The 55,144-nt window shown below is 60.2% G+C and carries 56 protein-coding genes (1 of these 56 cut by a window edge); 27 read left to right on the forward strand and 29 right to left on the reverse strand.

Going from position 1 to position 55,144, the window contains the following annotated elements; all coding sequences use genetic code 11:
* From BFP99_RS10625 to BFP99_RS10635, 3 genes are all read right to left on the reverse strand, one after another.
* The coding region (locus tag BFP99_RS10625; RefSeq protein ID WP_256098120.1) for a DUF6531 domain-containing protein at positions 1 to 1,459 on the reverse strand (1,459 nt) is incomplete at its 3' end.
* 198 nt (positions 1,460 to 1,657) lie between these two features.
* Positions 1,658 to 3,139, reverse strand: a complete 1,482-nt coding sequence (locus BFP99_RS10630; protein WP_065947237.1) for a methyl-accepting chemotaxis protein — start codon at positions 3,137 to 3,139, stop codon at positions 1,658 to 1,660.
* Between the two features lie 96 nt (positions 3,140 to 3,235).
* Positions 3,236 to 4,042: a TatD family hydrolase gene (locus tag BFP99_RS10635; protein ID WP_065947238.1), complete on the reverse strand. Its 807-nt coding sequence runs from the start codon at positions 4,040 to 4,042 to the stop codon at positions 3,236 to 3,238.
* 236 nt (positions 4,043 to 4,278) lie between these two features.
* On the opposite strand from BFP99_RS10635, the gene BFP99_RS10640 reads away from it, so the two are divergent.
* From BFP99_RS10640 to BFP99_RS10650, 3 genes are all read left to right on the forward strand, one after another.
* The gene (locus BFP99_RS10640; RefSeq protein ID WP_065947239.1) at positions 4,279 to 5,697 is read left to right on the forward strand and encodes a transglycosylase SLT domain-containing protein; all 1,419 of its coding nucleotides are present in this window, start codon (positions 4,279 to 4,281) and stop codon (positions 5,695 to 5,697) included.
* A 103-nt stretch (positions 5,698 to 5,800) separates the two neighbouring features.
* On the forward strand, positions 5,801 to 6,235 hold the full coding sequence (locus BFP99_RS10645) for a DoxX family protein (RefSeq protein ID WP_027606966.1): 435 nt from the start codon (positions 5,801 to 5,803) through the stop codon (positions 6,233 to 6,235).
* A 264-nt stretch (positions 6,236 to 6,499) separates the two neighbouring features.
* Positions 6,500 to 6,808 (forward strand): hypothetical protein, encoded by a 309-nt coding sequence (locus BFP99_RS10650; protein ID WP_065924423.1) that lies wholly within the window; start codon positions 6,500 to 6,502, stop codon positions 6,806 to 6,808.
* Positions 6,809 to 6,810: 2 nt separating this feature from the next.
* Here BFP99_RS10650 and BFP99_RS10655 read toward each other — a convergent pair whose 3' ends face one another.
* The 3 genes from BFP99_RS10655 to BFP99_RS10665 are packed head-to-tail and all read right to left on the reverse strand — an operon-like array spanning position 6,811 to position 10,220.
* Positions 6,811 to 8,556, reverse strand: a complete 1,746-nt coding sequence (locus tag BFP99_RS10655) for a Gldg family protein (RefSeq protein ID WP_065947240.1) — start codon at positions 8,554 to 8,556, stop codon at positions 6,811 to 6,813.
* A gap of 15 nt (positions 8,557 to 8,571) precedes the next feature.
* A complete protein-coding gene (locus BFP99_RS10660) occupies positions 8,572 to 9,297 on the reverse strand; it encodes an ABC transporter permease (RefSeq protein ID WP_065947241.1) in 726 nt (241 codons plus the stop codon).
* Positions 9,294 to 10,220, reverse strand: coding sequence for an ABC transporter ATP-binding protein (locus BFP99_RS10665; RefSeq protein WP_065947242.1), 927 nt, complete (start codon positions 10,218 to 10,220; stop codon positions 9,294 to 9,296). Before BFP99_RS10665 ends, BFP99_RS10660 begins: the two co-directional genes overlap by 4 nt.
* Positions 10,221 to 10,430: 210 nt before the next feature.
* On the opposite strand from BFP99_RS10665, the gene BFP99_RS10670 reads away from it, so the two are divergent.
* On the forward strand, positions 10,431 to 11,414 hold the full coding sequence (locus BFP99_RS10670; protein WP_027606971.1) for a hypothetical protein: 984 nt from the start codon (positions 10,431 to 10,433) through the stop codon (positions 11,412 to 11,414).
* 113 nt (positions 11,415 to 11,527) lie between these two features.
* Positions 11,528 to 12,001, forward strand: coding sequence for a transcription elongation factor GreB (gene greB, locus BFP99_RS10675; RefSeq protein WP_027606972.1), 474 nt, complete (start codon positions 11,528 to 11,530; stop codon positions 11,999 to 12,001).
* A gap of 45 nt (positions 12,002 to 12,046) precedes the next feature.
* Here greB and BFP99_RS10680 read toward each other — a convergent pair whose 3' ends face one another.
* Positions 12,047 to 14,557, reverse strand: coding sequence for an ABC transporter permease (locus BFP99_RS10680; protein WP_065947243.1), 2,511 nt, complete (start codon positions 14,555 to 14,557; stop codon positions 12,047 to 12,049).
* Positions 14,557 to 15,240, reverse strand: coding sequence for an ABC transporter ATP-binding protein (locus BFP99_RS10685; RefSeq protein WP_005786391.1), 684 nt, complete (start codon positions 15,238 to 15,240; stop codon positions 14,557 to 14,559). The genes BFP99_RS10680 and BFP99_RS10685 overlap by 1 nt, the downstream gene beginning before the upstream one ends.
* Positions 15,241 to 15,250: 10 nt before the next feature.
* On the opposite strand from BFP99_RS10685, the gene BFP99_RS10690 reads away from it, so the two are divergent.
* The 3 genes from BFP99_RS10690 to BFP99_RS10700 all read left to right on the forward strand — a co-directional run bounded on the left by BFP99_RS10690 (position 15,251) and on the right by BFP99_RS10700 (position 17,250).
* Positions 15,251 to 15,856 (forward strand): arylesterase, encoded by a 606-nt coding sequence (locus BFP99_RS10690; protein WP_027606974.1) that lies wholly within the window; start codon positions 15,251 to 15,253, stop codon positions 15,854 to 15,856.
* 58 nt (positions 15,857 to 15,914) lie between these two features.
* Positions 15,915 to 16,208, forward strand: coding sequence for a hypothetical protein (locus tag BFP99_RS10695; protein ID WP_003172705.1), 294 nt, complete (start codon positions 15,915 to 15,917; stop codon positions 16,206 to 16,208).
* A gap of 73 nt (positions 16,209 to 16,281) precedes the next feature.
* Complete coding sequence (locus BFP99_RS10700) at positions 16,282 to 17,250, forward strand: L,D-transpeptidase family protein (RefSeq protein WP_065924428.1); 969 nt, start codon at positions 16,282 to 16,284, stop codon at positions 17,248 to 17,250.
* A 137-nt stretch (positions 17,251 to 17,387) separates the two neighbouring features.
* Here BFP99_RS10700 and oprI read toward each other — a convergent pair whose 3' ends face one another.
* Positions 17,388 to 17,639 (reverse strand): outer membrane lipoprotei OprI, encoded by a 252-nt coding sequence (gene oprI / locus BFP99_RS10705; protein WP_003172710.1) that lies wholly within the window; start codon positions 17,637 to 17,639, stop codon positions 17,388 to 17,390.
* A gap of 611 nt (positions 17,640 to 18,250) precedes the next feature.
* Here oprI and BFP99_RS10710 point away from each other — a divergent pair.
* Positions 18,251 to 18,532 (forward strand): GNAT family N-acetyltransferase, encoded by a 282-nt coding sequence (locus BFP99_RS10710; RefSeq protein WP_027606976.1) that lies wholly within the window; start codon positions 18,251 to 18,253, stop codon positions 18,530 to 18,532.
* 77 nt (positions 18,533 to 18,609) lie between these two features.
* On the opposite strand, the gene BFP99_RS10715 is transcribed toward BFP99_RS10710, so the two are convergent.
* A complete protein-coding gene (locus BFP99_RS10715) occupies positions 18,610 to 19,686 on the reverse strand; it encodes a 3-deoxy-7-phosphoheptulonate synthase (RefSeq protein WP_065947244.1) in 1,077 nt (358 codons plus the stop codon).
* A 130-nt stretch (positions 19,687 to 19,816) separates the two neighbouring features.
* Complete coding sequence (locus tag BFP99_RS10720) at positions 19,817 to 20,251, reverse strand: PilZ domain-containing protein (RefSeq protein ID WP_065924429.1); 435 nt, start codon at positions 20,249 to 20,251, stop codon at positions 19,817 to 19,819.
* Between BFP99_RS10720 and BFP99_RS10725 the strand changes: the two genes are divergently transcribed.
* The 5 genes from BFP99_RS10725 to cysB all read left to right on the forward strand — a co-directional run bounded on the left by BFP99_RS10725 (position 20,250) and on the right by cysB (position 24,152).
* The gene (locus BFP99_RS10725; RefSeq protein WP_027606979.1) at positions 20,250 to 20,636 is read left to right on the forward strand and encodes a thioredoxin family protein; all 387 of its coding nucleotides are present in this window, start codon (positions 20,250 to 20,252) and stop codon (positions 20,634 to 20,636) included. The two genes, BFP99_RS10720 and BFP99_RS10725, sit on opposite strands and share 2 nt — an antisense overlap.
* Positions 20,633 to 21,586: a putative 2-dehydropantoate 2-reductase gene (locus BFP99_RS10730; RefSeq protein ID WP_065947245.1), complete on the forward strand. Its 954-nt coding sequence runs from the start codon at positions 20,633 to 20,635 to the stop codon at positions 21,584 to 21,586. Before BFP99_RS10725 ends, BFP99_RS10730 begins: the two co-directional genes overlap by 4 nt.
* 15 nt (positions 21,587 to 21,601) lie before the next feature.
* Positions 21,602 to 22,519, forward strand: coding sequence for a 5'-nucleotidase (locus BFP99_RS10735; protein ID WP_027606981.1), 918 nt, complete (start codon positions 21,602 to 21,604; stop codon positions 22,517 to 22,519).
* 53 nt (positions 22,520 to 22,572) lie between these two features.
* Entirely contained in the window at positions 22,573 to 23,073 is a 501-nt protein-coding gene (locus BFP99_RS10740) for a universal stress protein (RefSeq protein WP_065924431.1), read from the forward strand.
* A 104-nt stretch (positions 23,074 to 23,177) separates the two neighbouring features.
* Positions 23,178 to 24,152 (forward strand): HTH-type transcriptional regulator CysB, encoded by a 975-nt coding sequence (gene cysB, locus BFP99_RS10745; RefSeq protein WP_003189876.1) that lies wholly within the window; start codon positions 23,178 to 23,180, stop codon positions 24,150 to 24,152.
* Positions 24,153 to 24,157: 5 nt separating this feature from the next.
* Here the strand turns inward: cysB and BFP99_RS10750 are convergent, their stop codons facing one another.
* Together BFP99_RS10750 and BFP99_RS10755 are read right to left on the reverse strand one after the other, a co-directional pair.
* Positions 24,158 to 24,640 carry a GreA/GreB family elongation factor gene (locus BFP99_RS10750; protein WP_065947295.1) on the reverse strand — a complete coding sequence of 161 codons (483 nt, stop codon included), beginning with the start codon at positions 24,638 to 24,640 and terminating at the stop codon, positions 24,158 to 24,160.
* A 5-nt stretch (positions 24,641 to 24,645) separates the two neighbouring features.
* On the reverse strand, positions 24,646 to 25,017 hold the full coding sequence (locus BFP99_RS10755; RefSeq protein ID WP_065947246.1) for a hypothetical protein: 372 nt from the start codon (positions 25,015 to 25,017) through the stop codon (positions 24,646 to 24,648).
* Positions 25,018 to 25,185: 168 nt separating this feature from the next.
* Here BFP99_RS10755 and earP point away from each other — a divergent pair, with 168 nt between their 5' ends.
* Both earP and BFP99_RS10765 read left to right on the forward strand, forming a co-directional pair.
* Positions 25,186 to 26,319, forward strand: a complete 1,134-nt coding sequence (earP, locus tag BFP99_RS10760; protein WP_065924433.1) for an elongation factor P maturation arginine rhamnosyltransferase EarP — start codon at positions 25,186 to 25,188, stop codon at positions 26,317 to 26,319.
* A 48-nt stretch (positions 26,320 to 26,367) separates the two neighbouring features.
* Positions 26,368 to 26,940: an elongation factor P gene (locus BFP99_RS10765; RefSeq protein ID WP_003172723.1), complete on the forward strand. Its 573-nt coding sequence runs from the start codon at positions 26,368 to 26,370 to the stop codon at positions 26,938 to 26,940.
* A gap of 65 nt (positions 26,941 to 27,005) precedes the next feature.
* Here BFP99_RS10765 and BFP99_RS10770 read toward each other — a convergent pair whose 3' ends face one another.
* From BFP99_RS10770 to BFP99_RS10785, 4 genes are all read right to left on the reverse strand, one after another.
* A complete protein-coding gene (locus BFP99_RS10770) occupies positions 27,006 to 28,022 on the reverse strand; it encodes an alpha/beta hydrolase (protein ID WP_065947247.1) in 1,017 nt (338 codons plus the stop codon).
* Positions 28,023 to 28,049: 27 nt separating this feature from the next.
* The gene (locus BFP99_RS10775) at positions 28,050 to 28,469 is read right to left on the reverse strand and encodes an organic hydroperoxide resistance protein (RefSeq protein WP_027606987.1); all 420 of its coding nucleotides are present in this window, start codon (positions 28,467 to 28,469) and stop codon (positions 28,050 to 28,052) included.
* Between the two features lie 236 nt (positions 28,470 to 28,705).
* On the reverse strand, positions 28,706 to 29,158 hold the full coding sequence (locus BFP99_RS10780) for a MarR family winged helix-turn-helix transcriptional regulator (protein WP_027606988.1): 453 nt from the start codon (positions 29,156 to 29,158) through the stop codon (positions 28,706 to 28,708).
* Between the two features lie 79 nt (positions 29,159 to 29,237).
* The gene (locus tag BFP99_RS10785; RefSeq protein ID WP_065924436.1) at positions 29,238 to 30,188 is read right to left on the reverse strand and encodes a LysR family transcriptional regulator; all 951 of its coding nucleotides are present in this window, start codon (positions 30,186 to 30,188) and stop codon (positions 29,238 to 29,240) included.
* Between the two features lie 108 nt (positions 30,189 to 30,296).
* On the opposite strand from BFP99_RS10785, the gene BFP99_RS10790 reads away from it, so the two are divergent.
* On the forward strand, positions 30,297 to 31,046 hold the full coding sequence (locus BFP99_RS10790) for a sulfite exporter TauE/SafE family protein (RefSeq protein WP_065947248.1): 750 nt from the start codon (positions 30,297 to 30,299) through the stop codon (positions 31,044 to 31,046).
* Here the strand turns inward: BFP99_RS10790 and BFP99_RS10795 are convergent.
* Positions 31,036 to 31,917 carry a LysR family transcriptional regulator gene (locus BFP99_RS10795; RefSeq protein ID WP_065924438.1) on the reverse strand — a complete coding sequence of 294 codons (882 nt, stop codon included), beginning with the start codon at positions 31,915 to 31,917 and terminating at the stop codon, positions 31,036 to 31,038. The genes BFP99_RS10790 and BFP99_RS10795 overlap by 11 nt on opposite strands.
* 70 nt (positions 31,918 to 31,987) lie before the next feature.
* Here BFP99_RS10795 and BFP99_RS10800 point away from each other — a divergent pair, with 70 nt between their 5' ends.
* Both BFP99_RS10800 and BFP99_RS10805 read left to right on the forward strand, forming a co-directional pair.
* Positions 31,988 to 32,194 (forward strand): DUF1127 domain-containing protein, encoded by a 207-nt coding sequence (locus tag BFP99_RS10800; RefSeq protein WP_065924439.1) that lies wholly within the window; start codon positions 31,988 to 31,990, stop codon positions 32,192 to 32,194.
* A gap of 45 nt (positions 32,195 to 32,239) precedes the next feature.
* Entirely contained in the window at positions 32,240 to 33,460 is a 1,221-nt protein-coding gene (locus BFP99_RS10805; RefSeq protein ID WP_065924440.1) for a winged helix-turn-helix domain-containing protein, read from the forward strand.
* Here the strand turns inward: BFP99_RS10805 and BFP99_RS10810 are convergent.
* Positions 33,450 to 34,796, reverse strand: a complete 1,347-nt coding sequence (locus BFP99_RS10810; protein ID WP_065947249.1) for a class II 3-deoxy-7-phosphoheptulonate synthase — start codon at positions 34,794 to 34,796, stop codon at positions 33,450 to 33,452. The two genes, BFP99_RS10805 and BFP99_RS10810, sit on opposite strands and share 11 nt — an antisense overlap.
* Before the next feature lie 124 nt (positions 34,797 to 34,920).
* On the opposite strand from BFP99_RS10810, the gene BFP99_RS10815 reads away from it, so the two are divergent.
* On the forward strand, positions 34,921 to 35,676 hold the full coding sequence (locus BFP99_RS10815; protein ID WP_065939972.1) for a spermidine synthase: 756 nt from the start codon (positions 34,921 to 34,923) through the stop codon (positions 35,674 to 35,676).
* A 1-nt stretch (position 35,677) separates the two neighbouring features.
* Here the strand turns inward: BFP99_RS10815 and BFP99_RS10820 are convergent, their stop codons facing one another.
* Entirely contained in the window at positions 35,678 to 36,469 is a 792-nt protein-coding gene (locus tag BFP99_RS10820; protein ID WP_065924442.1) for a crotonase/enoyl-CoA hydratase family protein, read from the reverse strand.
* A 422-nt stretch (positions 36,470 to 36,891) separates the two neighbouring features.
* Between BFP99_RS10820 and BFP99_RS10825 the strand changes: the two genes are divergently transcribed.
* Complete coding sequence (locus BFP99_RS10825; protein WP_027606997.1) at positions 36,892 to 38,565, forward strand: DEAD/DEAH box helicase; 1,674 nt, start codon at positions 36,892 to 36,894, stop codon at positions 38,563 to 38,565.
* Positions 38,566 to 38,634: 69 nt separating this feature from the next.
* Here the strand turns inward: BFP99_RS10825 and BFP99_RS10830 are convergent, their stop codons facing one another.
* Positions 38,635 to 39,402 (reverse strand): DODA-type extradiol aromatic ring-opening family dioxygenase, encoded by a 768-nt coding sequence (locus BFP99_RS10830; protein ID WP_065924443.1) that lies wholly within the window; start codon positions 39,400 to 39,402, stop codon positions 38,635 to 38,637.
* A 105-nt stretch (positions 39,403 to 39,507) separates the two neighbouring features.
* Between BFP99_RS10830 and BFP99_RS10835 the strand changes: the two genes are divergently transcribed.
* Positions 39,508 to 40,164, forward strand: a complete 657-nt coding sequence (locus tag BFP99_RS10835; protein ID WP_065947250.1) for a thiopurine S-methyltransferase — start codon at positions 39,508 to 39,510, stop codon at positions 40,162 to 40,164.
* A 53-nt stretch (positions 40,165 to 40,217) separates the two neighbouring features.
* Here the strand turns inward: BFP99_RS10835 and htpX are convergent, their stop codons facing one another.
* On the reverse strand, positions 40,218 to 41,105 hold the full coding sequence (htpX, locus tag BFP99_RS10840) for a protease HtpX (RefSeq protein ID WP_027607000.1): 888 nt from the start codon (positions 41,103 to 41,105) through the stop codon (positions 40,218 to 40,220).
* A 303-nt stretch (positions 41,106 to 41,408) separates the two neighbouring features.
* Positions 41,409 to 42,620: a pyridoxal phosphate-dependent aminotransferase gene (locus BFP99_RS10845; RefSeq protein WP_065924445.1), complete on the reverse strand. Its 1,212-nt coding sequence runs from the start codon at positions 42,618 to 42,620 to the stop codon at positions 41,409 to 41,411.
* A gap of 202 nt (positions 42,621 to 42,822) precedes the next feature.
* On the opposite strand from BFP99_RS10845, the gene msrB reads away from it, so the two are divergent.
* The 3 genes from msrB to BFP99_RS10860 all read left to right on the forward strand — a co-directional run bounded on the left by msrB (position 42,823) and on the right by BFP99_RS10860 (position 44,407).
* A complete protein-coding gene (msrB, locus tag BFP99_RS10850; RefSeq protein WP_065947251.1) occupies positions 42,823 to 43,215 on the forward strand; it encodes a peptide-methionine (R)-S-oxide reductase MsrB in 393 nt (130 codons plus the stop codon).
* Positions 43,216 to 43,433: 218 nt separating this feature from the next.
* Positions 43,434 to 43,919, forward strand: a complete 486-nt coding sequence (locus tag BFP99_RS10855; RefSeq protein ID WP_027607003.1) for a glutathione peroxidase — start codon at positions 43,434 to 43,436, stop codon at positions 43,917 to 43,919.
* A complete protein-coding gene (locus BFP99_RS10860) occupies positions 43,916 to 44,407 on the forward strand; it encodes a MarR family winged helix-turn-helix transcriptional regulator (protein ID WP_065947252.1) in 492 nt (163 codons plus the stop codon). The genes BFP99_RS10855 and BFP99_RS10860 overlap by 4 nt, the downstream gene beginning before the upstream one ends.
* Here BFP99_RS10860 and BFP99_RS10865 read toward each other — a convergent pair.
* Complete coding sequence (locus BFP99_RS10865) at positions 44,361 to 46,670, reverse strand: hybrid sensor histidine kinase/response regulator (RefSeq protein ID WP_065924448.1); 2,310 nt, start codon at positions 46,668 to 46,670, stop codon at positions 44,361 to 44,363. The genes BFP99_RS10860 and BFP99_RS10865 overlap by 47 nt on opposite strands.
* Before the next feature lie 162 nt (positions 46,671 to 46,832).
* Here BFP99_RS10865 and BFP99_RS10870 point away from each other — a divergent pair, with 162 nt between their 5' ends.
* The gene (locus BFP99_RS10870; RefSeq protein WP_027607006.1) at positions 46,833 to 47,723 is read left to right on the forward strand and encodes an ATP-binding protein; all 891 of its coding nucleotides are present in this window, start codon (positions 46,833 to 46,835) and stop codon (positions 47,721 to 47,723) included.
* Positions 47,720 to 48,202, forward strand: a complete 483-nt coding sequence (locus BFP99_RS10875; protein ID WP_065924449.1) for a GAF domain-containing protein — start codon at positions 47,720 to 47,722, stop codon at positions 48,200 to 48,202. The genes BFP99_RS10870 and BFP99_RS10875 overlap by 4 nt, the downstream gene beginning before the upstream one ends.
* 26 nt (positions 48,203 to 48,228) lie before the next feature.
* Here the strand turns inward: BFP99_RS10875 and BFP99_RS10880 are convergent, their stop codons facing one another.
* The 5 genes from BFP99_RS10880 to BFP99_RS10900 form a co-directional block, all read right to left on the reverse strand.
* Positions 48,229 to 51,864, reverse strand: coding sequence for a transporter substrate-binding domain-containing protein (locus BFP99_RS10880; RefSeq protein WP_083221162.1), 3,636 nt, complete (start codon positions 51,862 to 51,864; stop codon positions 48,229 to 48,231).
* A gap of 8 nt (positions 51,865 to 51,872) precedes the next feature.
* Positions 51,873 to 52,493, reverse strand: a complete 621-nt coding sequence (locus tag BFP99_RS10885; RefSeq protein WP_065924451.1) for a response regulator transcription factor — start codon at positions 52,491 to 52,493, stop codon at positions 51,873 to 51,875.
* Positions 52,494 to 52,749: 256 nt separating this feature from the next.
* Positions 52,750 to 53,145: a response regulator gene (locus tag BFP99_RS10890; protein WP_065924452.1), complete on the reverse strand. Its 396-nt coding sequence runs from the start codon at positions 53,143 to 53,145 to the stop codon at positions 52,750 to 52,752.
* A gap of 171 nt (positions 53,146 to 53,316) precedes the next feature.
* On the reverse strand, positions 53,317 to 54,648 hold the full coding sequence (locus tag BFP99_RS10895; protein WP_065947254.1) for a deoxyguanosinetriphosphate triphosphohydrolase: 1,332 nt from the start codon (positions 54,646 to 54,648) through the stop codon (positions 53,317 to 53,319).
* 71 nt (positions 54,649 to 54,719) lie between these two features.
* Positions 54,720 to 55,144, reverse strand: the final stretch of a protein-coding gene (locus BFP99_RS10900; RefSeq protein WP_027607012.1) for an EAL domain-containing protein. The gene runs 739 nt beyond the window's last position; only the last 425 of its 1,164 coding nucleotides appear in the window; the start codon falls outside the window, past its right edge; its stop codon occupies positions 54,720 to 54,722.

Here is a 55,144-nt window from a genome sequence, read left to right on the forward strand (position 1 = left end):
CCACCGAATCGCCCGACACCGCAAGCCGATGCGCCAGCGAATGACTCCAGCCAAACCCCAACCCGACATCCACTTCCACCGCACTGGTGCGATACAACCGTGTCCACTCGAACGGCAAGATTCCATCCAACGTGCCGTCGGTGAGGGTGAGCAATTCCTCCCCGGTAACCATCGACACGGGGCAGCCGTTGGTGACGGTCTTATCCGAAGATGCCGTCGCATCCCCGTTCGGGTTCTTCCCTGAAACGGGCACATCATCGACAGGCTCCTGCCTGACCAACACCGTCTGCTGAGTCTTCCTGCGAACCGCCGGCACCGGGTTCGAAACCACATGCTCCCCAACCTTCAACGGCGCAACCGGTACAGCCTTGATCGCTGTCGCGGGGCCACCGAGCAGCAAAGGCTTCAGCGCCTCGACATGCGCGTCCAACGTCGGCCCCACCAACTGATCAGCCAGCCTCTCCAGCCACTTGTGCGCTCGTCCGGATTTGATATGTCCCAGCACCTGAGCGCCCAGGCGAATCTGCACGCCCATGCCACGGGTCGCCCAGATCAGGAATAGATTGATCAGTACCTCACCGGTGATCTCGCCCAGCACTTCATACATCTCGGGCGGCGGTAGCAGGCGTAGCCAACTGACCATGGCCGACAGGTAGATAAACAGCAGCGGCTCATCGCTGAGCACCAACAGCCCCTTTGCGATGGCGTCGTTGCCCAGCCTCAGCAGTTCATCGAGTTCAGTCTGGGAGATGTAGGCCAACAACTTCTGGCTGTTGGCCTTGAGGTCCGCCAGCAAGTCATACAGCTGCGTAACGTTGTCCCACAGGTTGTAGAGCGCCTTGGCCATCCCGCTTGAAAACGCCAAACCTTGCATCGCGCTACGTTCGGGCGGCGTGGCGTTGGCGAAGTCGTTCCATTGGGGCTGGAAGGTCTTGGTCCATTCGTCACGCAGGCGACTTTCCAACCCCGCGATCACCGATTGATAAGACGCATACAGCGCCTTGACGTGATCCCTGGAAACGTTGGGGTAGAAACTGATTCGGTACGGCTGGTTGCGATCACACTCGGTGATTTCGAGGATGCCGCTGGGACCGATGGTCCGATGGAGTGGTGCGCCGAGCGGGCTGCCGTCCTGGGCAATGGCTTGCAGCATCACCGGCGTATTGCCGATCGGTACAAACCGAGTGCTTTCGAACATATGCACCAGGGTCAGCGATCCCTGGGCATCGCAGCTGGCGACGGTGTTACTGGGGGTTTTGGAGGAAGCCGGCGCCACCAGCGCCACCTCTTCCCCAACTTTGAACACCTGATCCACTTCCAGTGCCGAAGCGCTCAAGAACCCCTCGGCCCACTCATCAAAGGTATTCAGGCAACCGCGAAAGTCACGAAAGACGCGCTCAACGTCCGGCGCCTTGGCATCCATGGGGGCCAGGACAAAGCTGGCAATGACGGGAATCAAGAGGCAGCCCCGACAACCAGGGCATTAACGGGTAGGTGCATCGGCGGTCCCTCGCACTGAATGATCAGGCGAGAGACTTTGGAGAGGTTCGTCAGGTAAAGAAGTCGGCGCTATTCGCCAGGACGGCTAGGAGGGTTCGCCAAGACTTCGGGTAAACGCAGAGTCGATCGTAGGAGTCGGATTACAGGTGGAGAAGCCCTACAGCTTCAGTTGCCCAATCGCCTTGCTCAACTCACCAGCCAACGTTGCCAGCTCATTGCTGGTGGTCGCCGAATCCACAGTCTGTTGCACGGTGTTCTCGGTCACATCACGAATGCTCACCACTGCGCGGTTCATCTCTTCGGCCACGTGGCTTTGCTGTTCGGCGGCGACGGCGATCTGGGTGTTGCTTTCACGCATTTGCGCCACGGCGCTGGTGATTTCGGCGAGCGCTGTGCCGGCTTCCAGGGCTTGTTGTACGCAGTCGTCGGCCTTGAACGAGCTTTCCTGCATGAAGTCCACCGCGTCGCGGGTGCCGGCCTGCAGAGCCGAGACCATGCGGGTGATTTCGTCGGTGGAGCTTTGCACGCGCTTGGCCAGGTTGCGCACTTCGTCGGCGACCACGGCAAACCCACGGCCCATTTCCCCGGCGCGAGCCGCTTCGATGGCGGCGTTGAGGGCGAGCAGGTTGGTCTGTTCGGCGATGCTGTGGATCACACTGACCACGCTGTTGATTTTCTGGCTGTCCTCGGCCAGTTTCTGGATCATTTCGGCGGTCTGTTGCACGCCGGAAGACAGGCCGGCGATTGAGTGCTGTACGCGGGTGACCACGTCCTGACCGCTGCCAGCGAGGGTGTCGGCGGCCTGGGACAAGTCGCGGGTGGCACCGGCATGTTGGGCGATGTGGTAGACGGTGGCGGTCATTTCGTTGATGGCGGTGGCGGCCTGGTCGGTCTCGCTTTGCTGGCCAAGCATGCCGTGTTGTACCTCGTTCATGCTGCTGGCCAATCGAGCGGCACCCTCGTCCAGAAGCTTGGCGGTGCGCGCCACGGTGCTGACCACGCGCTGATAACCGGCTTGCATGGCATTGAAGGCGCTGGCCATCTGGCCGACTTCATCCTTGCAGGCCAACGGCACGCGGGCCGACAGGTCGCCGGTTTTCTCCACGTGCAGCATCACGTCCTTGAGGGTGTTGAGTTGGCTGAGCAGGAAGCGGATCAGCAATTGGGAGGCGCAGAGCATCGCCAGCATCAGGATCAGCACCGCCACGGCATAGTTGGCGAAGCGTTCACTGAATACCTGGCTCAGGCTGGGGGCGTGGGCGAGCACGGCGATGTATTGCCCATCAGGGCGGGCGATCACTTCGGCGCCCATCAGCGTGTTTTCGCCGAACAGCGGCATGGGGTTGAGTTCGACCCAACCCGTGTTGCTGCTCAGGGCTGACAGATTCTGATCGGCCAGCTGTGGGACTTGGCCGCGGGCAAACGTCAGCCAGTGCTCGCTCTTGGGCAGGGCCTTGTCGGCCGGCCAGGCTCCGAGCAATTGCGCCTGGGCCTGTGCCGAGGCCTGGGACGCATGGCTGCGCGATTGCTGTTCGAGATGCACGGCGTACAGCACCAGGAGCAGGGTCGTGATAAAGGCGACCGCGTTGACGGCCCAGAATTTGTATTTCAGCGAGATATTGCTAAGCCAGGCACCCATGGAAGGTTTTCTCTGATAGCGGAAACAGCATTGGCAAGGTGCCATTATTGTGCCGCTACTCAGCAAAGCGGTTTTGACATGGGTCAATGCACCGCATCAATCCACGGCAGGCAGCCCAAAAAACGCGCGGGCACAGGCGGTGCTGTGCTGAGCCAGGTCCTCGGCCGTTTCGTTGCGGTGCAGGGCGACTTCGCGCAGCACTTCCGGTAGGTAGGCGGGTTCGTTACGGCCGTTTTTCGGCTTTGGACGCAGGGTGCGCGGCAGCAGGTAGGGCGCATCGCTCTCCAGCATCAGACGACCACGGGGAATTTCCCTGACCAACGGATGCAGGTGCGTCCCACGGCGTTCATCACAGATCCAGCCGGTAATGCCAATGTGCAAATCGAGATCGAGGTAGCTGAACAGCGCCGGTTGTTCGCCGGTGAAGCAATGCACCACGGCGGCGCTCAGGTGGTCGCGGTAGTCCTTGAGGATCTCCAGCAGACGCTGGTTGGCGTCGCGCTCATGGAGAAACACCGGCAGTTTGAGCTCAACCGCCAGAGCCAAGTGCTCTTCGAGGACTTTTTCCTGTTGCGGGCGCGGAGAGAAATCCCGATTGAAATCCAGCCCGCATTCGCCCACCGCACGTACGCGGCTTTCGCTGAGTAAACCGCGCAGGCGCCTGGCGCTATCGCCGTTCCAATCGCTGGCGGAGTGGGGGTGGATACCGGCCGTGCTGAACAGGCGTTGGCCGCTGTCATCGAGGTTGACGCACAGTTCCAAGGCCTGTTCGCTGCCGTCGACGCTGGTGCCGGTGAGCACCAATTGTTGCACTCCGGCGGCATAGGCGCGGTCGAGAACGGCCTGGTGCTTCTCGTCGAAACTGGGGTTGGTCAGGTTGACGCCGATATCAATGAGTTGCATGGTGCTATCTCCGCCTGCGGCCGGAAAGCATATCAGAGCTGTAGATTTATAAGAAAAACGAAGAACTACAACGAGTTATAGCTGTCTTTGAACGTCGCAAGTGACATCGTGGTTGGCTGCACGCCTTGCACTGTGCCACCGTTGCGCGTCTTGCCAGCGCTTAAAGCGCTCTGTATCTGACCCCCAACGCCTCGTTTTTCGCGAGGGTGTTGGCCAGTATTCTTTCCGGAGAGCGGATGATCCGACCCTCGGTGTTGCTTATGTTGTGCCTGACGCTGCTGCTGCCCGCGGCGGCGTTCGCGCGTCTGGACGGGCCGCTGGAAGTGACCAGGCCCGGCAAGGTGCGCGACCTGGCGGAGATTCGCTCGAGTCGCACCCTGCGTGTATTGGTCAACCAGAGCCGTAACAGTTCCGGCGAGGTCCAGGGCCAGGCCATCGGTGTCGAATACCATCGCCTGCGTGCGTTCGAGCAATACCTCAATGGCCACGCCCGTGATGGCCAGGAAATCAACCTCAAGATCATTCCCAAGGCCAAGGACCAACTGCTCGGCGCACTCGCCCGTGGCGAAGGTGACCTGGTGGCCCCCGGTGAATTGCTGGATGTGAAGGCCGCACACAAGATCAGCACCAGCGATCCGATCGCCAGCGGTGTGCCGTTATGGCTGGTGGGGGTGAAGGGTGAGCGGCGGTTTACCAAGCTGGAGCAACTGTCCGGGCGCACCCTGGCGCTGACCACCGGCAGCGCGGCGGCGGATGCCATCAGCCAGGTCAACCAGAAACTGGCCTTGCACAAACAGCCGCCGGTCAAGGTGGAATGGGTGGACCCGACCCTGGCGGTGGAGGATGTGCTGGAGATGGTCCAGGCGGGTATTTTTCACCTGACTATTGTCGAGAAACCGATTGCTGAGCGCTGGTCGAAGATCCTGCCCAAGTTGCGCTTCGACAAGCAGGTGGCAATCAGCGAACCGGGCGACGAGTACTGGTTTGTGCGCCAGGACGCCTCGATGCTGCGGGCCAGTATTGATCGATTTCTCAAGACCTATCGCACGCCGTCCGACCAGGATGTGGCATTCCAACGCATCTATCGGCGCCTCTACCAGGTGCGCAACCCACTGGCCCGTGTCGACCGCCAGCGCCTCGAAAAGCTGCGCCCGGTATTGCAAAAGCACGCCCGTGAGCAAGGCATGGACTGGCTGAACCTCGCGGCGCTGGCGTTCAAGGAGTCGGCTTTTGACCCGGGTGCGCGCAACAGCGGCGGCCCTACGGGCCTGATGCAGATCACCCCTTCGGCAGCGCAGCGGGTGGGCGTCAACAACATCGAAAGTCTCGACAGCAATGTGCAGGCCGGCGCGCGTTACCTGGCGTTGATCCGTCGTAAATTCTTCGCCAGCCCCAAGCTCAACGAGCGCGAGCGCATGGCCTTCGTATTGGCCGCGTACAACATGGGGCCGGAGCGGGTGCAGGGCATGCGCACCGAGGCCAGGCGCCGGGGACTGAACCCCAATCAATGGTTCTTCCAGGTGGAGCGCATCGCCATGGAGCAGGTGGGGATGGGGGGCGTCAGCTATGTTAATAGCGTCAACAAGTACTACTTGGCGTTTGATCGGGAGCGAGAGTCCCTGGAACCGCCGGCGCCGAAAATCGCCTCGAAATAATCTATTTTTTCGATGTTAATCAGGCATTTTTTCGGCTTTTATCATTATTTAAACTGATTAATATAGCGGCCAACCAACCCCTACTTCGAAAAGGATCCACCCCATGAGCCCAATGATCAAAAGCGTACTGTCCACTCGTGCCGGCTACGGCCTGACCATCCTGCGCATCGTCGTCGGCATCATCTTTGCCGCCCATGGTTCGCAAAAACTCTTCGGTTGGTTTGGCGGCTATGGCCTGGCGGGCACCGCCCAGTGGATGGAAAGCATTGGCCTGGCGCCGGGTACCCTGATGGCGCTGCTGTCGGGCGGAACCGAGTTCTTTGCCGGCCTGGCACTGATCATCGGTTTGCTGGTACGCCCGGCGGCATTGGGCCTGACCATTCTGTCGCTGGTGGCGATCTTCTCGGTGCATATCCATAACGGCTTGTTCATGGCCAACAACGGTTATGAGTTCGCACTGGCCCTGCTGGGCGGCTCCCTGGCGGTGCTGCTGGAAGGTGCTGGCAAACTGTCTGCCGACCGCGCCATCGCCAACTGACACCGGCACAAAACTCTGAAAAGGCCCACCACTGTGTGGGCCTTTTCGTTGCTCGGGATTCTTGACACCGCCCCACCGGCTTCTCTAGGATGCTGCCCATGCGCCGATTTAAACAGCTAATTGCGGGGCGCCACTGGGTCTCATCAATAGGGCCCGACAGAAGCCTGTTCTCCCCTGGGGAGGCAACTTCGAAATACCGCTAAAGCGCTGGTTCGGTGTTGCCTCTCACCTGCCCGCAGACTTTTGAGGCAGAGACACGACACGATGAATGCACTACGCCCCCTGATACGCCTGGCCCCGATCACCGCGGACCTCACCCAACGCAATCCAAAAATCCTCCTGGGCGGCAAGCATCAGCCTACGCTCTTACGTTATCTGGACGGGTGGCCACGTCGCAGCGGGCGGCCATCGGCATTCTTGATTCAGTTTGTGGAAGATGGCGATTCTCTTGCCCGGTTTGCGAATAACAGCTTCGATCTTGCGGTTATCCAGGCCCCCAGCGCGAGCGACGCGCAGGAAGTCATCCGACAATTGACCCGCATTGCCCGGCAGGGGCTGATTGCCAGGCGTTGAACTCAGTAGAGCGCGACGCCCGCCTGTAGTCGACGCCGTCGATTGCACAGGAAAACCACCCAGGCAACCAGGCATAGCATCAGGGGTATCGCCAGTGCCACGAGCATTTTTATGGCGAACTCCAGGCGATGTACTTGCGCGTATGCCTCGGCTTTCAAGGCATGTAATTCCATTGGCAAGCGCAGTCGCTCCTTGTTGAGTGCAACCAATTGGGTGGTGGTGTCCACGGTCTGGGAGCCGAGCTGCACCTCCGTTGGGCGCAGCATTTGCCATTCATGTTCTGTCCGTAGCAGGCGTTGTTCCAATTCAGTCGCCTTCTGCGTGTAGGCGTGTACGGCGCTGTCGCGCATCCGTTCCAGCCTGTTTGGCGATCTTTGCGCCGACGCGTGCGGGCGAATATTGGTCAGTACATCACCGGCGGACAAGTTATCCAGCGTATTCAAGATAAACAGTGTGTTGCTGTCGGGCGCTGGGCTATTGACTTGATCCGTGAGCAAATCAGTGTCGGCGACTACCACCACATGGATCTGCGCCGCTTTTTGCACAGCTGCCGGCTGTCCTTCCACGCCATCGAGGAATGCTGAATAGGCAGGCCCCTCTATACGGGCTGCAATCACATGGCGTTGTGTTTGGCTGGAGGCCTCATCGGCCGTTGAATCAAGCTCGGTTGCTGAGGCAAGCCGGTCGGTTTCCTGCAACTCGGATTGCAGGGAGCTTTGCAGGAGAGGGGTCAGGGTCGTGCGGCCTTTCTGGCGGCGAAACAGCACGCCGCTGCTTGATACCGTCACGTTATTCAATTTCCAGGTGCTCGGATCGCCTGTGTTCATTGCCTGCCGGGGCAGGATCAATCTGCCCGGATGCTGCACTGTGAACTTCCCTTTCACTGGTGTGTGCGACGCCGCGTAGCGGTGATCGAGCAGAAACTTGTTCGCCGGCATCTGTATTCCCCAAGCGGCAAGCAAATCAGTCAGTCGGGTATTGGCGGATGGGGGGGTCGAGCTTTGCTCGCTAAACGGGTCGATAAATGCCATCAATTTACCGCCCTTTAAGACAAATTGTTCAACCGCATATAACGACTGCTCAGGCAGCGCCTGTGGATGCACGACCATGAGCGTCTTGACCTGTTCCGGCACGCGCTCGGTGGTTGCTCCCAGATTGACCAGATTGAAATGTCGCTGCAGTTCCTTCAACAATCGGTCCGCGGATTCTCCCATCGCCAGCCCTGACAGCAGTCCGATAGCGGGGCGCTCCGGATGCTGCAACTTGTAGATCAAATGACTGATTTCATATTCGAGCAATGGCTCACGATCCAGGCTGAATGATTCGATGCGTTGCGCTCCATAGCCGGCTCGGGTGCCGATCAGGCCCATGAATCCCGCATTGTCGTCGAGGCCAAACAATCTGGCTTTGTAGGCGTCCTCTGAAAAAGGTATGGGATCAATAAGGTGCAGGTTGATCATGCCTTTTGCTGCTTTTTCGTACTCCATCAACCGGTCTTCGATGCGCTTGCCATAGCGTTTCAAGGTGTAGCTTCGTCCAGGGCTGTCATGGGCATTGAAATAATACAAATCCACAGGGTTTTCCAATGACGCGAGTAACTGTCGTACTTGAGGCGATAGGGTATGCGTTTTTCCTTGTGAGAAGTCCCATCGGATATTTGGAATTTTTCCTACCCAAACTAAGTTAAACGCCAGGAATAGTAACAGGATAACAGTGAGTGTCATGCCGGTGCGCAGAGTAGGTCGCATGGAGGGCTTTCCTTCTCAGCTGTGTCTATAGTTGAGAGTGACGGTCGTCGCTGCGAGAAAGGCCAAGATCATGCTGATGAAGTAAAGCATGTCACGAAGCGTGAACTTTCCATTGTCGATAGCGCTGTACCTCGAAAAAGGGCTGAGGGAGACCAGACTGTCCACCGCCCAGGTGGGGGCTTGATGTTCAAGTGCATCGAGTAAATAAGAGAGTGCGCTGACGATAAGCATAAAGCCCACAGTCAGTATGAAAAGGGCAGTGCGTTGCCGCACCAGTGTGAAAATAAAACAGCCGACGGCTAGATAACTGCCCGCCAGCAGCCAACTCGATATAAATTGCGAGGCAATAACGCTGTTGTCCGCCACTCCCAGGTAGTTGGCAATGATCACGAGAGGGAAGGTCAATATCAGGGCTGTGGCCGCCACGACCCAGGCTGCTAGAAATTTGCCGATAACCCATTCAAACGTGGTGATGGGTAATGTTTTCATCAGGTCGAGAAAACCGGCATTGGACTCGTCCGACCAGAGTTGTGCCGCCAGTACTGGAATCAGCAATAAATAGAGCCAGGGGTGTAGCTGGAAGAAAACCTGCAAGTGACTGCTGTCCTGTTCTGGCCAGGCGCTCATGTGCAACCCCAATGCCACGGACAGTACTGAAAAAATGGCAATGCTCAGATAGGTGCCGGGTGTACCGGCATAGTGGACGAGTTGACGCTTGAATATGACGGGCAGCAGTTTCAAAGGGGGGTCTCTCGGCTCAGATAATGAACTACGTCGCTGAGGCGACCAGGCTCCAGGCTCAGTGAGTTGATTTTCCAGCGACGATTGGCAATGAGCGTATTGATATGGGGGTAGATGGTGTGCCCCGGCATGGCCAGGACGGTCACCGTGCCGGGTGCATGCCGATGTTCTTCGATGCCTGCCACCCCCGGCAGTACGGCGAGAGCCAGCAGGTCCAAGGGTGCATCTGCGGCGAGGGTGACCGCCTGGAAATGGCGAGAGTCGCGTTGCAGATCTGGCATGGGGGTATCGGCCACCAGGCGATCACCTGCGATAACCAGGGCGCGCGTACAGAGTTCGGATAATTCATCGCAGTGTCGGGAAGCGACGATCACGGTCATGTCTTGCGTCAATGACTGGATGAGGCTCCTGAATTTGTATTTCTGATCAGGTGCCAGCCCCTCGGTCGGTTCATCCAGTAATAGCAAGGCAGGGGTGTGCAGGATGGCCTGGGCAATGGTGACTTTGCGCTTCAAACCGATGGAGAGAGCCTCGAGGGGAGCGTTGAGCACCGGCAACAACTCCAGTTGCGTAGCGGCATAGTCCACCTGTGCGCGTTTTTCGGTGCCGCGCAGTCCGCGAATGGCCGCGATGTAGTCAAGGAATTCTTTAACCGACATCGTAGGATGACTGACGCATCTGTGAAGTTGGTAGCCGATAAGTTTTTTTGCTCTTAATGGATGGGCTTTAGTATTGAAGCCTTGGATGTTTATATGCCCGCTGGAAGGCGTGGTCGAGCCCGATATTACGTCGAGAAGGGCCGTTTTAACTGTAGGATTTTCTCCGAATAGTCCCAGGCATTCCTGTTTGTTTGCGCTGAATGAAAAATCGCTGATTATTTTCTTATTGTTTAAATGTTTTGTCAGGTTGATGATTTCGATCATTTAGCGTGGTGTGGTCGTGGAGGGAGAGTTTGAAAAGGGTACGAGCAATATCTGTTTTTGGGAACGCCGCTCAGCATTAATAGGAAAAGTCCTACGTGCGCGCTAGGCACGTCGCTGAAACAATTGTTTTGTGTTTTTAACCTTTAATTATTGAGTGATGGTCTGAAGGTTATAGAGACTTTTCGAATTTTGTAATGAGGCCCGATCACCATGATGCTTCTACGTACCCTTGTTCTTGAACGCGATGGTCAAGATGCTCCGGTTAACGGTGCATTGCTCTGTGGGTTTGCTGTAGGCCAGATTGCCTCCAACTTTCTTGTTTATAGCTTGGATGAAGAGGTTGAGCCGGCGAGTTCCAGGGTGTATGTCGCAGCCTTGCGCAAAAAACTTGATCGGTATTTTCTGGGGGGAGTGGAGTCCAAGGAGGACCTGCATGTGGCAATGCATGTTTTCAAGCAAATTCTCACCTCGGCGGCGGCAGGCACTAAAGCGGGTGTTACCGAAACTCAGGTGCCTTATCATTTTATCGATTTAAAAGGCTGCAAGCTGCCGCCTGCGAGGCCCGAAGAGCATCATTCGGTGATCATCAAGAAGGCCCTGGTGATGAAAGTGATCTCCCTGGGAATGTCTGCGCCGGTGCTGCCGGCAATCGAAAGTGCTTCATTAATTGTGCCTTCCATTCGTTTCTCATCGAAAATGAGTTCATCTGTCAGGGGGGCGAATCCACCCGAGCCTACTCCGCTTCCCGTACCTGAACCTGTCGTAGAAGAGCCCCGGCAGATGTTGGTCGACGCGCCTGTGGCCATTGTCCAGGATGTACCTGTTGTCCTGAATGAGCCAAGCGCCCCGGCGCAGCCGAAGCTTTCGGCGCCCGCGGACGACGACCACTTGTTTGAAGTAGGCAGTACGCTGACCAACCTGGCTCGTGTTGCTCAGGAGCTGGCCCAACAGAAACTCGCTGCGTCGGAGAGGGAAACCGCGCTTGATCAATGGCAGGCCCGCTTGCAGCAGGAGCAAACCCAGTTGGATGAAAGGGTCCGGGATCTGGAGCAGCGCACCGCTCAACTGCATGACCAGTCCCTGGCAGTCAGTCAGCGGACCGAAGCCCTGAAGGTGATGACCTCGCAAGTCTCGAGTTTACGCCAGAGCTTGCGGGGCGTGCTGCTTGAACTGGATCAGACGTTGGATAGCTAGACAGGCCTGGCTACTTTCCTGGGTTCATTTATCATCAGCGCCAGCGAACCGACGCCTGGATGTGATTTCCTGCCTTATCGGTACCTATGGACATTGCCTGGGGATGCATGCGTTTGAGTACCAAGCTGATAACCAAAGAAGGTCATGAAGCGCTGAAGAAAGAGTTGGATTACCTGTGGCGCGAAAAGCGCCCGGATACCACGCGCAAGGTGACATGGGCTGCTTCCCTGGGGGATCGCAGCGAGAACGCCGACTACCAGTACAACAAGAAGCTGCTGCGCGAAATCGACCGGCGGGTGCGTTACTTGCGCAAGCGCCTGGAAGACATGCGTGTGGTGGAGTACATGCCCGAGCAGGAAGGGAAGGTGTTTTTCGGCGCCTGGGTCGAGATTGAAAACGAACAGGGCGAGACCAAGCGTTTTCGTATCGTCGGCTATGACGAGATTTATGATCGGATGGACTATATCTCCATCGATTCACCGATGGCCCGTGCGCTGCTGCGCAAGGAAGTCGACGATGAGGCCATTGTGCAGACCCCGGGAGGCGAGGTGTGCTGGTGGATCACCGCTATTGAGTACGTGAAGTAAGCGACGCTGTCCCGCCCCCGGCAAGGGAGGCGGGTCATTGGCCGCTCAGCCCTCGCGCAATACCGTCAGCGGGCTCGCATTCAGCGCACGGCGTGTGCCGAACACCCCGGCACCGCCGATCAATGCGGCGCCGATCACAGGCAGCAGCAACAGCCAGGGGTGCGGTTGCCAGGCCAGGTCGAAGGCATAGCGGTACAGCACCCACGTCACCAACTCGGTACCCAGTGCCGCCAGCAAGCCGCTGACTGCGCCCAGCAAGCCAAACTCGATGCGCCGCGCCTTGACCAGCAGCTTGCGCTCCGCGCCCAGTGCCCGGAGCAGTGCACCTTGGCGAATACGCTCATCCAAGGTGGCTTGCAGGCCGGAGAACAGCACCGCCATCCCAGCGGCCAGCACAAACAACAACACGTACTCCACCGCCAGTGTCACTTGGGCGAGGATGCTGCGCAGTTGCTCCAGCAGCGCCTCGACCTGCAGGATGGTCACCGCCGGGAAGGCGCGGGACAGATCAACGATCTGCTGATCATGCCCTGGCGCGAGGTAGAAGCTGGTCAGGTAGGTGGCCGGCAGGTCCGTCAAGGTTCCCGGTTGGAAAATCATGAAGAAGTTCGGCTGGAAGTTATCCCAGTTGATGGTTCGCAGGCTGGCAACCCGCGCCTCACGGTTTTCCCCGGCGATGGTGAACACCAGGTGATCGTTCAACTTGAGCTTGAGGCTCTGCGCGACCTTGGCTTCTACCGAGACTCCGGGCATTCCATCGGGGGGTTGTTGCGACCACCATGAGCCTTCGGTCAGGGTATTGCCTGGCGGCAGGTCGGCGGCCCAGGTCAGGCTCAAGTCGCGTTGTACGGCGCGGTCACCGCTGGAGTCCTTGCTGACTATTTCCTGTACCGGCTCGCCATTGATACTGATCAACCGACCTGGCACGACCGGGTACAGCGGCGCGGATTGCGCCTGCACTTCCAGCAGGCGGGCACCAAAGGCGTCCTTATCGGCCGGCAGGATATTCAGGGCGAAATAGTTGGGGGCGTCCTTGGGCAGCTGGTTTTGCCAGGTGTCCAGCAATTCGCCACGCAGCAGGGCGATCAAGCCCATGGACAACAGGATCAGGCCGAACGCCAGGGACTGGCCCGCCGCCGCCAGCGGGTGGCGCAGCAATTGGCCCAGGCCAAGGCGCCACGGCAGGGACGCCCGGGCCAACAGACGTCGCAGGCTTTGCAACAGCAGCAGAAGCAAGCCCCCCAGAACCAGCGCGGCGACCACGCCGCCGCCCAGCAGGGCGAAGGTCAGCACCAGGTCGAGGCTCAGGCGCCACATGATCAGGCCCAGGGCGAACAACGCGGCGCCGTAGACCATCCAGGTGCTGGACGGGATAGGCAGCAGGTCGCGCCTCAGCACTCGCAGCGGCGGTACGCGACCGAGGGCGGCCAACGGTGGCAGCGCGAATCCCGCGAGAGCAACCAGCCCGGTGCCGATCCCGGCAATGGCCGGCAACAGTTCACCAGGCGGAACATCCGCCGGCAACAGGTCGTGCAGGAAATAGAACAGGCCAAACTGTGCCAGCCAACCGAGCAGGGCGCCGGCCAGGCTCGCCAGCAACCCCAGTACGCTCAATTGCAGGCTGAACAGCAACATGGCCTCGAGTCGCGATAACCCAAGGCAACGTAGCAACGCACTGGCGTCGAAACGGCGGGTGGCAAAGCGGTTGGCCGACAGGGCCACGGCGACGCCGGCCAACAGCACGGCCACCAGGCTGGCCATGTTCAGGTAGCGCTCGGCTTTGCCCAGGGCGCCGCCGATCTGCTGGTTGCCGTCCCGTGAATCCTGAAGACGCTGGTTGGCAGCGAGCCCCGGCTTGATCAGGTCACGATAGGTTTGCAGCGCGGTGCTGGCCTGCGGGCCACGCCACAACTCGCGGTAGCTGACGCGACTGCCTGGCTGGACTACGCCGGTGGCGTCCAGGTCCGCCAGGTTGATCATCACCCTGGGCGTCAGGCTATAGAAGTTGCCGGCGCGATCCGGCTCGTAGGTCAGTACGCGTGCCAGGCGCAAGGTCTTCATACCCACATCGATAGTGTCGCCGACGTTCAGGTCCAGTGCCGTCAGCAGCCGCGACTCGACCCAGGCTTCACCGGGTTTCGGCCCGCCGCCCGGGGTTTCGTCCCCAAAGGGGGCTGCTGCGCTCTTGAGTTGACCGCGTAGCGGATACTGCTCGTTGACCGCCTTGATGCTGGAGAGCTGGATACCATTATCGGTGGCAATGACGCTGGAAAACTCAACCACACGGGCGTGATCCAGGCCCAGTTCGGTCCCGGATCTGATTTGTTCGGGGCGGGCCGGTGAGCTGCCTTCGAGTACCAGGTCGGCGCCGAGGAACTCCGTGGCGCGCAACAGCATGGCGCCGTTGAGGCGGGCGCCGAAATAACCGATGGCGGTGCTGGCGGCCACGGCCACCAACAGGGCGAAGAACAACACACGCAATTCGCCGGCGCGGGCATCACGCAGTAATTGGCGCAGGGCAAGGCTGAACAGGCGCAACAGCGGCAAACGTGCCATCAAGGCTCCAGGGGGGCGACCATCAGGCCGGCTTCAAGGCGGATCAGGCGTCGGCAACGATGAGCCAGGCGCTCGTCATGGGTAACCAGCACCAGGGTCGTGCCGCTTTCTTTATTGAGCTCGAACAGCAGGTCGCTGATGCGCTCGCCGGTGTGGCTGTCGAGGTTGCCGGTGGGCTCATCGGCAAACAGCACGTCCGGTTCGGCGGCAAAGGCGCGGGCAATCGCTACCCGTTGCTGTTCGCCCCCGGAAAGCTGGCGTGGGGAGTGGGTCAGGCGCTGGCCGAGGCCCACGCGCTCCAGCAGGTGTCTGGCGCGTTCGCGGGCGTCCTTGCGGCCATCCAGCTCCAGCGGCAGCATGACGTTCTCCAGCGCATTGAGGCTGTCGAGCAGTTGGAACGACTGGAACACAAAGCCCACGTGTTCGGCACGGATGCGCGCGCGCTGGTCTTCGTCGAGGGTGCTGAGCGCCTGGCCGGCGAGGGTGACTTCACCGCTGCTGGGCAGGTCGAGGCCGGCGAGCAGACCGAGGAGGGTGGATTTACCGGAACCGGAGCTGCCGACGATAGCCAGGCTATCGCCCTTGTTCAGTTCCAGGCTCAGTTCGTGCAGGATAGTCAGTTCACCTTCCGCGCTGGGAACCACTTTGCTGAGGTTCCGCGCGGTGAGAATGCTTGCGCCCATGGAGAATCCGATGCGAATGTGGTTTTTGAGTGCTGGCCTGGCCTTGATGTGCATGGCCCAGAACGCAGCGGCGGGTACAGTCCTGATCGTTGGCGATAGTATCAGTGCCGGTTTCGGCCTGGATACCAGCAAAGGGTGGGTCGCATTGCTGCAGCAACGGCTCAAGAAGGAAGGTTTCGACGATAAAGTGGTCAATGCCTCCATCAGCGGCGACACCAGTGCCGGAGGCCTCGCGCGCCTGCCGGCGGCGCTCGCAGCGCATAAGCCGGACGTGGTGGTGATCGAATTGGGTGGTAACGACGGCTTGCGCGGGCAGCCGCCGGCGCAATTGCAACAAAATCTTGCGTCGATGATCGAGCAGTCCCAGGCCAGCGGTGCGAAGGTACTGTTGCTGGGCATGCAGATTCCGCCCAATTACGGGAAGCGCTATGTCGATGCATTCGCCAAGGTATTCAATGACGTCGCAACGGCTAAAAAGGTGCCGTTGGTGCCATTTTTCCTGGAGGGTATCGGTGGCAACCCGGCGTTGATGCAGGCTGATGGACTGCACCCGGCTGTCGGCGCCCAGGGCAAATTGCTGGAAAATGTCTGGCCGACGCTAAAACCGCTGCTATGACGCTTTTCTACCGGCAGGCTTTCGGCTAAGGTGGCGCCCCCCCGATCTGGAGCCCCCGATGTCGCGTCCTGCCTGGTCCCTGTTTAACTACCAACTGATCGAGCCGGACGAGCAGCTGGATCTGTTCGCCTGCCAGGAAGTGCGGGTGCATCTGGTGACGCGTCAATTGGAACTGGGCGGCTCCATCGATCGCACCCTGTGCGGTACGTTATTGCCGGCGCAGCCGCGTTGGTCCCTGGTCGACCGTTCGATTTTCCAGGACCAGCGCCTGTGCCCTTTGTGCCGGGCGATCCTGGAGTCGCAGAAGCGTGGCACGCCGCCAATCTGGCCCGAGTTGCGTTTCGAGTTGTAGGGGGCAGCTAGAAGTCCGCTTCACGTATACAATCGATTTTTACCTACCCGTCGTTCTGCGAAGGATTTTCCGGATGTTGTCGCGCCTTTCCGTCGTCACCTGCTGCCTGTCTCTTGCTGCCTTGTGTGCGGCCGGTCCTGCCGCCGCCTTGCAGTTGCCCCTGCCGCCACCCGGCGAAGACATCGTCGGGCAGGTCCAGGTGATCAAGGCCAAGTACGAAGACACCTTTGCCGACCTGGGTACCACCTACGACCTGGGCTATTCGGAAATGGTCGCGGCCAATCCGGGCGTCGATGCCTGGTTGCCGGGGGCGGGGACCGAGATCGTCCTGCCGACACGCTTCATCCTGCCGCCGGGCCCCCGTGAGGGCATCGTGATCAACCTGGCGGAATACCGGCTCTACTACTTCCCCAAGGGGCAGGATGTGGTCTACACCTTCCCGCTTGGGATTGGCCGTGAAGGCTGGGGCTCGCCCATTGCGCACACCAGCATCATCGCCAAGACGCCGAATCCGACCTGGACGCCGCCGGCCTCGATCAAGGCCGAGCACGCCGCCAACGGCGACCCGTTGCCCAATGTGGTGCCGGCCGGCCCGGACAATCCCCTGGGGCCGTTCAAGTTCACCCTGGGGACGCCGGGTTACCTCATCCACGGTTCCAACATGAAGTTCGGCATCGGTACCCGTACCAGCCACGGTTGCTTCCGCATGTTCAACAACAACGTACTGGAAATGGCCGGCATGGTCCCGGTGGGGACGTCGGTGCGCATCATCAACGATGCCTACAAGTTCGGCAGCAGCGGCGGCAAGGTCTATCTCGAGGCGCATACGCCCTTGAACGACGATGGCACGCCGTCGGTGGTCGATAAGCACACAGCGGTGATCAATGCCTTGCTCAAGCGTGAAGACCTGGCCAATAACCTGCGGGTGAACTGGGATCAGGTGCGTGATGTCGTCGCGGCCGAAGATGGCCTGCCCACCGAGATCGGTGTGCCAGGTGGTGCACCGATAGCTTCCAGCGCGCCGATCGACCTGCAGCAATAAGCGACTGGCCCGTTCCTGAGCCCGCCACGGCCTTGCGCTGTGGCGGGCTTTTTATTGCGCGGGGTTCTGGGCCGAATCGCAGGCAATAAAAAGCCGATCCAAGAATGGATCGGCTTGATAACAATCCCGAGGGATTATTACTTGCGGCTAGCTTTCTCAAGCATACGCAGAGCGCGCTCGTTAGCTTCGTCAGCAGTCTGTTGTGCTTTTTGAGCAGCAGCCAGAGCTTCATCAGCTTTACGGTAGGCTTCGTCTGCACGGGCCTGGGAGCGAGCTGCTGCGTCTTCAGTTGCAGTCAGACGAGCTTCGGTTTCTTTGGAGACGCTGCTGCAACCGGTAGCCAGAACTGCGGCCAGAGCCAGAGCAGAGAATTTCAGAACGTTGTTCATCGTGTTCCCCTTCAAGGACTTTCTATTAAATGGCTACTTTCTCAGAGTGAGCTAATAGCCGGCGTACATACTACCCATTACTTGTAGTAAGTAAACTGACGTAGCGCAAGAAGCAAAAAAAATTCTTGTGCCGAATCTATTTTGGCTAATCTTTTGGACATTCGTATAAAAACCGTACAGTTTTTTGCAGTCTGATGGAGATTGGATCCAGGCTGAGAAGGCCGGCCCGCATGTGTTAAGCCTTGTAAATAGATGAAATTTTATATATCGAGGCTGACACTTTCGTTTGGCTGGCCTTTACCACGCCCCGCATCTTTTGTGCATGTAGAGGTGACTTTAAGAGCGTCTGTTCGTCTCAAGGTTCAACTGCCGGCAATGTTCAGGCCTTCGATCACCGGTTGATCGAGGCCCTTTCTATATCCGCCAGCGGCAGGGATGACGGGCGCGCCTTGAGCAATTACAGGATTGGTGCCTACTATTCCCTACGTGCTGGTTGTGAGCGCTCAAGGTTTTCTCGTTGTCGAAACCGGCACGGGGTGGCGTAGATGTTCCTTCGCCGGAAAAACATCGGTAAGGTAGGGGTCAGAATCCAAGACCCGCGAGGAGTAGTGATGAGCGAGGCGTTGTCCATCCACCATGACCAGGCTGGTCATCAGTTCGAGACCAATGTGGACGGTCATCGTGCCTATCTGACCTATATGGACCTCGGGAAGCAGACCCTGGACATCTATCGGACCTTCGTGCCCAACGCACTGCGCGGCCGTGGCATTGCAGCTGCGTTGACCGAGGAAGCGTTGAAGTTTGCCGAAGAGCAAGGCTACACGGTGATCCCGTCATGCTCCTATGTCGAACGCTACATGGAGCGCCACCAGCGCCATGCCGCGAAGCTATAACGCACAACATAAAACGCAGCATGAAAAACGCCGGGCTCAGCCCGGCGTTTTTGTGTGCGCATCTTTCAAATACAGGTTCAGCTGCGTTTGCGTTTCGGCAATACGTCCTTGAGCTTGGCGTGCATGCTGCGCAGGGTGTTCTCGGTGGCGGGCCAGTCGATGCAGGCATCGGTGATCGACACGCCGTACTGCAAGTCGGCCAGGTCCTTTGGAATCGCCTGGCAGCCCCAGTTCAGGTGGCTCTCGACCATCAGGCCGATAATCGACTGGTTGCCTTCGAGGATCTGGTTGGCGACGTTTTCCATCACCAGCGGCTGCAGCGCCGGGTCCTTGTTGGAGTTGGCGTGGCTGCAGTCGACCATGATGTTCGGCTTGATCCTGGCCTTGTTCAGCGCCTGCTCGCAGAGCGCAACGCTGACCGAGTCATAGTTGGGCTTGCCATTGCCGCCGCGCAACACCACGTGACCGTAGGCATTGCCCTTGGTGGTGACGATGGAGACGCCGCCTTCCTGGTTGATACCCAGGAAACGGTGAGGACTGGAGACCGATTGCAGCGCGTTGATCGCCACGGTCAGGCCGCCGTCGGTGCCGTTCTTGAAGCCTACGGCCGAAGACAGGCCGGATGCCATTTCGCGGTGGGTCTGCGACTCGGTGGTGCGCGCGCCGATGGCCGACCAGCTGATCAGGTCCTGCAGGTACTGCGGGGAAATCGGGTCGAGGGCTTCGGTGGCGGTGGGCAGGCCCATTTCGGCCAGGTCCAGCAGCAATTTACGACCGATGTGCAAACCGTCCTGGATCTTGAACGAGTCGTCCAGGTACGGGTCGTTGATCAAGCCTTTCCAGCCCACGGTGGTACGCGGCTTCTCGAAATACACGCGCATCACCAGGTACAAGGTGTCGGACACTTCTGCCGCCAGCACTTTGAGGCGCTCGGCGTATTCGTGGGCAGCCTTGAGGTCGTGGATCGAGCAAGGCCCGATCACGACGAAGAGGCGGTGGTCGGTGCCATCGAGAATGTCACGGATGACTTCGCGGCCTTTGGTGACGGTCTGCAGGGCAGCGTCGCTCAGAGGGATTTCGCGCTTGAGCTGATCGGGTGTGATCAGGGTCTCGTTGGATTCGACGTTTAGGTCATTGATCGGTAAATCAGCCATCGTGTTACTCGCCAGGGTCACGGGTGCCGGCCGCCAGCCATCCCCGTGCGGCGGGCACAGCATGATTTGAATGCAGGGGGGAGGAACCTTAGCGCGTAACACGGGCCCGCGACAATGGGCAAAGCCCGCTTTAATCCAGCGCTGGCCGCACAAACGTCTCATGGGCGAACTCGCCGGCATGGCGCGCCACCCACTCTCGGGCCAGGGCTTCGAGTTGCTGCGGGGTCGGCTCGGCATCTTCGTGCTGGCGGCAGTAGCGCTCTATCCGGCATGCTTGCTCACCCATTCGCGCACCGAACAACGCATGTTCATCGGTAAACGAAATGCCCACGCGGTAGCCGTTTTCCACCTTGCGACACCACGCCACATACCCCGGATATCGGGCCGTGGCGCCCAGGGAGGGAATGTGCAGGTCAACGGCCGTGCCCTGGCGCCATGCGCGGGGCCAATTGCAGGCAACGCCGCCCAGGCCGATAGTGTGCAGGCGTTGGCGGGGGATGGCGGGAGAGGGGCGTTGGATTAACTCGACAGCGACATCATCAGGGTGAGGTAAAAAACGACCCATGTACACGGACTCCGAGCACCGTCCAGTTGACGGCGGTGGCAGCAGTATAGTGAAGGAACTGGAATTGACCGACCTGGATATTGACCAGCAATTGCTGGGATTGCCAGGTATTTCGCTGGTGGTGTTCACCAGCGTGGGGTGTTCCAGTTGCCGTTGGGCACGCCAGCAGTTGCCGGGCTGGCGTTTGCCGGTGGACCGCGTGTGCTGGGTGGATGCCGGGCACAATGGCGGTGCGGTCGAACGCTACCAGATCTTTCATTTGCCGGCGTTGTTCGTGGTGTGCGAGGGTCAGTTCCTCGGGCAAATACAGACACGTCTTACGCTTTCTGACCTGACCGAAACCATTGACCAAGCACTTAGCCGCACTCCGGAGGAACTGCCATGACAGTACAGTCGCCACGTATCGGCATTATCGGCACCGGCGCCATCGGTGGCTTCTATGGCGTGATGCTGGCACGCGCGGGCTTCGACGTGCACTTCCTGCTGCGCAGCGAATACGCGGCGGTCAGCGAGCACGGCCTGCGCGTCAATAGCAGTGTGCATGGCAACCTGCAACTGCGCCCGGTGCAGGCCTACGCCCATGCCGCGGACATGCCGCCGTGCGATTGGTTGCTGGTGGGCACCAAGTCCACCGGCAATGTCGAGCTGGCCCCGACCCTCGCCCAGGTCGCGGCGCCGGACGCCAAGGTGGTGTTGCTGCAAAACGGCCTGGATGTCGAAGACAGTCTGCGTGAACACCTGCCGCCATCCCTGCATCTACTGGGCGGGCTGTGCTACATCGGCGTACACCGCTCCGCGCCTGGCGTCGTCGAGCATCAGGCGTTGGGCCGGGTCAACCTGGGCTACCACAGCGGCATGGCCGCCAACGATGAGGCCCGCCAGAAGGCTATTGTCGAAGCCGGTGCCGCGTTGTTTCATAAGGCCGGCATCGAGTCCCAGGCCATGGCCAATGTGCATCAGGCCCGCTGGCACAAGCTGGTGTGGAACGTGCCCTACAACGGCCTCTCGGTGTTGCTGGGCACGGGTACCACGGCAATGATGGCGGACGAATCCAGCCGCGAGCTGATCCAGGCGCTGATGGCCGAAGTGGTGCAGGGCGCCCATGCCTGCGGCCATGAAATCCCCGCCAGTTACGCCGAGCAGATGTTCGCCATGACGGAAACCATGGACGATTACCTGCCCAGCATGTACCACGACCATATACATAAACGCCCGCTGGAACTGGCGGCGATCTATGGGCGACCGCTTGCTGCCGCCAAGGCCGCGGGTTGCGAATTGCCACGAATGCAGGCGCTGTACCAGGCCTTGAGCTTTATTGATCGGCATAACCGCTGATTCGGGGGACGTACCATGGCAAAGGGATTGGGCGACAAACTGGTGCTGGCGATTTCCTCGCGGGCGCTGTTCGACCTGAGCGACAGCCACAAGGTCTACCTGGCCCAAGGGGTGGAGGCCTACCGTAAATACCAGATCGAACACGAGGAAGAGATCCTCGAGCCCGGTGACGCCTTTCCGCTGGTCAAGAAGCTGCTGAGCCTCAATGCCAGCCTGGGCCGTGCTCGGGTCGAGGTGGTACTGGTATCGCGCAACAGTGCCGACACCGGCTTGCGCGTGTTCAATTCCATCCAGCATTACGGCCTGGATATTTCCCGCGCAGCCTTTGTCGGTGGGCGTAGTCCTTATCCCTATTTGGCGGCGTTTGGCTGTCACCTGTTTCTTTCCACCCATGCTGAAGATGTACGCAGTGCCCTCGATGCCGGCTTTGCCGCCGCGACGATTCTGTCGGGCGGTCCGCGCCGGGCGTCCAGCGAAGAGCTGCGGATTGCCTTTGACGGTGACGCGGTGCTGTTCTCCGATGAATCGGAGCGCGTGTACCAGGCCGGCGGGCTGGAGGCGTTCCAGGCCAGCGAGCGCGAGTCGGCACGCCAGCCTTTGCACGGTGGCCCCTTCAAGGGTTTCCTGGCGGCACTCAACTTGTTGCAGCGTGAGTTTCCAGACGAGGCCTGCCCGATCCGCACAGCCTTGGTCACCGCCCGTTCGGCGCCTTCCCACGAGCGGGTGATCCGGACCTTGCGTGAGTGGGACATCCGCCTGGATGAGTCACTGTTTCTCGGCGGCCTGGAAAAGTCCGCATTCCTGGAGGCGTTTGCCGCGGATGTGTTTTTCGATGACCAGGCCGGTCACTGCGAGAAAGCCAGGGAGGTGGTGGCCACCGGGCATGTGCCCCATGGCATCAGTAACGAGGTGAGGATTCAGGCCGAGACTTAGGGGCGCTGCTAAGCTCATTCAATCTCCTCCATCCTGGCCGTCCGGGAGGTTTTATGATTCGTTCGATGCTGTACGCCACGGACCTTGGTCTGTACGCGCCGTATGTGATGCAACATGCACTGGCGCTGGCGCGGACGTTCAAGGCTGACCTGGATGTGATTCATGTGGTCGAGCCCATCGGGTTGTTCGCCGAATCGGTGTTGCAGAGCTACCTTGATGAGAAGGCCTTGAGTGAATGGCAGAGCCAGGGGCTGAGCACTGTCATGGCGACCATCGAGCAGCGGGTGCTGGACAGTTTTCGCGAAGAGTTGGGGGACGGGGGGCAAGACCTGGAACTGATTCGCTCGGTACGGGTGATCCAGGGCGACCCGTGCGAAGTGATACTCGAGCAGTTGCGCAAACTGTCCGTAGACCTGTTGGTCGTCGGCAGCCACAGCCATGCCACGGCGGCCGCCACACCGCTTGGGCGTACCGCCGCACGGGTGCTGCAGTTGTCTAGCGTGCCGGTTTACCTGGTGCCTGCGTTACAGCGTCGACGCAGTGATGACGTGTGATGGGTAAAAAACGATAAAAAGTTCTAGATTTATCCGTCAAACCTTTAATATAGTTATATACCGTCGCTGATACCCGTGGCGTCTATCTGCTTTGAGGGACACATATGAAGCTTCAACAACTGCGCTACATCTGGGAAGTGGCGCACCACGACCTCAACGTTTCCGCTACCGCTCAAAGCCTTTACACCTCCCAACCCGGTATCAGCAAGCAGATCCGCCTGCTCGAAGACGAGCTGGGCGTCGAAGTGTTCGCGCGCAGCGGCAAGCACCTCACCCGTGTCACCCCGGCCGGTGAACGCATCATCACTACCGCCGGCGAGATCCTGCGCAAAGTCGAGAGCATCAAGCAGATCGCCCAGGAATTCTCCAACGAGAAGAAAGGCACCTTGTCGATTGCCACGACGCACACCCAGGCGCGTTACGCATTGCCGCCGGTGATCCGCGATTTCATCAAGCAATACCCGGACGTGGCGCTGCACATGCATCAAGGCTCGCCGATGCAGATCGCCGAGATGGCCGCCGATGGCACCGTCGACTTTGCCATCGCCACCGAAGCCCTGGAGCTGTTCGGTGACCTGGTGATGATGCCGTGCTACCGCTGGAACCGTTGCGTCGTCGTGCCCCAGGGCCACCCATTGGCCAAGTTGCCGAAGCTGACCCTGGAAGCCCTGGCCGAATACCCGATCGTCACCTACGTCTTCGGTTTCACCGGCCGCTCCAAGCTCGACGAAGCCTTCAGCCATCGTGGCCTCACGCCGAAAGTGGTGTTCACCGCCGCCGACGCCGACGTCATCAAGACCTATGTGCGCCTGGGCCTGGGCGTGGGCATCGTCGCCAAGATGGCCGTCGATACCAACCTCGATAAAGACCTGGTGGTGCTGGATGCCAGCGAGCTGTTTGAGTCCAGTGTGACCAAGATCGGCTTCCGCCGTGGCACCTTCCTGCGGGGCTTCATGTGCGACTTTATCGAGAAGTTCGCCCCGCACCTGACCCGCGAAGTCATGGCCAAGGCGATCCAGTGCCACAACAAGCAGGAACTGGAAGAGCTGTTCGACGGCGTGGAATTGCCCGTCCATTAAGGGGGTTATTTGGCCTCGGTAACCGTAAAGTGTTGCCGGGCGCCTGCCACCAGAATCTCCACCTCATCACCTTCGTATTTGCCCAGCAGGCTTTTGCCCAAGGGTGAACGCGGGGTGATGACGGTCACCGGTTGCCCGACCACGTCCACCTTCAAACCCGCCGCATCCGGTGCCAGGAACAGCCACTGCTGGCGGCCGTTCTCGTCTTCCAGGCCCAGCAATGTGCCGACTTCTATGCCACGTTGATCATCGTACGCACGCAGTGGCAGGTTCTGGCACAGCGCCAGCGCCTGCTTGATTTCCTCGACGCGCCTGGCTTGCCCGGCTGCCAGGTAAGACGCCTCCAGCCCGAGGGTGTCGTATTTGTTTTCGGCGATATTTTCTTCGTGGGTCGCGGTTTCGTAGGCGGTCTGCGCGGCGCGCTGGGCGATGTCGAGGTCGACCGTGAGTTTTTCCAGGATCAGCTGGTGAACGGCGTATTTATTCATGGTCATCAATCGCAGAATTGCAGGACATTGGCCCGGGTCTTTTCATTCGGTGCGTTCTGGTCCTGCTGCAGCCAGAACTGGCATTTTGGGTTGGACAGGTTGCGTGCGTTATTGCGGGCCTGGTCCAGGGCCTGCTGTTGTTCCTGCTTCTGCAGGTTCTGTTGGTACTGCTCGAACATACGGTTCGGCGGCTCCGGCGCAACCGCTGCAGGTTTGCCCAGTTGCTGAACGGCCTGGGCTACAGGCGCCAGGCTCTGCGGGAACAGATAGCGCGACGCCAGCCAACTGGTCAGCGCAATGGCGATAAATCCCAGCCACAGCCCCAGGGCAACGGCGAGCGTGAGCTTGGGCAGCGACATAGGCGCGCTAGAGGACATGATGAGCTCCTTGAAGGACAACGTAGGTACCGTCTTATCCACCCCCACGCAAATCCGGGGGTGTTGATGGCGATTGTCGCACAGCCACTGTGCAGAATAATCGCGATCAAGCCTTCTGCATTGGCGCATTTATGCGGACAATCGAGCCTTTGAGCGTTGGAGCGCGGAATGAAAGCCCGCTGGGATATTTTTTGCAGCGTCGTCGATAACTATGGCGACATCGGCGTGACCTGGCGCCTGGCCCGGCAATTGGTGGCGGAGCAGGGCTGCGAGGTGCGCTTGTGGGTCGACGACCTGCGCGCCTTCGAGCGTATGTGTCCGGAGATTGATGTGCGCCTGGACCAGCAATGGCAAGAGGGTGTCGATGTGCGCCATTGGCCGGCCGTGTGGTCGAGCGCCCCGGCAGCCGATGTGGTGATCGCCGCCTTCGCCTGCCAGTTGCCGCCTGACTACATGGAAGCCATGGCCGCGCGTGAACGCACGCCGTTGTGGATGAACCTGGATTACCTCAGTGCCGAAGACTGGGTAGTGGGGTGCCATCGGTTGCCGTCGGTGAAGTTCAAGGGTGTGCAGAAGTACTTCTTTTTTCCGGGTTTCCGACCCGGCACCGGGGGGCTGTTACGCGAGGCAGGGTTGCTGGAGCAGCGTCAGGCGTTTCAGCAGGATGCCGCTGCGCAGCGGCAATTCCTGCAAGCCTTGGGTGTGTTTCCGGCAGCTGGTGCGCGGCTGATCTCGTTGTTCGCCTACGAAAACGCCGGGCTGGCCAGTTGGCTGGATGCACTTTCGACCGACGGGCACACCACTCATCTCTTGGTGCCGGAAGGGCGCATCCTCGGTGATGTACAGCATTGGCTCGGTGTCGAAGGCCTGGCGGTGGGGGACGTCCATCAACGCAACGCCCTGACCGTGCAGGTGCTGCCGTTTGTGCGCCAGGAGCAATATGACCGCCTGCTGTGGTGTTGCGACTTCAACGCCGTGCGCGGCGAAGACTCGTTCGTGCGCGCCCAATGGGCCGGGCGGCCGCTGCTGTGGCACATCTATCGCCAGGACGAAGACATCCACCTGGACAAGCTCGACGCCTTCCTGGACCTGTACACCGCCGCGCTGTCACCGGCCGCAAAGGCTGCCCTGGTCGAGCTCTGGCAAGCCTGGAACACTGATGGCGATATGGCACAAGCGTGGAAAATGCTGCTGGCGCACTGGCCTGAGTTAAGCCAGCACGCGCAGACGTGGTGTCTGGAACAAGGCTTGCAGGCCGATCTTGCGACGGCGCTGGTACAGTTTTATGAAAGTTGGATATGATACGCGACCTTGATTTTTGTAATCCCATCCAAATTTCGGATATACGCAATGAAAACTGGTAAAGAACTGAAACCCGGTACAGTGATCCGTCTCGAAAACGACCCTTGGCTGGTTCAGAAAGCTGAGTTCACCAAGTCTGGTCGTAACAGCGCAATCATGAAGACCAAGCTGAAGAACCTGCTGACCGGTTACAAGACCGAGATCGTCTACAGCGCCGATGACAAACTGGACGACGTGATCCTCGACCGCAAGGAAGCGACCCTGTCCTTCATCAGCGGCGACACCTACACGTTCATGGACACTACCGACTACACCATGTACGAGCTGAACGCTGAAGATATCGAAGCTGTTCTGCCGTTCATCGAAGAAGGCATGGAAGACGTCTGCGAAGCTATTTTCTTCGAAGAGCGCCTGGTTTCCGTAGAGCTGCCGACCACTATCGTGCGTAAGGTTGCCTACACCGAAGGTTCCGCTCGCGGTGACACTTCGGGCAAAGTAATGAAGCCTGCCAAGCTGAGCAACGGTACCGAACTGCAAGTAGCCGATTTCATCGAAATCGACGACCTGATCGAGATCGACACCCGCGAAGGTGGTTCGTACAAAGGTCGCGCCAAGAAGTAATTCTGGCCCCGCCGATACGAAAAAAGCCCGACCTAGCGTCGGGCTTTTTCGTGGGCGCTGCTTTTTTACTTCAGGTGTTGCTTGAGCTCGTCGGATGCCTGCAGCAAGGCCGAACGCACCGCTGGTATCTGGCTGACCACATTGAGCAAGCCGTAGTCGTGGATCATGCCGTTGTAGCGCACGGCCGTCACTGGAACCCCGGCCTGGTCCAGCTTGCGCGCATAGGCTTCGCCTTCGTCACGCAACACGTCGGCACCGGCGGTCTGAATCAGCGCGGGCGGCAAGCCCTTGAGCTGATCCGCGGTCGCCCGCAGCGGCGAGGCGTAGATCTCGGCGCGCTGATTGGCGTCGATGGTGTAGTTGTCCCAGAACCACTTCATCATGTTCCTGGTGAGGAAGTGCCCTTCGGCGTACTGGTTGTAGGACGCCGTCTCGAAATTGGCATCGGTCACCGGCCATAACAGCAGTTGGAACTTGATCGCAGGTGTGCCCTTGTCCTTGGCCATCAGGCTGACGACGGCTGCCATATTGCCGCCGACACTATTACCCGCGACCGCCAGGCGTTTGCCGTCGACGTTGATGTCCTTGCCATGCTCGGCGACCCACTTGGTTGCGCCGTAGGCTTGGTTGATCGCCACCGGATAGCGGGCTTCCGGTGAAGGCGTGTAGTTGACGAAGACCGCCACGGCCCCCGAACCCACCACCAGATCGCGCACCAGGCGCTCGTGAGTCGGGTAGTCCCCCAGCACCCAGCCGCCGCCGTGGAAGAACATGAACACCGGCAATGTGCCCTTGACCCCGGCTGGCCGCACGATGGTCAGGTCCAGCGGCTGGCCATCGACCTGAATGGTCTTCTGGCTCACGTCCGCCTTGGGCAGGGTCAACTTCACACCGGCCTGGGCACCCGTCAGTACGGCACGGGCTTGCGTGGGTGTCAGTTGTTCCATCGGTTTGCCAGTGCCGGCGTTCAACACATCCAGGAAGGCCTGGGTACTGTGTTCAACGTCGCCATTGGCGGCAAACGCGTGAGTGACGGACAGGGCGAGCAGGCTGCCGGTCAGCACGTTGGCAAATGTGTTCATGTTCTTCTCCAGTGACAGCGGCAGTGGTTAGACGGTTACGTGCAGGCGCACATCGACGTTGCCACGGGTGGCGTTGGAGTACGGGCAGACTTGGTGCGCAGCGTCGACCAGGCTTTGCGCATCGTCCTCGGCCAGGCCTGGCAGGCTGACGTGCAGGTCGATATCCAGGCCGAAACCGCCAGGGATCTGGCCGATGCCGACGTGGGCAGTGATCGAGGCATCATCCGGGATTTTGCGTTTGGTCTGGCTGGCGACGAATTTCAGGGCGCCGATAAAGCAGGCCGAGTAACCGGCGGCAAACAGTTGTTCCGGGTTGGTGGCCTGGCCGCCGGCGCCGCCCAATTCCTTGGGGGTGGAGAGTTTGACGTCGAGGATATTGTCGCTGGAAACAGCGCGACCATCACGGCCGCCGGTGGCGGTGGCTACTGCGGTATAGAGCGTTTGCATGGTGTCGTCCTCTTGGTTTTTAGCGCTAAAGTTTTGCGCGCTAAGTAGTTGGTGAGGTAAATGTATAGCGCTAATGTTTAGTGCGCAAGATAAATGTATAAATATTTTTCAGTCGCTGCAAACCAATGTGGGAGGGGGCTCGCTCCCGATAGCGGTGTTTCAGTCAAAAGATTCGTCGACTGATAAACCGTCATCGGGAGCAAGCCTCCTCCCACAGGTTGAGTGTTTTGCCGTGTTCAGATCGCGTTCTGCAGGTTGCCCCGCAACGCAAGCAAGTCAGCCTGCAGCTTGCGCAATTGGTCCAGCTCCAAACCGCTGGCGCCGAGAATGCACTGTGGAATACCCATGGCCTTTTCCTGCAAGGCGCGCCCGGCGCCGGTCAGTTCCACCACCACCACGCGCTCATCTTCACGGCTGCGGGTGCGGCTGAGCAGGCCTTCGGCTTCCAGGCGCTTGAGCAGTGGTGTCAGGGAGCCCGGGTCGGTCAGCAGGCGGCTGCTGATTTCTCCGACGGTCAAACCATCTTCTTCCCACAGCACCATCATGGCCAGATACTGCGGGTAGGTCAGGCCGAGGGCTTGCAGCAGCGGTTTGTAGACCTTGGTCATCAGCAGCGACGTGGAGTGCAGGGCGAAACACAGTTGGTTGTCCAGCAACAGGGATTCGCACGGGGCGGGATTTTTGCTCATGGTGGTGCCTCAAAAAAGCGTGTCTGCCTGGAATCTAGCGGGCAAATCTTTAATGCGCCAGATAATTTTGTGCGGGTGGTCAGACCAGTCCGCTTTGCAGGGCCAGATCCCAAGGCGGCACGGGGCTGAATCGGGACTTGAGGTATTCCAGCAGCAACCGGCTGCGCGCATTGGGCTGCTGTTCCAGGCGCAGTGCATAGATCCCGGTGGTCTCCGGGTTGGGCAGGCCGTCTTGGCAAAACAGCGGCAGTAACTCGCCGCGCACCAGGTACTCACTGGCCAGCCAGGTGGGGAGGTGGGCGATCCCCAGCCCGGCGAGGGCGCCCGATAACAACGCTTCAGCGTTGTTGGCGCTCATGCGGATGCGCCGCGGGCGATGCGTTGCACGTCGCCCGTCCAACTCGAAGCGCCACGCGAACATCGGCGCCAGGCCGTCCCAGTCCAGGCCGTCATGCTCGCTCAATTCGCGAGGGTGGGCCGGGGTGCCACGGCTTTTCAGGTAGGCCGGACTGGCGCAGGCGATGCGCACGATACTGGCCAGGGGCGTGGCGATCAGCCGTGTATCGACGATATGCCCGGCGCGCAGCACCAGGTCGACCTTGCCCAGATGCGCGCCCTGCATATCGACAAAGCTGTCGATCAGATGCAGGTGCACATCCAGCCCCGGGTACACATTCAGAAAGTCGGCGATCACGGGTGCCAGATGCCGTCGACCAAACGCTGCCGGTGCGTCCACGCGGATCAAGCCTTCGGGGGCATGGCTCAAGGAGACCGCTTCCGCCCGCGCCAGTTGCAGCTCGCTGACAATCCGTCGTGCCCGCTCGGCGAAGGCCAGGCCCGCCGGGGTCGGCACCACCGCGTGAGTGCTGCGCTGGAACAGGCGGCTGCCCACGGAGCTTTCCAGGCTGTCGATGCGCCGCGCCACCGCCGAAGGGGTCAGCGGATGGCGACGGGCTGCGGCAGAAAAGCTGCCGGTTTCCAGTACATCGAGAAACAGGCTCAGTTGATCGGTCAGCGTGTTGGGATTCATCGATGCGCGCTTATGCGAGATTGGCACAGCCATTGTGCGTTGCTGTGCGTTTCCGCGCCAGGGTCGACTGCGTAGCATGCAGGGCCTGGGAATGTGGAGTAGCGAGCGGTGTTGGATTTAGCGGTTTACCTGGTATTGGGCGTGGCCCTCGGCACGGTCGGTGGCCTGTTTGGTATTGGCGGTGGGCTGATTGCGATCCCGGTCCTCGGCGTATGGTTCGGCCTGGACCAACAACTTGCCCAAGGCACGGCGCTGGTGATGGTGGTGCCCAACGTGATGCTCGCCCTGTGGCGTTACCACCAGCGCAATCGCATCGAACTGCGCCACGCCCTGCCGTTGGGCATCATGGGCTTCAGCTTTGCCTGGCTCGGCTCGATCTGGGCCGTGGGGCTGGACGCAGGCGCCATGCGCATCGGCTTTATCGTGTTCCTGCTGACGCTTTCGGCTTACAACCTGCTGGGCATGTTCACGCGAAATGCACCGCCGACGGCACACATGCGTTATGCCTGGCCCTGGCTTGGCGTGTTGGGCGCGGCGTCCGGTTCCATGGGCGGTTTGTTTGGGGTGGGCGGCGCGGTGGTGGCCACGCCGGTACTGACCAGTGTGTTCGGCACCACCCAGGTGGTCGCCCAGGGCTTGTCCCTGGCCTTGGCCCTGCCCAGTACCGGGGTGACCCTGGTCACCTATGCCTGGCACCACGAAGTGGACTGGCTGATCGGCATCCCCCTGGCCGTCGGTGGCCTGCTCAGTATCAGTTGGGGCGTGAAAGTCGCCCACGCCCTGCCGGAAAGGCTGTTGCGCGGCCTGTTCTGCGGCTTCCTGGTGCTGTGTGCGGTAATGCTGACCTTTAAAGTCTGAAGCCTTCGAGAATGTACTCGGCCAGGCAATCGGTGATCGGTGAGGCCATCAGGGGGTTACGCAGCAAACGCAGGTTCATTGACGGCAAGGGCGGTAACCCTTCCTCGCTGCCGAGTATGCGCAGGTCTGCAGTCACCAGGCTTTCCATGCTGACCATGGCCGCCAAGCCCGCGCTGACGACTGCCTGGATCGCCGCCCCATTGGTGCTGTGATAGGCAAGGCGATAACTGCGCTCGACCGAATCCAGTGCCCCAAGGGCCCACTGGGTATAAAGGCAGTCAGCACCGGAAATCGCCAGGGGCAGGGCGTCGTGCTCGTCTACGCAAAAGCACGGTGCTGCGGCCCATACCATGCGTTCGGAACGCAACAGCTCCCCGACATCATTCCCGGGCTCTCGGCTGATCACGGTCAGGGCCAGGTCCCGGCGCTGCATCAGCACGGTGGACGCCTCGCAGTGCATCTCAATCTGGATCAGCGGGTATGCCTTGGAAAACCGCTGGAGAATCCCCGGCAGGAAGCGCATCACGTAGTCATCCGGTGTACCGATGCGTACCAGCCCCACCATATGCGGCTCGCGCAGGGTGTTGAAGACTTCGCTGTGCAATTTCAAGATACGCCGCGCATAGCCCAGCAGCACTTGGCCCTCGGGGGTAAGCCGCACTTGCCGTCCATCGCGCTCGAACAGTTTGCGCTGCAGCACGTCTTCTTCCAGGCGCTTCATCTGCATGCTCACCGCCGATTGGGTGCGGTTGACCCGTTCACCGGCGCGGGTGAAACCGCCCTGGTCGGCGATGGCGACGAAAGTGCGCAGTACCTCAGTGTCGATGCTCGGGTAGCCGGACAATTGATCAATCTCCGAGATGTATTGCATAAGAAACATTCGTTGGATTGATCTTAAGGCCAGGCACACACTCGCGTCATCCCCATTGGAGGGCGAGAAGATGAAAGGTCAAAGAGGCTTTGTGTTGATGGCAAAACGTCCGTTTTCCGGGCTGTTTCACAGGATTGCCCGTTGGCAGGCGCTGCATGGGGAGCGTCAGGTCCTGGCCAGCTTGAGCGATGATGCGCTCAAGGACATCGGGCTCAATCGCGGCGACGTTGAGCAGGATCGCCATCTGCATTTCTGGCAAGACCCGCTGCGAAAATGACCCCGGATGCAGTAGGGTGGTTGGCGAGCCCACATGGAGAACCTCATGGCCGCCGACCTGTCTTTTTCCCTCAAGCAAGCTCGGCGCATGGCGCTGGCGGCCCAGGGATTTTCCGGGCGCCAGGCGCCCGTACTGATAAAAGCTGCGCACATCAACCGCGTGATCGAGCGCTTGGGCGTGTTGCAGATTGACTCGGTCAATGCGCTGGTGCGCTCTCATTACTTGCCGCTGTTTTCCCGCCTGGGCGGTTACTCGCCGTTGATGCTTGAACAGGCGGCCTGGAGCCAGGGCCGGCGGCGTTCGCTGTTTGAGTACTGGGGGCACGAGGCCTCGTTGCTGCCGATGGCGCTATATCCCTTGATGCGTTGGCGTATGGAGCGAGCGCAGCAGGGGCTGGGCATCTATTCGCAGATGGCGCGCTTCGGTCGTGAGCAACAGGCCACGATCCAGCGCGTTTTGCAGACTGTCGAACAGCAGGGCGCGCTGGGCGCGGGCAGTTTGTCGACCCGCGAAGAGCGAGCCGGACCCTGGTGGGACTGGAGCGATGAAAAGCACGCGCTTGAGTGGCTGTTCGCCGCCGGCCTGGTTACCGTTGCCGGCAGGCGTGGCTTCGAGCGGCTCTATGACTTGCCCGAGCGCGTCATCCCTGGCGATATCCTCCAGCAGGCGCCGTTGACCGAGGCCGAGGCCCAGCGTGGCCTGTTGCTGCACAGCGCCACCGCCTTGGGTGTAGGCACCGAAAAAGACCTGCGCGACTACTTCCGTCTTGACCCCGCCGACAGTCGCAGTCGCCTGGCGGAATTGGTCGAGGACGGGCAATTGCAGGTGTGCCAGGTGCAAGGCTGGAAGCAGGCAGCCTACTGCCTGCCCGAGCCCAAAATGCCACGCAAGGTGTCGGCCAGCGCACTGCTGTCGCCCTTCGACTCGCTGGTCTGGGAGCGCAGCCGCACCGAGCGCCTGTTCGATTTCCGCTACCGCCTGGAGATCTACACCCCGCAACACAAGCGGGTGTACGGCTACTACGTGCTGCCGTTTTTGCACAACGAGCGGATCGCTGCACGTATCGACCTGCGGGCCGAACGCGCCAACGGGCGCCTGGCCGTGCATGGGGTGCACGAAGAGGAGTCGGGGCTGGATGATGAGGGGATGCAGGCGCTGGCCCTGAACCTGCGGCAAATGGCCGACTGGCTGGGGCTGGAACATATCCAGCTCAATTGCCAGCGGCCGAGTGCCGACCGGTTGCGGGCTGCGATGATCAGCGTTTGACCTGCTTCAATGTCTCGGCAATCAGGAATGCCAACTCCAGCGACTGATCAGCGTTCATCCGCGGGTCGCAATGGGTGTGATAGCGGTCCGACAAGCCATCTTCGGTGATCGGCCGTGCGCCGCCGATGCACTCGGTGACGTTCTGCCCGGTCATTTCGATATGAATCCCGCCGGCATAGGTGCCCTCGGCCTGGTGCACCTGGAAGAACTCCTTGACCTCGCCGAGGATCTGCGCAAAGTCGCGGGTCTTGTAGCCGCTGCTGGCCTTGATGGTGTTGCCGTGCATCGGGTCGGAGCTCCACAGCACCTGCTTGCCTTCGCGCTGCACCGCGCGAATCAGCTTGGGCAGGTGGTCGCCGACTTTGCCTGCACCCATGCGCGCGATCAGGTTGAGGCGGCCGGGGTCGTTGTCGGGGTTGAGGAGGTCGATCAGGCGGATCAGGTCGTCCGGGTTCATGCTCGGGCCGACCTTCACGCCGATCGGGTTGTTCACCCCGCGCAGGAATTCGACATGGGCGCCATCCAACTGACGGGTGCGGTCGCCGATCCACAGCATGTGCGCCGAGCAGTCGTAGTAGTCGTTGGTCAGGCTGTCGCGGCGCACGAAGGCTTGTTCGTAGTTGAGCAGCAGCGCTTCATGGGCGGTGAAGAAGCTGGTTTCGCGCAACTGCGGCGAGCTGTCCATGCCGCAGGCGCGCATGAAGGCCAGGGTTTCGTCGATGCGGTCGGCCAACTGGCTGTATTTTTCCGCCAGGGCGGAGTTGGCGATAAAGTCCAGGTTCCACTTGTGCACCTGGTGCAGGTCGGCAAAACCGCCCTGGGCAAAGGCGCGCAGCAGGTTGAGGGTGGCGGTGGACTGGTGGTAGGACTGCAGCAGGCGGTCCGGGTCCGGCACGCGGCTTTTTTCGTCGAAACCAATGCCGTTGACGATGTCGCCACGGTAGGCGGGGAGGGTGATGCCGTCGAGGGTCTCATCGTTGGCCGAGCGCGGCTTGGCGAACTGGCCGGCCATGCGCCCGACTTTCACCACCGGGCAGCCGGCGGCGAAGGTCATCACGATGGCCATCTGCAGCAGCACCTTGAAGGTGTCGCGGATTTTTGCGGCGGAGAACTCGGCAAAGCTCTCGGCGCAGTCGCCACCTTGCAGCAGGAACGCGCGACCCTGGGTCACCTCGGCAAACTGACGGCGCAACTCGCGGGCTTCCCCGGCAAACACCAGCGGCGGATAGCTGGCCAGGCTCTGCTCCACTTGCAACAAGTGCGCAGCGTCCGGGTACTGGGGTTGTTGCTGGATTGGCAGGGCGCGCCAGCTGTCGGGACTCCAGGGTTGGCTCATCATGAACTCGATTGGGTGGTTGACGGTCGGGCGCCAATGTTATCAGCAATTAGTGCGTGACCTGTTGCCGCCGGTTGGCCGACAATCGCGCCTTTGCCGTGGGGTAGACCCTTTAGGAGTAGTGATGAGCGAGGAGCGTGTCGAGCGCCTGCTGGCCGAAGTCCATGATGATTTCGGCATGATTCGTGTACTCGAGGTGGCCGATTACCGGTTTCTCGAGTTTGGCGACGCCATCGAGCAAAGCTGCGTGTTCACCGCTGACCCGAGCTGGCTGGAATACGACTACACCCGCGCGATGCTGATCGGCGCGTTGTGCCATGAGCAGCCGGAGAGCGCACTGTTCCTCGGCCTGGGAGCTGGCACCTTGACCCAGGCGTGCCTCAAGTTCCTGCCGCTGGAGGATGTCGAAGCCATCGAGCTGCGCCCCGATGTGCCGCGCCTGGCCATCGAATACCTGGGGCTGGATGATGATCCGCGCCTGTATATCCGCATCGGCGACGCCTTGGAATTGTTGGAGAGCGCTGAATCGGCGGACCTGATTTTCGTCGACCTCTACACGGATGTCGGTCCCGGCGTCGGACACCTGGCCTGGACCTTCCTGGAAAACTGCCAGAAGAAACTCAACCCCGGCGGTTGGCTGGTGATCAACCAGTGGGCGACCGATGATGGCAAACCTTTGGGCGCGGCGTTGCTGCGTGGTTTGTACCACCGGCATTATTGGGAACTGCCGGTGAAGGAGGGCAATGTGATCCTGTTGGTGCCTTCGGAGCTGGACCAGGCGCTGGATCTGGATGCGCTTTCTACTCGGGCTGAGTTGTTGGCGCCGCGTCTGGGTTATTCGTTGCAGCCGTTGATCAAGGCGATTCGTCCGGCTACATAAGCTAGATGCCCTTGAACACCCCCGGCCGCTTCTCGACCATCGCCCGCACGCCTTCCTTGGCATCCTCGCTGTTCAGCAATTTATCCACCATCGGCGGCAGCGCGGCGGCGGCAACGGTTTCGCCTTCCATGTGTGCCAGGCGGGCCGACATCAAGGTGGCCTGGACGCCAAGCGGGGCCTGGCGCGCGATGCGGCTGGCGAGTTCGATGGCGCGGGGCAGCAGGTCTTCACTGGCCATGACTTCCTGCACCAGGCCCAGGCGCAGGGCTTCATGGGCGTCGAATTCATCGCCGGTGAGCAGCCAGCGCATGGCGTTGCCCCAGCCGGCGATCTGATGAAAGCGCAATGTCGCGCCTCCAAACGGAAAAATCCCACGTTGCACTTCCATCTGCGCAAAGCGGGTATTGCTCGCGCACAGGTTGATATCCGCCGCGAGCATCAACTCGATACCGATGGTCAGGCAATAGCCCTGGGCCGCGACGATCACCGGTTTGCTGACCCTGGGGCCGGCGAAAACGCCCCAGGGATCGCAACCGCCCAGGGGCGGTTGCCAGCCTCCAGCCATCACAGCGCTGACATTGGCCAGGTCCAGGCCCGCGGTGAAGTGGTCGCCGTGGGCAAATACTACGGCCACCCGTGCTTCGTCATTTCGATCAAATTCGCCATAAGCCAGGCTCAGTTCATTGAGCAAGTCCAGGTCAAAGGCGTTGCGCTTGGCGACCCGATCCAGGCCCAACAGCAGGACATGGCCCTGGAGTTCACGGCTGACGCGGCTGCTGCTGGCTTGATTCATCGGGTGTTCCCTCGGGCGCAATGAAGGGTTTCAGACCAAAGGGTCTCGATGCAAGGTGAACCGTTTAAGCGTTATGACCAGCAGGGCCGGGCCTTTGAAAAATAGACCCTGCCGCGCTTATCTGCAAAGACTGTGATGCAGCGCGGTTTATCGGCGCCTGGCGATAAAAAAAGCTCCCTTTTTCAGGTATTTCCGGTATAGTGCGCGCCGGCCTTTAACCGGGCCGCGTTTAGGTAGCGCAATTCCCCGAAGTCAGCTTCGGCTGCACGTCCGCACAGCGGACTCTCCCTTGACGAATCTTTTTCATTCATTCGTTTTCGCAAATCCCCGCCGACAAAGCAGCCAGGGCGACTCTTGAGTCTCAACACGGCATGCGCAGCTTTGGAGCATGGGTCTTTGCGGATGCACTTAGAGGCAGACCCATGACCCAGGAAACCGGCGGCTTCGCCGCTTTTAATCTTAACCCGAACATTCTCGCTGCCGTCATCGCGACCGGCTACGAAGAACCTTCGGCGATTCAGCAGCAATCGATCCCGATCATCATGGCCGGCCAGGACATGATTGGCCAGGCGCAAACCGGTACCGGTAAAACCGCCGCGTTCGCCCTGCCTATCCTACACTGCATCGATCCTGCCAAGCGCGAACCGCAAGCCCTGATCCTGGCGCCAACGCGTGAGTTGGCGCTGCAAGTAGCAACCGCTTTCGAAACCTACGCCAAGCAAATGCCAGGCGTTACCGTTGTTGCCGTCTATGGCGGCGCGCCGATGGGCCCGCAACTGAAAGCCATCCGTAATGGCGCTCAGATTGTTGTTGCCACCCCGGGCCGTCTGTGCGACCACCTGCGTCGCGACGAGAAAGTCCTGTCGACCGTGAACCACCTGGTTCTGGACGAAGCTGACGAAATGTTGAAGCTGGGCTTCATGGATGACCTGGAAGTCATCTTCAAGGCACTGCCTCCGACCCGTCAGACCGTCCTGTTCTCGGCTACCCTGCCACAGTCGATCCGTGCCATTGCCGAACGCCATCTGCGCGATCCGCAACACGTGAAGATCCAGACCAAGACTCAGACCGTTACCGCGATCGAACAGGCTCACCTGTTGGTTCACGCTGACCAGAAGACCTCGGCTGTATTGAGCCTGCTGGAAGTCGAAGACTTCGACGCCCTGATCATGTTCGTGCGTACCAAGCAAGCGACCCTGGACCTGGCCAGTGCCCTGGAAGCCAAAGGCTACAAAGCCGCTGCGCTGAACGGTGACATCGCCCAGAACCAACGTGAGCGCGTGATCGACTCCCTCAAGGATGGCCGCCTGGACATCGTTGTGGCGACCGACGTAGCGGCTCGTGGTCTCGACGTGCCGCGTATCACCCACGTGTTCAACGTTGACATGCCTTACGATCCGGAATCCTACGTTCACCGTATCGGCCGTACCGGCCGTGCCGGTCGCGAAGGTCGTGCACTGCTGCTGGTGACGCCACGTGAGCGCCGCATGCTGCAAGTGATCGAGCGTGTAACCGGTCAGAAAGTCGCCGAAGTCCGCCTGCCGGATGCCCAGGCTGTTCTCGATGCCCGCATCAAGAAACTGACCAACAGCCTGTCGCCGCTGGTGGCTGACGCTGAATCGACCCACGGCGACCTGCTGGACCGCCTGACCGCCGATATCGGTTGCACCCCGCGTGCCCTGGCTGCAGCCCTGCTGCGCAAGGCTACCAACGGTCAGGCCCTGACCCTGGCGGCCATCGAGAAAGAGCGCCCACTGGTGCCGAACAACGCGCCACGCGGTGATCGTCCAGAGCGTACCGGCGACCGTCCGGACCGTGGTGATCGTGAGCGTCGCGCTCCGGTTCCATTGGCTGAAGGCCGTGCTCGTTGCCGTACCGCGCTGGGCGCACGTGATGGTATCGCTGCCAAGAACCTGCTGGGCGCTATCCTCAACGAGGGTGGCCTGGCACGTGAAGCCATCGGTCGCATCCAGGTCCGTGACAGCTTCTCCCTGGTGGAGCTGCCGGAAGACGGTCTGGAAAAACTGCTGACCAAGCTGAAAGACACCCGCGTTGCCGGCAAGCAATTGAAGCTGCGTCGCTACCGCGAAGATTGATCCGCCCTTGGGCTGATTGATCGCACATAAAAAATCCCCGACTGGTTCGGGGATTTTTTTTGTCCGCTGTTAACCGAAGCGGTAGATGTCCATACCCAGCGCGCCCATGGTGAACCCCTGGTGTGCAACGCTGAAGTCACCCCCTGCGCCGCGCGCAAAGTACAGCGGCAACAAATGTTCATCGCTGGGATGATTGCGCACGGCGTGGGGCGCCTGGCGACGGTAATCATGCAAGGCCGCCTCGTCGTTGGCGGCGAGTGTCTCCACCATCCAGTCACGGAAGTCGCGTGCCCAAGGCTCGATACTCTCAGGTCCGGCCTGCCAGTTCAGCTCGCCCAGGTTATGGGTGATGCTGCCGGAGCCGATCAACAGTACGCCCTGTTCGCGCAAGCTGGCCAAGGCATGCCCGACGCGGGTTTGCAGGGCAGGGCCCATGTGACTTGGCAAGGAGACTTGCACCACTGGAATATCCGCTGCCGGGTACATCAGCGAGAGCGGCACCCAGGTGCCATGGTCAAAAGGGCGGCGCTCATCGATCCGCGCATTCAAGCCGTCGGCATGAAGCAGTTCGACAATTTCGTTGGCCAATTGCAAGTCGCCCGGTGCCGGGTACTGCACGGCGAACAGCTCCCGGGGGAAACCGCCGAAGTCGTGCCAGGTCTCGGGCGCAGCACTGCCGCTGACCAGCAGTTCCTGACTTTCCCAATGTGCCGACACCACCACAATTGCCTTCGGCCGCGGCAGTTCAGCGGCCAGGCGCTGCAGGGCGGGGCCGCTGGCGCCGGGTTGCAGGGCAAGCATGGGCGATCCGTGGGAGATAAACAGGCTGGGCAACATAAGGAAGGTCCTGAGGTTTAACATGGGCCCATCTTCAATCAGATCATTGATCTAAATCTAATATAAGTTTTAGCGCTTTTTGATCGAATTTTCGGAGGTGATTCCATGGAGCCCAAATTTTGGCAGGAGCGCTGGGCGCGCAATCAGATTGGCTTTCACCTGCCCGAGGTCAATCCTTACCTGCTGCGGTATTGGCCTGTGCTTGGCCTTGCCCAGGGCGCCAAGGTGCTGGTGCCGCTGTGTGGTAAAAGCCTGGACCTGATGTGGCTGGCCAGCAACGGCTATCACGTATTCGGCGTTGAGCTGTCGGAGCAGGCGGTAGAAGCCTTTTTCAGCGAGCAGAACCTGACGCCACGCATCACTCGGCACGGCGTGTTCAAGGTGTACCAGGCTGATTTGATCGAAATATGGTGCGGCGATTTCTTTGCCTTGGATGCCGGGGCACTGGCTGACTGCACGGCGCTCTACGACCGTGCCGCACTGATCGCCCTGCCGCCGCTGATGCGCGCGCAGTACGCCGAGCAGTTGAACAGCCTGTTGCGGCCAGGCTGCCAGGGAATACTGATCACCCTGGACTACGACCAGACGCAAAAAGCCGGCCCGCCCTTTGCGGTGCCGGATGATGAGGTGAAGGTGCTGCTGGGTTTGCAGTGGAGCCTGGAGGTGCTCGAAGCCCAGGATATCCTGGGTGAGAGCTGGAAGTTCGTGCAGGACGGTGTCACGTGTCTTGAAGAGCGCGTTTATCGGCTCACCAAGGGGTAAAACCCGCGCGCAAAAAAGGGGCGATCCAATCGCCCCTTTTGCATTACCGGGTATCAGCCCCGACGACGCAGCGCGTCGATACGCTCTTCCAGCGGCGGGTGGCTCATGAACATGCGAGCCAGGCCCTGCTTGACACCACCGTTGATGCCAAAGGCGGTCAGGCTGTCGGGCATATGCACCGGTAGGCCCTGTTCGGAGCGCAGGCGCTGCAGCGCACTGATCATTGCACTGGTGCCAGCCAGGCGCGCGCCGGCTTCGTCTGCACGGAACTCTCGTTTGCGCGAGAACCACATCACAATCGCGCTGGCCAGGAAGCCCAGTACCACTTCGGCAAAGATGGTCGCTACGAAGTAGGCGATTCCGCGGCCGCCTTCGTTCTTGAAGATCACCTTGTCGACAAAGTTGCCGATGATCCGCGCAAAGAACATCACGAAGGTGTTCACCACGCCCTGCACCAGCGCAAGGGTAATCATGTCGCCGTTGGCTACGTGGCCGATCTCGTGCGCGAGGACCGCCTTCACCTCATCGGGTGAAAAGCGCTCGAGCAGCCCTTGGCTGACCGCCACGAGGGCGTCGTTCTTGTTCCAGCCCGTCGCAAAGGCGTTGGCCTCGTAAGCAGGGAAAATCCCGACCTCGGGCATTTTTATACCTGCTTCTTGAGACAACTGCTCCACGGTCTGCATCAGCCATTGTTCATGGCGGGTGCGTGGTTGAGTGATGATCTGGGTGCTGGTGCTCATCTTCGCCATCCACTTGGAGATGAACAGCGAGAACAGCGAACCGGCAAAACCAAAGACCGCACAGAAAATCAGCAGCTGATTGAGGTTCAGATCAACCCCGTTGGCCGCCATGAACCCGTTGAAGCCGAAAAGGCTCAGGGTGATGCTGGCAATCAGCACGACCGCCAGGTTGGTGGCCAAGAACAGCAGGATGCGCATCATGGTTGTAGAGTTCTCCTCATGCTTAATATGTCGCGTACTGCGGGGTATATAAGGTGCGGCTTGGGGTGATTCAACCGAGCGACTATTTCAAACTGTGTCCTACAGCCTGAATGTAGAGCCTTGAAGGGATTTTCCGATGACGGATGTTATCCGTGAAAAGCTATTTTTTGCCTTGCGGCCCCGTAACCACAGGGGCTTGTGGATGTAGAAACGCAAATGCAGTACGGGGAAAGTGCACAGCCAGAGAAGTGTTGCCAGATAATCGCTGTACGACCGAATGCCGGTCGTACAGCGCCACGTCGGTTACTGGCGATAGGACTTGAGGAAATTGCCGATACGGCCAATGGCCATGTCCAGGTCATCCACGCGGGGCAGGGTCACCACTCGGAAGTGATCCGGCCACGGCCAGTTGAACGCCGTGCCCTGGACCACCAGCAGCTTTTCCGAGAGCAGCAGGTCGAGCACGAATTTCTCGTCGTTGAGGATCGGGCAGACCTTCGGGTCGATCCTCGGGAAGGCGTACAGCGCGCCCATGGGCTTGACGCAGCTCACGCCCGGGATTGCATTGAGCAGCTCCCAGGTACGGTTGCGCTGTTCCAGCAGGCGGCCCTGGGGCAGGATCAGGTCATTGATGCTCTGGTAGCCGCCGAGGGCGGTCTGGATTGCGTGCTGGCTCGGCACGTTGGCGCACAGGCGCATGTTGGCCAGCATGTCGATGCCTTCGATGTAGCTCTGGGCATTGTGCTTGGGCCCGGAAATCGCGATCCAGCCGGAGCGGAAGCCCGCCACGCGGTAGGACTTGGAGAGGCCGTTGAAGGTCAGGCACAGCAGGTCCGGCGCCAGGGAACCGGTGCAGATATGCACCGCATCGTCGTAGAGGATCTTGTCGTAGATCTCGTCGGAGAACACCACCAGGTTGTGCTGGCGTGCCAGCTCGAGCATGCCCAGCAGCACTTCCCTGGAGTACACCGCACCGGTGGGGTTGTTCGGGTTGATGATCACCAGGGCCTTGGTGTTCGGCGTGATCTTGGCCTTGATGTCGGCCAGGTCCGGGAACCAGTCGGCGCCCTCGTCGCACAGGTAATGCACCGGGTGGCCGCCGGCCAGGGTCACGGCGGCGGTCCACAGTGGGTAGTCCGGTGCTGGCACCAGCACTTCGTCGCCGTTGTTGAGCAGGGCCTGCATGGACATCACGATCAGCTCGGACACACCATTACCCAGGTAGATGTCTTCGATGCCGACGCCTTCGACCTGCTTCTGCTGGTAGTACTGCATCACGGCCTTGCGCGCGCTGAACAGGCCCTTGGAGTCGCTGTAGCCCTGGGCGGTGGGCAGGTTGCGGATCACATCCTGGAGGATTTCATCCGGCGCTTCGAAACCAAAGGGCGCCGGGTTGCCGATGTTCAGCTTGAGGATGCGATGGCCTTCCTCTTCCAGGCGCTTGGCGTGCTTGAGCACCGGGCCGCGAATGTCGTAGCAGACGTTGGCGAGCTTGTTCGATTTGCTGACCTGCATGGCGATGTGATCCTGAAAATGAACGATCCAGACGGTGTGGGCACTACCGTACTGTGAATGCTGCAAGGCCCGCACCCATAAATACGTTTGAATGCCGGTAGCGCGGGTGCCAGACTGGCGTTTTGAAGAGGCGCAATCATACGTGCCGCCTGATCCGTGGAAAAGATACAGATCAGGCTTTTTCAGTTGCCGAGGTGTACCGATGGAAAAGTTGCAGAAAACCGTTGAAGAATGGAAGGCAATGCTCGATCCAGAGCAGTACAACGTGTGCCGCCTCAAAGGCACCGAGCGTCCTTTCAGCGGTAAGTACAATGAGACCCGGACCGATGGCGTGTATCACTGTATCTGCTGCAATGAGCCGCTGTTCGATTCGACCACCAAGTTTGACTCCGGCTGCGGCTGGCCGAGTTTCTACGCGCCGATCGCCGACAGTGCAATGATCGAGATCCGTGACGTCAGCCACGGCATGATCCGCACCGAAGTCACCTGCGCCAAATGCGATGCGCATCTGGGCCATGTGTTCCCGGACGGTCCGCCGCCGACGGGGCTGCGGTATTGCATCAACTCGGTGTGCCTGGAGCTTGTACCCCGTTAACTCGACTGACGGCGGGCGCCTGTAGGAGCGAGCTTGCTCGCGAAAGTCGTCAACGATTACACGGGCATTCTGGTTCAGCCCGGTGTCCTTGAGTTTTTCGCGAGCAAGCTCGCTCCTACAGAGTGTTGATGAGGTGTCATCAGTGTGGTCAATTAAATTGCACGCAATTGAATTGCCTACTATGTTTCATCCTCTTTCTTCCTTATCGAGGCACTGCCATGAGCAACAACCTGCTGAGCATCCCTTGCACCACCATCAAGGGTGAGCAAAAGACCTTGGCCGATTTCGCCGGCAAGGCCGTCCTCGTGGTCAACACTGCCAGCAAATGCGGCTTCACCCCGCAGTACAAGGGCCTGGAGCAACTCTGGCAGCAGTACAAGGACCAGGGCCTGGTGGTATTGGGCTTTCCTTGCAACCAGTTCGGCAAGCAGGAGCCCGGTGACGAAGGTGCGATTTCCGAATTCTGCGAGCTGAACTTCGGTGTCAGCTTCCCGTTGTTCAAGAAGATCGACGTCAATGGCAGCGATGCCCATCCACTGTTCGTGCAACTGAAAAAACAGGCGCCGGGGCTGCTGGGGTCCAAGGGCATCAAGTGGAACTTCACCAAGTTCCTCATCGGCCGCGACGGCCAGGTGGTCAAGCGCTTCGGTCCTGCCACCAAGCCGCAGGACTTGACCCAAGAGATCGAAGCCTTGCTCAAATGACCGACTTGCCCAGTGTGTCCCTGGCCCTGGACAACCAGCTGTGTTTCAAGCTCTACGCTGCGTCACGTGCTGTCACCCGCGCTTATAAGCCGATGCTCGACCAGTTGGGTCTGACCTACCCGCAATATGTGGTGATGCTGGTGTTGTGGGAGTGGCACGCCACGCCTGCGCTGCAGCCGACGGTCAAGGCCCTGGGGGAGCGCCTGATGCTCGACTCAGGCACGCTGACGCCGCTGCTCAAGCGCCTTGAACAGCTTGAGTTAGTGACGCGTCGGCGCAGTGCCAGGGATGAGCGTGAAGTGCACTTGAGCCTGACCGAGGCCGGTGTGCAACTGCGGGACCAGGCCCATGGCCTGAAGACCCGCCTGTTGTGTGATCGCGGCATCGACCTGAATCAAGCCGATGCCTTGCGCGATGGTCTCGACCAGTTGCTTGTGCAACTTAAAGACTTGTCGTCCCAGGCACCCACAAGTCCAGCAGGGCATTGAGTTCTTCGCGGCGGAACGGCTTGGCCAGGTAATCATTCATCCCCGCCGCACGGCAGCGCTCGCGCTCTTCGGACAGGGCATTGGCGGTCAACGCGACAATCGGCAGGTCCGGCCAGCGTCCGCTGCGCCGAATCTGCCGGCTGGCCTCATAGCCATCCATCACCGGCATGTTGCAGTCCATCAGCACCATATCGAAGCGCTGTTCTTCAAGAAACTTGAGCGCTTCGCCACCGTGGGCGGCCACGATCACTTCGCAGCCCAGTTTGCTGAGCATGCCCTTGGCCACCAGTTGGTTGACCGGGTTGTCCTCCACCAGCAGGATGCGCGCCCGATGTGCGAGCGGTGCGGCATCCACTTGGACGGGGTCAAGCACCAGGTGCGCGTCGGTGCGTAAGTTGCGTTGCAGGATCTGGTACAGCGCGTTGCGGCTCAAGGGGCGTGCCTGTTGGTGCAACGGCGCCAGTGCCGCCACTTCTTCGCTGGGCATGAAGTTGCCATAGGCGGTCACCAGCAGGATGGGCGCGGTAATGCCCGGCCGTATGCGGAACAGGCATTCCGGGCAGTCGGTAATCAGCAGGTCGGGGGTTTGCCCGCTCAAATCGTCATCCATGGTGAAACAACGCAGGGACAGTCCCCAGCAGGGCAGCAGGGTCGTGAGCAACTCTGTCAGGCCGCTGCCGGCGTTGGTGATGGCGATGACCTCGCCTTTGAGAGGCGCTGGCTGCACTGCGGGCAAATGGGCGGGCAGTGGCAGGTCTGCGCAGAACTGGCTGCCAAAGCCCACTTCCGAGCTGATACTCAAGCGCCCCTTCATCGCTTCGCACAGGTTGTGCGTCAGTGCCAGGCCCAGGCCCGTCCCGCCATACTGGCGAGTGATGCCGGCGCCGGCCTGGGTGAACGGTTGGAAGATTTTCACCTGCGCTTCCTGAGCAATACCGATGCCGGTATCGCAGACTTCAATGCGTACGCCGCCGTCGTGGGTACCCAGGCGCACATCAACCCGACCAAAGCGGGTGAACTTCAAGGCGTTGGAGAGCAAGTTGCTGACAATCTGCCGCACACGGGTCGGGTCACCGAGCACCTGGGCCGGGAACTGCGGGTCGATCAGGCAGCTCAGCTCCACGCTCGGTGCGGCGTTCTGCGATAACAGGTTGGCGGTGTCTTCCACCAGCGCGCCGAGGTCGAAGGGGATACGCTCCAGCTCCAACTGGCCGGCGTCGAACTTGGACAGGTCGAGAATATCGTTGAGCAGTTCCACCAGCACTTTGCCGGAGTCATGGGCGATAGACAGTTGCTGGCGTTGTTCGGCGTTCAACGGGCTGTCCAGCGACAGTGCGATCATGCCCAGCAGGCCGTTGAGCGGGGTGCGGATTTCGTGGCTCATGTTCGCCAGGAAGGCCGCCCGGGCCTGTGCCATGCCCAATGCATGCATCTTGGCGGCTTCCAGCTCATCGTTGGACTGGGTCAGCCGCTGGTTGCTGGCCTTGAGTTCAAGGGTGCGCGCGGACACGATATGTTCCAGTTGCCCCAGGTATTCGGTCAGCCGATCCTCGGCGTGGCGGCGCTGCTGGATTTCGGTTTCCATGTTTTCGAATTGCTGGTTGGCGACGTCCACCAGCACGCCGATTTCATCGTGCTCATGCCCTGGCGGGCAGTCCAGGCGTGCCTGCTTGCGGGTACTCAGCTCACGAATAATGCGCACCAGCGGTTGGGTCAGCATGACGTAGAACAGGCCCAGCAGAATCCCGGTCAGCAGCAGGCTACGCGCGAACCCGTTGAGCAGGGTGATCTCGGCGCGGCGCAGGAACCGGCTGCCAAAGGCGTAGGTGTCGACGTCCAGGCGCAGTACGCCAAGTGACTCGTTGGGCATGTGGCTCAGGAACAGTTGGTCTTCGAACTGGCGGTTGGCGCCAAACATGAAGTCACTGATAGGCCGGTAGGTGCTTTCCTTGCGTGGCCGGTCGACATCGGCCAGCACCACGCCGTTGTTGTCGATCAACTGCGCGCGAATGATGGCGGGGGAGTGCAGCAGGCCCAGGGTCAGTTCCTGGGCCAGTTCGGCATCGATGTTGTAGGCGATACGTGACGCGGGGTTATGGCTGATTTCGATCAGCGAACGTATTTCGCGGTTGATGGATGCGTCTTCGCTGGCATAATCAATGCCGATTTGGATCAGGCTGAGCAAGGTTCCCAAGACGAAACCGACCAGCACCGTCAATCTGGCTTGTTTATAAGACAAGCGGTGGGCGAACTTGATATCCATTGAGTGTTGAACCACTTCACGTTTCCCTTCGCCCGGCAAGCATAGCTGAACATCCACACGCCCAGGCCTGCCCGGCATGAAACGTTTTTACGCAGCCCCAAGCGGTCTGTCGCAGGGTTGCCAATACGCCATCTTTTGCAAGAACTTGCCAGAGGAATAATCGTGGATTCTCGATTGAGTGCCTTTCTGGAGCGAGCCGATGCCGTGCTCGCCCGCCTGGAACCCTTGTTGCCCGCGCCGCGCCAAACCATCGACTGGAACCAGTGCCTGGCCGCCCGCTGGCAGCGTGAGGGCCGCAGTGGCTTCCTGTTGCCGCTGGACGTGAGCCTGGACATGCGCTTGTCCGACCTGATCGGCGTGGACAAGCAACGTGAAACCCTGGCGCGCAACACCCAGCAGTTCCTGGATGGCCTGCCTGCCAACCATGCGTTGCTGTGGGGGTCGCGGGGCACCGGTAAATCGTCCATGGTGCGCGCTTTGCTCGCTCAACACGCCAAGGCCGGTCTGCGCCTGATCGAAATCGAGCGTGACCACTTGGCCGACCTGCCGCGGGTGGTCGAGCAACTGCTCAAGTTGCCGCAACGTTTCATCCTGTTCTGCGACGACTTGTCGTTCGAAGCCGGCGAAGGCGACTATCGGGTGCTCAAGAGCGTGCTGGATGGCTCCCTGGAACAGGCCCCTGAAAACGTGCTGCTGTATGCCACGTCCAACCGCCGCCACCTGGTGCCGGAAAACCAGAGCGACAACGATAACTGGAAGCGCGTGGACGGTGAGTTGCACCCGAGCGAGGCGGTGGAAGACAAGATTGCCTTGTCCGACCGCTTTGGCTTGTGGCTGTCGTTCTACCCGTTCACCCAGGAACATTTCCTGGACGTGGTCGAGCACTGGATCGGCGAGCTGGCGAACAAGGCGGGTTTGCAGTGGCAGCGTGATGAGGACCTCGACATTCTCGCCGTGCGCTGGGCCACCGGGCGCGGCAACCGCAACGGTCGTTGCGCGTATCAATTCGCCCGTTACTGGGTGGGTCTCAAATTGCTGGAGCGTCAACCATGATCGATTTACAACAGGCCGGCACCGGCCTCGGTGGCTATGCCTTGCTGAGTGCCCAGCTGGAGTCGCTGCTGGCCGATGAGCGTGATTTCATCGCCAACAGCGCCCAGTTTTCGGCTTTCCTGTTCAGCCAGCTGGATGACCTGAACTGGGCGGGCTTTTACCTCAACCGCAATGAAGAGCTGGTGCTTGGCCCGTTCCAGGGGCAGATCGCCTGTGTGCGTATTCCGTTCGGCCGTGGGGTGTGCGGCGCGGCCGCGGCCTCGCGGCAAACCCAGCGAGTAGACGATGTGCACGCGTTCCCCGGGCATATCGCCTGTGACAGCGCGTCCAACAGCGAACTGGTGGTGCCACTGGTCAAGGACGGCACATTGATTGGTGTCCTTGACCTCGATAGCCCGTCGTTGGCCCGCTTTACCCCCCAGGATCAGGCCGGTATCGAACAGCTGGCGGCGATTTTCCTGCGTTTGACCGACTGCTGATCGAAATAGGTGCGCAGCCCCGCCCCTTATCGGCCATCCAGTTCGTCAAGCCGCACTTGCAGCATCCTCTCCAACTCCAGCATCAGCTTCTCCAGGGATTTCACCCCCGCTTCGATCAGGGGCCGATCATCGCCCCGGGCACAGGCCTGTTCGACGGCTTCGCATTGCGAGGCCAGCGCAGAGGCTTGAACGATGCGCGCGGCCCCCTTGATCTTGTGAGCCTGTTCGATGATCTCTTCGGGCAAGGCCTGCGCAGCGATCAGTGCAACCAACTCCTGGCGATCCTGGCGACTGCTGCTCAGCAACTCCTCCAGCAAGAGACGGCTCATGTGCGGATCGCCACCGGTGAGGGCCTCGAAGTTGCCGATGTCCAGGGTCATGCCGCTGGGTTGAGGACTGATTTTCGCCAGTTGCAGCTCCAGCGCCGTAAGGTTGATGGGTTTGAACAGGCAGTCATTCATGCCCGCCTGCGCACAGCGTTGTTTCTCTTCGGGCTGGGCATTGGCGGTAAAACCCAGTACCACGCAAGGCGTCAGTTGTTCGCGCTCCTCGTATTCGCGGATCGAACGACTCAGTTCGTAGCCATTCATGATCGGCATGTTGCAATCGGCGATCACCAGGTCAAAGTGCTCCTGGCGCCAGGCCTGGAAGCCGGAGGCGCCGTTCCGGGCGGCGGTGTACTGATGGCCCAGGTAGCCGAGCTGCTGGCACATCAACAGGCGATTCGCCGGATGATCGTCCACCACCAGCACATTGAGCACCGGCACGTTCGAGGTCTCGGCGGGCTTGGGTTCTTCGGCCACCTGCAGCGCCTGCAGGCGATTCATCTTCAGGCTCACATGCACCTGGGTGCCCACCATGGGCACGCTGCTCAGGCTCAGTTGCCCGCCCATCATCGCGCACAGGCTGCGACAGATCACCAGCCCGAGACCCGCACCGCTCCTGGCCAGCTGTCCTGAGTTGTCCGCCTGGGCAAAGGGTTCGAACAGGCGCATCTGGTCGTCCCGGCTGATACCGATGCCGGTGTCCTCCACCACCAGTTTCATCTCGACCTGCTGCGGCAGTTCGGTGGCCGATACTTCCACCTTGATCTTTACCTGGCCACGTTCAGTGAACTTGATGGCGTTGCTGATCAGGTTGGACAGCACCTGCTTGAAGCGCAGCGGGTCGATCAGCACTTCGGTGTGTTCCAGATCAGGCGTGAACTCCAGCAACAGGCTAAGGGTCTTCTGGCGTGCCAGGCCGTCGAAGACACGCACCACCGACTCGATCACCTCCCTCAGGTTGACGCGTTCCGGTGCCAGGCTGAGGCGACCGGATTCAATCCGCGCGATGTCCAGGATGTCGCCGATAAGCTCCAGCAGATCCTTGGCCGAGTTGTAGGCGACTTCGATGGCCGGGCGGTCGAGGTGGCCCTGGTCCGCCCGCTTGAGGGTCAGCTCGAGCATGCCGATCACCGCGTTCATCGGTGTGCGGATTTCGTGGCTCATGGTGGCGAGGAACGTGCTCTTGGCCCGATTGGCTTCGTCGGCTCGCTCCTTGGCGGTGCGGAGTTCGTCGAACAACTGGCGTCGCTCACTGATATCGATCCAGCCACCGATGATGCCCTGGACTTCACCGACGGAGTCGCGGTACGGCAGGATCCAGTGGTAGATCGTCAGTTTTTTTCCGCGAATATGCAGGGTGCGGTCCAGGATCAACGGGTTGCCCTCGGCCACCACGCGCTGATAGTCGGCATGGTATTGCGCCGCCTCGACTGCGAGGGCTGTGCTGATCTGGACCGCGCTTTTACCTATCACGTCCTCGCGCTTGACGTCGAACGCCTGCAGGTAACTGTCGTTGCAGGTCTGCAGCAGCCCCTTGTTGTCACGCACGTAGATCGGGTGTGGGGTTTCATTGACCAGGGCGCGCATGAACTCGAACTGATCATTGAGGGCGCGCTCGGCCATTTTGCGGTGCTTGATCTGGCGGCGCATGTACGCGTTCCAGCTCAGGGAAATCAGCAGCAGCAGGCCGGTCCCGATGACGATGCGCGCAATCAGTTGGTGATAGTCGCGCCAGTAACTGTCCGAGGCCGCGGTATAACCGCGCCAACGACTGTTGATCACGCCGAGTTCGTCCGGGGCGATGCTGAGCAACGCCTTGTCGAGAATCGAGCTGAGTTCGGTGGCGCTGCGGGATGTCGCCAGCCCGAAGGTGGCCGGCATCGTGCCAATGCTGAAGCTGATTTGGATCTTGTCCTGGAGTATCTGCGAGGACAGGAAGTAATTGGCGACCACCAGGGTATTCACCGCGCCCTCTACATGGCCTTGTACCAGCAGTTCGGCTGACTTGAACGTGTCGCCGGTATCTACCAGCTGAATCTTTGGGAAGTGCTCACGCAGGAATTTTTTCAGCGGACTGCCCTGCGTGATTGCCAGGCGCTTGCCCTCCATTTCCTCCAGGCCCGTAGGGGCCTGGCCATCCTTGCGTGTCAGCATCACGTAGGAGTTTTCCAGGTAGGGACGACTGAAGTTCAGTTGGGCTTCTCGCTCGACGCTGGGGATGATTGCGCCGACGATGTCCGCTTTGCCGCTCTCTACATGCTCGATCATGGTGTTCACATCACGCCCGCGCTGGATCTCGAAGCGCAGCCCGGTGCGCAGGCGAATCAGTTCCAGCAGGTCGGCGGTAATGCCGCGAAAATTGCCATCGGCGTCGAAGAAGGTCAGCGGCGCAAAGGTAGGGTTCACGATCACTTTGACGACCGGGTTCTCCCTCAGCCAACGTTCTTCGCGAAGGGTCAGTTGCAGCTTTTGGTCGGTCAGGAGGATGTCGCTGCCGGCACTCCAGCGTTTGGCAATGGTTTCCCGTTCGGCAGCGGGCACGGCCCTCAGGACGGCGTCGACGATGCTCAACAGCGTCTGCTGTTCCTGGGGCATGGCAAAGCTGAATCCATAGGCTTCATGTTTGCCGAAGTTCGCCATGCGAATGTTTTTCAGGTAACCCTTGTTGATCATGTAGTGGGTGGAAATGGTATCGCCGAGAAAGACGTCTGCCTGGTCGAAGGCCACTGCATTCAAGGCGTTTTGATAAGAAGGGTAGGCACGGATGATTGCCTTGGGGTAGAGCCTTTCCACTTCGTGCAGTGGCAGATAGTGATAGACCAGTGCCAGGCGCATGCCGGCCAGCCCATCAGTCAGGCTGCGGGTTTCGCCTTCGCGGGTCACCAGCACTGGCCGGTCCACGGCGTACGGCTCCGACAGGGTCAGGTTGGGATTTGCCGCTTCAAAGCTGTTGGAGGAACCCAGTAAATCGATTTCACCCGCTTCGAGGGCATGAATGGCGGCCTCTCGGGAGGGGTAGCGCAACACTTTTACCGGCACGTCCAGCGCCATTGCCAGCAAGCCGGCGTAGTCGGCGGTGAGTCCCTCATAGTCACGCCCGCTGGAGGTGAGGTCAAAAGGCGGGTAGTCAGGAAACGCCGCGCCCAGTACCAGTTCGCGTTTGTTCTGGAGCCATTGGCGCTGGGCCTTGTTCAGGTAGGGTTCCAGCTGCACGGAGCTCGCACGACTCAAAAGGTTGAAATGCTCCGGGCTCGCTGGAGGGGTGGCAGGCACGGCGGTGCTGAAGCACAAACCGGCACTCAATATAATCAAATAGTCCTTTATACGCCTGGGCATCCTGTTTCTCACACTAGCGCGTTCCGTTTTGCCATCTCGATAAGTTCTACCAAGGACTTGGCTTGAAGTTTCTGCATCAGCCTCTTTTTATAAGTGCTTACTGTTTTGTTGCTCAAGAACATACCTTTGGCTATTTCCTTGTTGGTGCGGCCTTGTGCGAAAAGTTGCAATACCATCAACTCCCGATCGTTAACCGCCTTGAACAGTTCAAGTTCCTTGCAGGCCTCATCGTTGGTGTTCAAGGCTTGGCTGGGGAAGTAGTTATAACCGGACAGTACAGCGCGGATGGCGCTCATCAGCTCGCTCAGGTCACCTTCCTTGCACACGTAGCCATCGGCTCCCGAACGCATGCAACGCGTGGCAAACAGGGTGGGGGATTGAGCCGTCAGCACCAGGGTTTTCATCGACGCGTTCATGGCGTTGAATCGGCAAAGCACTTCCAGCCCGTCGAGTTTTGGAATGCTGATGTCGAGGATGATCAGGTCCGGCATGCATTCGCGGACCATTTGGATGGCGTCGCATCCGTTATCCGTTTCGCCGACTACTTTGAAATTTTCTTCGTGTTCCAACAACATTCGTATGGCAAGTCTTATAACCGGATGGTCGTCAATAATAAAAACTGTATTCATGATCATATTCCATGCAAGTACAAATAAAGCGGGCACATTAGCTCAGAAGCCGATGGATAAGCATGAACTTGGGGGGTGGCAGGTATAAAACAGGAAAGTTCCTACATTAAAAAAGGTAAAAGCCTACCTGTCTCTAAGGAGCTGTAACGCAAGAGGCCAAGGTTCCGCAGGGGCATGGGCCGAAGGAACATGGCAAGGACTTTACAGTGGTTATGCGCGATTTTTCCGACCGGTCGATCTGTTTAAAGTCCTACATTTATAACGTGAGTAATGTATGGGTCAAACGTGCAAGCTCATCTTTATTCAACGGCTTTGGCAAGTAACCGAGCAATGGCAGGCCACGTTTGAGGGCTTGGGTTTGCAACGCTGAAAGTTCTGCCTCGGGAAGTCCGCTGAGCAAGATGGCGGCCTTGATAAAGCATTGGCGACTGGCGATTTCAATCAACTCAAGACCGGGCAGGTCGGGCAGGCACTGGTCACAGAGGATGATGTCGAAGGGAGCCTCGGCCTGGGTCATCAAACGGATTGCCTGCTCGGCGTTTTCGGCCGGGGCCAGGTGCTCGAAGCCGAAGCTTCTCAGCAGGCATTGGGTGGCGAGGAGCTGAAAGGGATGGTCCTCCACCAACAGGATCCGAAAGGGGTAGTGGGGCATAGAAGGCACACGGTGAGTCAAGCGTCGATAGGGGGCACGTAGGAACTGTTCGCCAGACCTGCCCGGAGCGTGCGCGATTATTCTTCGGGCGCTTGTGCGAATTCGATCAGGCCGCTCTGTTCCCATCGTAGGCAGATTCTGTTCAGTGAACAGGCGGCGTGATCAGCCAGGTTATTGAGGGCTGGAGCGCCCGGTCATCTCCCGTGCCATCTCGGTGGCGTAGCTGTCGGTCATGCCGGCGATGAAGTCGATCATCCGCAGGAACGACCTGTGCAGCGGCCATGCAGGGTCCGGCGCGTTGTTGCCCAACAGGTCGAGAATGCGCCGGTTCTTGAACGACGGCGTGCGTCCGCCGTGCTGCTCCAGGGCCGCGCCGCAGAAGGCGTTCAACAGGATTTCCAGGGTGGTGTAGGCGCCGATCTCGTGGAGGGTCTTGCGCTTGTCCTGGAAGATTTTCTTGCGCGCCATGTCCTTGGCATCCAGCACGCAGCGTTTGGCGGGGCCGTGCATGTGCTCCACCAGGTCGCCGGGCAGGGTGCCGGCAAGCAAGGCCTCCTGTTGTTCGACGAAGGCGCGCGCCGCGGCGTTGGTCAAGTGCTCGATGGCCTTGCCGCGCAGGATCGCCAGCTTGCGTCGGCGCGAGTCCTGGGCGCCCAGTTGCCGGTAGGTCTGCGGCAGGTCGTCGCCCACCAGGTCGAGCAGCAGTGACTCGACTTCGGTGTACTCCAGCAGGTCCATTTCCAGGCCGTCCTCCAGGTCGATCAAGGCGTAGCAGATGTCGTCTGCCGCCTCCATCAGATAGACCAGTGGGTGGCGAGCCCAGCGTTGTTCCTCGAGTTGCGGCAGGCCGAGCTTGCTGGCGATCTGTTCGAGGATCGGCAGTTCGCTCTGGTAGCAGCCGAACTTGTGTTTCTTGTAACCCAGGGAATCGGCGTGGCGGGCGGTCCAGGGGTACTTGAGGTACGTGCCCAAGGTCGCGTAGGTCAGGCGCGTGCCGCCGTCGAACTGGTGGTATTCCAGTTGGGTCAGTACCCGGAAGCCTTGGGCATTGCTTTCGAAGTTGAGGAAGTCATTGCGCTCGGCGCTGCTCATGTCGTCCAGCCAGCCGCGCCCCGCTGCCTGTTGGAACCAGTGGCGGATGGCGTCTTCGCCTGAATGCCCGAACGGCGGGTTGCCGATGTCATGGGCCAGGCAGGCCGATTGCACCACCATGCCCAGGTCGCTCGGGTCACACCAGTCGGGCAGGGCGCTGCGCAGGGTTTCGCCCACGCGCATGCCGAGGGAGCGGCCTACGCAACTGACTTCCAGGGAGTGGGTCAGGCGTGTGTGGATATGGTCGTTGCTGGACACCGGGTGCACTTGGGTCTTGCGGCCCAGGCGGCGAAACGCGCCGGAGAAGATAATGCGGTCATGGTCTTTGTGAAACGGGCTGCGGCCTAGTTCTTCCGGGCTGTGCAGGGGTTTTCCAAGGCGTTCGCGGGTAAGCAGGGTGGGCCAATCCAAGGCGGGTACTCTCCGTACGGTGAATGACCCGCCCAGCTTCCCGGTTCCGCCTTGGCGGGGCAAGCGAAAATCTACAGGCCGGCCGCGTCGATATCGATTAACAGCAAGCGCTGACCGTTATCGAAGAATTGTCCGGCGGTGAGGCAGTACTGGTTGGTGGTGGCATCGCGGTAGGTCGAGGACAGCGTCAGGCGACGCTCCTCCCAACCTTCGGCCAGCAGGTGATAGAAGTACGGGCGCCATGACCAGTTGTGGCCCAGGTAGCGGCTGTCGGCCTGCCAGGCGTCCTGGCGCCATTCGAAGTTGGGGGTCAACTGGGTGCCATGCCGGTCGCATTGGTAAAAACGCAGCAGCCAGGGGAAGGCCGGCAGTTGGGGCAAGTGATCCAGCGGGGCTTGTGCCTGTGCCCAGGATTGCAGGATCTTCATCAGTTCGGTCAATTGCTGGCGCAGTTGCATGATGCGCCCGCGTTCGGCCAGCTTCTGCTGGACATACG

The organism is Pseudomonas sp. 1 R 17 (assembly GCF_900067035.1).
Classification (GTDB): Bacteria; Pseudomonadota; Gammaproteobacteria; order Pseudomonadales; family Pseudomonadaceae; genus Aquipseudomonas; species Aquipseudomonas marginalis.

Bases quoted from the DNA above. Each gene is read 5' to 3' on its own strand.
- BFP99_RS10630 (WP_065947237.1), bottom strand. From the start codon at position 3,139: ATGGGTGCCTGGCTTAGCAATATCTCGCTGAAATACAAATTCTGGGCC.
- BFP99_RS10635 (WP_065947238.1), bottom strand. From the start codon at position 4,042: ATGCAACTCATTGATATCGGCGTCAACCTGACCAACCCCAGTTTCGAC.
- BFP99_RS10640 (WP_065947239.1), top strand. From the start codon at position 4,279: ATGATCCGACCCTCGGTGTTGCTTATGTTGTGCCTGACGCTGCTGCTG.
- BFP99_RS10645 (WP_027606966.1), top strand. From the start codon at position 5,801: ATGAGCCCAATGATCAAAAGCGTACTGTCCACTCGTGCCGGCTACGGC.
- BFP99_RS10650 (WP_065924423.1), top strand. From the start codon at position 6,500: ATGAATGCACTACGCCCCCTGATACGCCTGGCCCCGATCACCGCGGAC.
- BFP99_RS10655 (WP_065947240.1), bottom strand. From the start codon at position 8,556: ATGCGACCTACTCTGCGCACCGGCATGACACTCACTGTTATCCTGTTA.
- BFP99_RS10665 (WP_065947242.1), bottom strand. From the start codon at position 10,220: ATGATCGAAATCATCAACCTGACAAAACATTTAAACAATAAGAAAATA.
- BFP99_RS10670 (WP_027606971.1), top strand. From the start codon at position 10,431: ATGATGCTTCTACGTACCCTTGTTCTTGAACGCGATGGTCAAGATGCT.
- BFP99_RS10680 (WP_065947243.1), bottom strand. From the start codon at position 14,557: ATGGCACGTTTGCCGCTGTTGCGCCTGTTCAGCCTTGCCCTGCGCCAA.
- BFP99_RS10685 (WP_005786391.1), bottom strand. From the start codon at position 15,240: ATGGGCGCAAGCATTCTCACCGCGCGGAACCTCAGCAAAGTGGTTCCC.
- BFP99_RS10690 (WP_027606974.1), top strand. From the start codon at position 15,251: ATGCGAATGTGGTTTTTGAGTGCTGGCCTGGCCTTGATGTGCATGGCC.
- BFP99_RS10695 (WP_003172705.1), top strand. From the start codon at position 15,915: ATGTCGCGTCCTGCCTGGTCCCTGTTTAACTACCAACTGATCGAGCCG.
- BFP99_RS10700 (WP_065924428.1), top strand. From the start codon at position 16,282: ATGTTGTCGCGCCTTTCCGTCGTCACCTGCTGCCTGTCTCTTGCTGCC.
- oprI (WP_003172710.1), bottom strand. From the start codon at position 17,639: ATGAACAACGTTCTGAAATTCTCTGCTCTGGCTCTGGCCGCAGTTCTG.
- BFP99_RS10710 (WP_027606976.1), top strand. From the start codon at position 18,251: ATGAGCGAGGCGTTGTCCATCCACCATGACCAGGCTGGTCATCAGTTC.
- BFP99_RS10715 (WP_065947244.1), bottom strand. From the start codon at position 19,686: ATGGCTGATTTACCGATCAATGACCTAAACGTCGAATCCAACGAGACC.
- BFP99_RS10725 (WP_027606979.1), top strand. From the start codon at position 20,250: ATGTACACGGACTCCGAGCACCGTCCAGTTGACGGCGGTGGCAGCAGT.
- BFP99_RS10720 (WP_065924429.1), bottom strand. From the start codon at position 20,251: ATGGGTCGTTTTTTACCTCACCCTGATGATGTCGCTGTCGAGTTAATC.
- BFP99_RS10730 (WP_065947245.1), top strand. From the start codon at position 20,633: ATGACAGTACAGTCGCCACGTATCGGCATTATCGGCACCGGCGCCATC.
- BFP99_RS10735 (WP_027606981.1), top strand. From the start codon at position 21,602: ATGGCAAAGGGATTGGGCGACAAACTGGTGCTGGCGATTTCCTCGCGG.
- BFP99_RS10740 (WP_065924431.1), top strand. From the start codon at position 22,573: ATGATTCGTTCGATGCTGTACGCCACGGACCTTGGTCTGTACGCGCCG.
- cysB (WP_003189876.1), top strand. From the start codon at position 23,178: ATGAAGCTTCAACAACTGCGCTACATCTGGGAAGTGGCGCACCACGAC.
- BFP99_RS10750 (WP_065947295.1), bottom strand. From the start codon at position 24,640: ATGAATAAATACGCCGTTCACCAGCTGATCCTGGAAAAACTCACGGTC.
- BFP99_RS10755 (WP_065947246.1), bottom strand. From the start codon at position 25,017: ATGTCCTCTAGCGCGCCTATGTCGCTGCCCAAGCTCACGCTCGCCGTT.
- earP (WP_065924433.1), top strand. From the start codon at position 25,186: ATGAAAGCCCGCTGGGATATTTTTTGCAGCGTCGTCGATAACTATGGC.
- BFP99_RS10765 (WP_003172723.1), top strand. From the start codon at position 26,368: ATGAAAACTGGTAAAGAACTGAAACCCGGTACAGTGATCCGTCTCGAA.
- BFP99_RS10770 (WP_065947247.1), bottom strand. From the start codon at position 28,022: ATGAACACATTTGCCAACGTGCTGACCGGCAGCCTGCTCGCCCTGTCC.
- BFP99_RS10775 (WP_027606987.1), bottom strand. From the start codon at position 28,469: ATGCAAACGCTCTATACCGCAGTAGCCACCGCCACCGGCGGCCGTGAT.
- BFP99_RS10780 (WP_027606988.1), bottom strand. From the start codon at position 29,158: ATGAGCAAAAATCCCGCCCCGTGCGAATCCCTGTTGCTGGACAACCAA.
- BFP99_RS10785 (WP_065924436.1), bottom strand. From the start codon at position 30,188: ATGAATCCCAACACGCTGACCGATCAACTGAGCCTGTTTCTCGATGTA.
- BFP99_RS10795 (WP_065924438.1), bottom strand. From the start codon at position 31,917: ATGCAATACATCTCGGAGATTGATCAATTGTCCGGCTACCCGAGCATC.
- BFP99_RS10800 (WP_065924439.1), top strand. From the start codon at position 31,988: ATGAAAGGTCAAAGAGGCTTTGTGTTGATGGCAAAACGTCCGTTTTCC.
- BFP99_RS10805 (WP_065924440.1), top strand. From the start codon at position 32,240: ATGGCCGCCGACCTGTCTTTTTCCCTCAAGCAAGCTCGGCGCATGGCG.
- BFP99_RS10810 (WP_065947249.1), bottom strand. From the start codon at position 34,796: ATGAGCCAACCCTGGAGTCCCGACAGCTGGCGCGCCCTGCCAATCCAG.
- BFP99_RS10815 (WP_065939972.1), top strand. From the start codon at position 34,921: ATGAGCGAGGAGCGTGTCGAGCGCCTGCTGGCCGAAGTCCATGATGAT.
- BFP99_RS10820 (WP_065924442.1), bottom strand. From the start codon at position 36,469: ATGAATCAAGCCAGCAGCAGCCGCGTCAGCCGTGAACTCCAGGGCCAT.
- BFP99_RS10825 (WP_027606997.1), top strand. From the start codon at position 36,892: ATGACCCAGGAAACCGGCGGCTTCGCCGCTTTTAATCTTAACCCGAAC.
- BFP99_RS10830 (WP_065924443.1), bottom strand. From the start codon at position 39,402: ATGTTGCCCAGCCTGTTTATCTCCCACGGATCGCCCATGCTTGCCCTG.
- BFP99_RS10835 (WP_065947250.1), top strand. From the start codon at position 39,508: ATGGAGCCCAAATTTTGGCAGGAGCGCTGGGCGCGCAATCAGATTGGC.
- htpX (WP_027607000.1), bottom strand. From the start codon at position 41,105: ATGATGCGCATCCTGCTGTTCTTGGCCACCAACCTGGCGGTCGTGCTG.
- BFP99_RS10845 (WP_065924445.1), bottom strand. From the start codon at position 42,620: ATGCAGGTCAGCAAATCGAACAAGCTCGCCAACGTCTGCTACGACATT.
- msrB (WP_065947251.1), top strand. From the start codon at position 42,823: ATGGAAAAGTTGCAGAAAACCGTTGAAGAATGGAAGGCAATGCTCGAT.
- BFP99_RS10855 (WP_027607003.1), top strand. From the start codon at position 43,434: ATGAGCAACAACCTGCTGAGCATCCCTTGCACCACCATCAAGGGTGAG.
- BFP99_RS10860 (WP_065947252.1), top strand. From the start codon at position 43,916: ATGACCGACTTGCCCAGTGTGTCCCTGGCCCTGGACAACCAGCTGTGT.
- BFP99_RS10865 (WP_065924448.1), bottom strand. From the start codon at position 46,670: ATGGATATCAAGTTCGCCCACCGCTTGTCTTATAAACAAGCCAGATTG.
- BFP99_RS10875 (WP_065924449.1), top strand. From the start codon at position 47,720: ATGATCGATTTACAACAGGCCGGCACCGGCCTCGGTGGCTATGCCTTG.
- BFP99_RS10880 (WP_083221162.1), bottom strand. From the start codon at position 51,864: ATGCCCAGGCGTATAAAGGACTATTTGATTATATTGAGTGCCGGTTTG.
- BFP99_RS10885 (WP_065924451.1), bottom strand. From the start codon at position 52,493: ATGAATACAGTTTTTATTATTGACGACCATCCGGTTATAAGACTTGCC.
- BFP99_RS10890 (WP_065924452.1), bottom strand. From the start codon at position 53,145: ATGCCCCACTACCCCTTTCGGATCCTGTTGGTGGAGGACCATCCCTTT.